The organism is Gemmatimonadaceae bacterium (assembly GCA_040882285.1).
Classification (GTDB): domain Bacteria; phylum Gemmatimonadota; class Gemmatimonadetes; order Gemmatimonadales; family Gemmatimonadaceae; genus JACDCY01.
Genome location: JBBEBQ010000005.1, coordinates 1 through 56365 on the forward strand (window position 1 = coordinate 1; position 56365 = coordinate 56365).

Genomic DNA, 56365 nt, shown 5'->3' on the forward strand with positions numbered 1-56365 from the left:
CGAGGCCAGTATCGGGCCATTGAGCCGCGTTTCTCGCACGATCACGCCTCAGGCCGCGATGCGGACGAAACGCGGCTCACTGGCCCGGCCGCACGACCTGTTCGGGCTCCGCGACGAGCCCGACGTCGCCCACGCCCGCTGCGCGCATCACGGACAGCACACGGACGACGCTCCCGTACGGCACGCCCTGGTCGGCGCGCAGGTAGACGCCCTGGCTCGCCCGTCCCTGCGCGAGCGCGCGGAAGCTCGCGCGGAACTCCTCATAAGTGAGCTCGGAGTCCTCCACGAAAATCGCGCCGGCGCGATTCACCGTCACGGTCAGCCCGCTCTTCTGGTCCAGCGGGCGCGCCTCCGCGCGGGGCAGCGCGATGTCCACGCCCCCCTGCATCATCGGCGCGGTGATCATGAAGATGATCATCAGCAGCATCATCACGTCGATCAGACTGACGACGTTGATCTCGGCGTTCAGCGCCATGCGCTCCCGCGTGCTCCTGCGCATCAGATGCGCCCCTCGTGCACCATCAGCGCGATGAGCTCCGAGCTGAAGCCCTCGAACAACCCTTCGATCCGGTTGAGCCGACTCGCGAAGATGTTGTAGCCGAACACGGCGGGAATCGCGACCGCCAGGGCCAGGGCTGTAGCGATCAGCGCCTCGGCGATCCCCGGCGCGACGGCGCCGATGTTTCCCGAGCCTTCCCGCGCCAAACCGAGGAAGGCCGCGATGATTCCCAGCACCGTTCCGAACAGCCCGATGAGCGGGCTCGCGGAGCCGATGACCGCGAGCGCCGGAATGAAGTGGCCGAGCCGGTCCCGCTCGGCCCCCGCCTGCGCGTCGAGCACCATGCGCAGCGCTTCCACCTGCGACACGCTGAGCCGACCCGCGCGCTCCGCCGTCGGCGACAAGCCCGGCGTCGTCTGCGAGAGGAACTGCAATGCACGGTCCACGATCCGCGCGTACGAGTTGTCGCCCGTGCGGTGCACGATCTTCTCGGCGTCCTCCAGCGTCCGCACGCGCGTGAACTCTTCCATGAACTCGTGCCCGCTTCTCGTGATCCGGCGGTACTCGAGCCACTTGAGGAACATGATCGCCCAGCTCACGAACGACAGCACCAGCAGGAGCACCAGTACGGCCTTCGCCGCCGGCGTCGTGTGCAGCACGAGCTCCGTGAGCGTGGATGGAATTGCCTGTCCGGTTTGAAGGATCACGATTTCTCTATTGCTCCGGTGAGACGATTGGCGGCGAACCACTCGTATGTGGCGGCAAGCCCGTCGGGGAGACCGACTCGCGGTTCCCAACCGAGCACCTGGCGAGCCTTATCGATCGCGATGAACGACTCCTGCTGTTCTCCGGGACGCTTCGGCGCAAACGCGAGCGGAACGTTCGTGCCTGCGGCTCGTTGAAGATGAGACGCCAAATCGAGCACATTGGTTCCTATCGCCGTGCCGATGTTGAACGCGCGTGAATCAAGACCGTGATCGACCGGAAGCGGCCGGGTAGCTCCCAGCCAAGCGGCCTCGACGACGTCCGCCACGTGTATGTAATCGCGGGTTTGGAGCCCGTCACCGAAAACCGTCAGTTCCCGGCCATCAAGCAGTCGATTACAAAAGATCGACACCACTCCCGCTTCCCCATGCGGATCTTGTCGGGGACCATACACGTTACCAAAACGAAGGACGGCGGACTCTAGCCCATAGAGATGGAAGTAGTAGGCGAGGTAGTATTCCACCGACAGCTTCGAAATGGCGTACGGGGACTCAGGTTCTTTCGGGTGCGTCTCGGGCGTTGGCGGATTTGCAAACGTGCCGTATACCGCGCCGCCGGTTGAGGTAAAAACGATTCGCGGCGAGCGTCCGCTCCGCCTGACAGCTTCGAGCAGATTCAGCGTGCCCGAGATGTTCACGCTGGCATCGAAAGCCGGGTCGGCTACACTCTTGCGGACGTCCATTTGCGCGGCGAGATGGACGATCACGTCGAAGCCGGCTTCCTCCACCAGTGCCGCTGCGTCGGCAGAACGTACGTCCATGCGGTGCAGTGTCGCCTGCCGACTGACGTTCTCCAATCTTCCGGAGGAAAGGTCGTCGACGACGTGCACCTCATGGTTTTCGCCGACGAAACGGTCGACCACGTGCGAGCCGATGAAGCCGGCGCCGCCGGTTACCAGGGCGCGCGCCATTACTCCCCAGCCGCCCCGGATGGTCGGCTCGCGTGGTCCGCGGCGTAATGGAAGATGGCGATCGAGCGGGCGGCGTAGTTCATCGGCGCCCGCAATTTACTCCAGAAACAGAGCTTTTAGCTGTTGGCTATTGGCTATTGGCTACGGCGATGCCCCTCGCACGCTACTCCTCCCGCGATCCCGCTTCAAGCCAAGAGCCAACAGCCAATAGCCAACAGCTCCCTACGGCACCCTCGCCGACAGCCGCGCGCGCATCCCGATCGATATCGTCGGCAGCTCCTGATCCACGATGATCGCGGTCGCCGCGTACGGGGTGACTCGCACCACCTGCGCCAATGCCGCGGGCTCGGGCGGGCGAGTGGAGTCGGCGGCCCCGCGCCGCGTCTGGTCGATCAAGGTGAATCGATCGCCCACTCGCGCGGCGCCACGCGGCACGTCGAGGAAGACGTAATGCTGCAACGAGGGGAGCACGGGATCGTTGTGAATCCAGACGATGCGTCCCTCAAGCGCGTCCATCGACGCCACCGGCAGGCGGGAGCTGGCAGTCTCCGCCGTGTACACGAGGATCGGCTGGCCGATCTCCACGGTGCCGAATTGCCTGATCACCCGCGCGGCGATCGGCTGGCCCGGCCTCGATTCCGCGACCCGCAGGATCGCCGTCGGGATCGCCAGCCGGGCGCTGTCCATCACGATCGGGCCCAGGGCGAGCGCCGTGAAGCGCGCTCCGACCGCCGGCCGGCCGGTGCCGGGCGGGGGCGTTATGTACACTACGTCGTTCAGCTGAAAGCGCCGGTCGCGCACGTCCATCGCGATGCCCGGGCGCTCCGCGCTTCCGATGATCTCGCCCGCGAGCATCGGCCCCTTCTCACCGACGACGAAGGGCGCCGCATCTATCTCCCCCGGCCGCACACCCGCGACGCGAGCACGCTCCTCGATCTCGAATCGCGGCTGCATGCGGGCGCCGCCGCCGGGACCGAAAACCGTGGTCGTGGCCTGAGCCGGAATCGTGCGAATCGTGGTGACCACCGTCCCCTGCCGCTCCGCGTCGGCGAGCGCATCAGGCCTCACCGCGCCGGTCGGGATGCGGATGACTTCTCCCGGGTAGATCCAGTGCGGGTTCTCGACGACGTCCAGGTTGCGCCGGAAGATATCGGGCCACTTGAACGGGTCCTTGAGGTACTGCCCGGCGATGCCCCAGAGGGTGTCGCCGGGCTTGACGGTGTGCGTGACCTCGCGGGCAGTATCGGCCGGAGCCGGAACGTCCTGCGCGGCCAACGCTCCCGGGAGCATGGCGAGAAAAGCGATCGCGACGAGCGTGGAGTAGCGAATCTGAGCTTTCACGGTTCGGAGGCTCGAGGAAGGATCACAAATTAGGACGAGTCAGGCGTCGGGGCCGTAAAACTCTTGCTCCTGGTTAGGGCAACCGGAATCCAAGCCCGGCCACCGCTGGGCAGGACCGTCCCCGCTAGAACGGCAGGTCGTCATCAGTGTCTTCCAGCGCTGCCGGGAAATCCTCGAAATCCCCGCCCGCCGCGCCCGCTCCCGCCGCCGCTCCGGCCTTGGCCGATGGCGCCCGGCGCGATCCACCCGCCGACTCGAAGTCCCCGCCGCCGCCGCCGCCGCCGCGCGAGCCGCCGAGCATCACCATGTCGCGCACGTTGATCTCGGTGGTGTAGCGCGTCTGGTTCTCCTTGTCCTGCCACTGCCGGTACTCTATCTCACCCTCGACGTACAGCCGGTCGCCTTTCTTGACGTACTTCTCCACCACGTCGACGAGCCCGCCCCCGCTCTTCCTGTTCCACACCACGCACTTGTGCCACTCTGTCTTCTCCTGCTTCTCGCCGTTCTGGCCGGTCCAGCTCCGGCTCGTCGCTAGCGAGAAAGACGCCACGCGGGTGCCACTGGTGGTGGAGCGAATCTCGGGGTCGCTTCCCAGGTTGCCGATCAGCATCGCTTTGTTCAGACTGCGGCTCACGAAGCCTCCTCGCAAAAGTGTCGGACGGTTCAACCGTCACTGTATATCGCCTGTCATGGCGGTTCCCGCGGTTACGAACGGATGCGCCCGCAAGCAGAACCATCCCACCGGGTCACGAAAAATCTCAGGGCCTGACCCTCTGAAGAATAAGCGCGTCCTCCTCGGGCCGCTGATAGTACCGGCGGCGACGCCCGACCTCGACGAAGCCGTGGGCCGCGTACAGTCCGCGCGCGGCGGCGTTCGACTCCCGGACCTCCAGGTACACCATCGTGACCCCGTCCCGGGCGGCCACCTCCAGGAGACTTCGCAGCAGGCTGCTCCCGATACCGCTGCGGCGGGAGTCACCCGCCACGGCCAGATTGAGCAGCTCCGCCTCCTCCGCCACCCGGATGAGCACGGCATAGCCGACGATTCCCTCCTCCCGCCCCGGATCTTCCGCGACGATGAACGTGACGCCGGCGCGATCGATGAACGACTCGAACGATTGCCGCGGCCAGGGATCGCTCGTGAAGCAGGTCAGCTCCAGCTCCGCCACCCGCTCGACGTCGGCGAGGGCGGCGTGCCGCAGAACCAGCGCGTCCGCGGTCACTTCGGCAGCGGCCGTCCGTGCGCTGCCTCCCACTTCACCTGCGCCTCGGCCGCGCGGCCGTAGTCGGGCTCCCACGCGGCGAGGTCAACAGGGCCCGAGCTGACGATGGAGTCGAGCATCCGCGCCACGCCGGCAACGTGCGGCGCAGAGTCGAGCACCTCGGCCCCGGCCCGCGCGGCTTCTTCGGCGAGCGCCGTCCGGGAGACGATTCGCATCGGCACGGCCACGGGGATGGTGCCATTTTCCGCGACGTCGATCAGCGCGGCGAAGCTCTCCCCCCGCATCGCGTCCAGCGCCACCAGGTACCTGCCCGGCTCTTTCCCCGCCGAGGCGACGACGAGCGCGAGCGACGAGACCGCGAACAACGGGAGGCCGCGCGCGTGGCAGATTCCCTTGGCAATGGATGCCGCTATCCGCAGGCTCGTGAAGCTCCCCGGTCCCGCGCCGCACACGACGCGCTGAATCGCTTTCATCCCTTCCGGCAGCTTCTCGACGCACTCCGCCACGGCCGGCATCAACCGCTCCTGGTCGCGACCGCGCATCGCCACGTCGCTGGAAAAAACGACTTCGCTGCCGCGGATGACGGCGACACTGCCGGCGTACGTGGACGCCTCCAGCGCGAGCGTATAGCCGGCAGCGGGTCGGGTCATGCGGTTGCCGGCGCGGCGCGGAGCGACATGCTCAACCGGCGAGCAGAATTCGCCGCGACGGATCGCCGGGGTCGTACTCGAGCGCGATGGGTACGTGCGGCGGGAGACGCGCGCCCGCGCGCTCCGGCCACTCGACGATCACCAGGGCCTCGCCGTTCACGATCTCATCCCAGCCGATGTTGGTCAGCTGCGCCTCGTTCTCGAGCCGGTAGAGATCGATGTGGAAGACGGTCGAGCGCGGCGACGAATACTCGTGCACCAGCGCATACGTGGGGCTGGTGACGGAGTCCGTCACCTCGTAGCCGGCGCAAATGGCCTGAGCGAGGGTGGTCTTTCCCGCGCCAAGCTCGCCGCTGAGCGTCACGACGAGCGGGGCTTCCGCCGCCTCGCCGAACCGTATCCCCCACTGGCGCAGCTCGCTCTCATCCAGCGCGAGGCCGCTCACGGGCGCGAGCGGAGGCAGGAACCTGGTCATCCCGCCGCCTTGATTCCTGCCAGCGAGCCGCGCGATCTCACCGTGGACCCTTCCACCTGCGCGCGAATCTCGAACAGCTCGTCGCGGATGCGCGCCGCCGTCTCGAAATCGAGCGCCGCGGCGGCGGCCTTCATGTCGGCCTCGAGTCCCTTTACGATCCGCGCGACGTCGTCCCTGCTGCCGTACTTCCCGGTCCCCGCCTCCGCGACGCGCCTGGCCGCGCGATCCTCCTCGCGCGCGGCGCTCCCTTCCCGCGCGTCGGCGACGCGGGTGCTGAAGCGCACCTGGTCCACGCTCTTGATGACGCCGAGCGGGGTGATGCCGTGCTCGAGGTTGTACGCCTGCTGTACCGCGCGCCGCCGGCCAGTCTCGTCCAGCGCGCGCTGCATGGAGCCGGTGATCCTGTCGGCGTAGAAGATCGCGCGTCCGTTCACGTGCCGCGCCGCGCGCCCAATGGTCTGGATCAGCGACCTGTCGCTCCGCAGAAAACCTTCCTGGTCGGCGTCGAGAATCGCGACGAGCGAGACCTCCGGCAGATCCAATCCCTCGCGGAGGAGATTGATTCCAACAAGCACGTCGAAGTCGCCCAGCCTGAGCCCGCGCACGATCTCCATCCGCTCGATGGCGTCTATGTCGGAGTGCATGTACCGCACGCGCACACCCATCTGCTGCAGATAGTCGGTGAGGTCCTCCGCCATGCGCTTGGTGAGCGTCGTGACGAGCACACGCTCGCCGCGGCGCTCGCGGATGCGGATCTCGTTCAGCAGGTCGTCCACCTGCCCGCGCACGGGCCGGATGTCCACCTCCGGGTCCACCAGGCCCGTCGGCCGGATGATCTGCTCGACGACGACGCCCTCGGACAAGCGCAGCTCGATGTCGCCGGGGGTGGCCGACACGTTCAGCGCGCGCGGTGTGAGCGCGAGAAACTCGTCGAACATCAACGGCCTGTTGTCCAGCGCGCTCGGCAGCCGGAAGCCGTATTCGACCAGGGTCAGCTTGCGCGCGCGGTCGCCGTTGAACATCCCCGAGATCTGCGGCAGCGTCACGTGCGACTCGTCCACGACCACCAGGAACTCGTCCGGGAAGTAGTCGAACAGGCACGCGGGCCGCTCGCCGGCGGAGCGGTCGGCGAGATGGCGCGAGTAGTTCTCGATTCCCGCGCACGTGCCGATCTCGAGCATCATCTCGACGTCGAAGTTGGTGCGCGACTCGAGCCGCTGCGCCTCGAGGAGCTTGCCCGTGGACTTCAGCTCCGCGAGCCGCTCGGCCAGCTCGGCGCGGATCTTCGCGACCGCGCGCTCGATGGTGGGGCGTGACGTGACGAAGTGCTTGGCGGGGTAGATCGCCGTCTTGTTCAGCGAGGTGATGGACGCGCCGGTCAGCGGATCGATCTTGCTGATACGCTCGACCTCGTCGCCGAACAGCTCGATGCGGACGCCCTGCTCCTCGTACGCCGGGAAGATCTCCACCGTGTCGCCCCGCACGCGGAAGAAGCCGCGGTCGAACACGACGTCGTTGCGGGAGTACTGGATCTTCACCAGCGAGCGCAGTATGTCGTCGCGCGCGATGCGCTGCCCTTTCTCGACGGTGACCATCTGCTCCCGGTACTGCACCGGGTCGCCGAGGCCGTAGATCGCCGACACCGTGGCGACGATGATCACGTCGTCGCGCTCCATCAGGCTCGACGTGGCGCGCAGCCGGAGCCGGTCGATGTCCTCGTTGATCGAGGCGTCCTTCTCGATGTACGTGTCCGTCGTGGGCACGTACGCTTCCGGCTGGTAGTAGTCGTAGTACGAGATGAAGTACTCGACGGCGTTGTTGGGGAAGAATCCCTTGAGCTCGCCGTACAGCTGCGCCGCCAGCGTCTTGTTGTGCGACATGACCAGTGTCGGTAGCCCGATATTCTTCACCACATTCGCGACCGTCATGGTCTTGCCCGAGCCCGTCACGCCGAGGAGCGTCTGGAACCTGTCCCCCCGCTCAATCCCGCGCGTCAGCTCGGCGATCGCTTTCGGCTGATCACCGGCTGGCTTGAATGGGGCCTGAAGGTCAAACTCTGCGCGGGGCATCCCTGCAATTTATCCGATTGCGGCGGTCGCTTCCTCCGCTTGTGTGCGTGTGACCCGCGCTTCGGGCGCAGGGGTCGCCAGTCGCGGCTACGGGCGCGCGGGAGCGTTCGAGAGGCCCACCCCGAGCAATAACCCGCCGCGCGCCCTAAGACGCCGCTTTGGCGACCCCTGCGCCCGAAGGCGAGTCACCCGACCATGGTGGAGGAGGCTGACGAACCGGGGGAGGACTGCAGGGCCGTCTTAGCGAGCGCAGTTTGCGAGCGTAGGCCCAGCAGTCCTTCCCCGGGCGTCAGCCGACACGCGACGACCTCACGGTCGGGCCCCATGCAACCGCAGTTACTCGGCGGGCTCGGCGGAAGAGACCCGCTCGCGGCGGGCGATCTCGGTGATGCCTTTCACGCGGCGCGCGGCCTTGAGGATCTTCTGGAGCTGGGCGAGGTTCTCCACGTCGACCATGATCGCGCCGGTGACGCGGCCGTCTTCGGTGTGCATGTCGAAGCTGCGGATGTCGGTGCCCGTCGCGCTGACAGCGGCGGCGACGTCGGCGTACAGGCCCCGGCGGTCGTTGCCCTCGATGGTCAGACGCACGCTGAAGCGCTCGCCCTCCACGCCCTGCCAGTCTATCTCCAGCCGTCGCTCGGAGTCGGCGGTGAGGGTCAGCAGGTTCGGGCAATCGCCCCGGTGGATGCTCACGCCGCGGCCGCGAGTGACGTAGCCCACGACCTTGTCGCCGGGCACCGGCTGGCAGCACTGGGCGTAGCGCACCATCATCCCCTCGACGCCCTGGATGCGGACGCCCTTCGGCGCGCCGCGAACCTTGTCCACGAACCAGTCGATCGCGCGCTGCTTCGTCGGCTCGGCCGGCTCGGCTTCCTCGGGGTAGAGCGCGCGAATCACCTGGTTGACGTTGTGATCGCCGTGCCCTATCGACGCCACCAGATGCTCGGCGTCGTTGAGTCCGAGCTCGACGGCAGTTTCCTCCATGCGCGCGTCGTCCGGCTTCGCCAGGCGGCGGCGCTTGAGCTCCCGCTCGAGGATCTCGGCTCCCATCCTGGCGGAGGTAGCGTGCTCCTCGATGCGAAGCCGCTGGCGGATCTTGTGCCGCGCGCGACCCGTGCGCACGTGCGCCAGCCAGTCGCGGCTCGGCCGCACCGAGGGCGACGTGAGAATCTCCACAGTCTCCGAGTTGTGCAGCTCGCGTGACAACGGCGCAATGCGGCCGTTGATCTTGGCCCCGGCCGTGTGCAGGCCGACCTCGGTGTGCACCGCGAACGCGAAGTCGATCGGAGTCGCGCCCTTCGGCAGCTGGATCACGTCGCCCGTGGGCGTGAAGACGAAGATCTCGTCCTGGTACAGGTCGAGCCGGAGAAACTCGAGAAACTCGTCCGGCGTCTTGGCGTCGAGCTGCAGCTCGAGCACCTGCCGGAACCATTGCAGCGCGCGGTCGAGATCGTCCGAGCTCTTCGCGTCTTCCTTGAAGCGCCAGTGCGCCGCGATTCCGTATTCCGCGGTGCGGTGCATGTCGCGGGTCCGGATCTGGATCTCGTACAGCTGCCGCCCCGGGCCAAAGACCGTGGTGTGGAGCGACTGGTAGCCGTTGGACTTGGGCTGGGCGATGTAGTCCTTGATGCGTGTGTGCACCGGCGTCCAGCCTTCGTGGATCACGCCAAGGGCGTGATAGCAGTCCTGCACGGTGTTGACGAGGACGCGGATCGCGAGCAGGTCGTAGATCTCGTCGTAGTCCTTGTCCAGCTTGGCCATCTTCTTGTAGATGGACCAGAGGTGCTTCGCCCGGCCCGTGACCTCCACGTCCTGGATGCCGGCGTCGCGGAGGCCCTCTTCCAGCGGCACGCGCATCTGCATGATCATCTGCTCGCGCTCGCCGCGCTTCTGCGCCACCAGCTTCGCGAGCCCCTTGTACTCGTCGGTCTCGATGTACTTGAACGCGAGATCCTCGAGCTCCCAGCGGACCTGCGCCATTCCGAACCGGTGCGCGAGCGGCGCGTACAGATCGCGTGTCTCCAGCGCGATCCGGCGGCGCTTGTCCGGTGCCAGGTAATCGAGCGTGCGCATGTTGTGCAGCCGGTCCGCGAACTTGATGATGATGACGCGCGCGTCCTTGGCGATCGAGAGCAGCAGCTTGCGGTAGTTCTCGACCTGCCGCTCCTGGGTGGAATGGAGCGGGAGGTGCCCGATCTTCGTGAGGCCGTCCACGATGTCGGCGATCTCCTTGCCGAACTCGAGCTCTACTTCCTCGATCGTGACCGCCGTGTCCTCGACGACGTCGTGGATGAGCCCCGAAGCAACCGTGGTGGTGTCGAGCTGCAGCTCCGCCAGGATCTTCGCGACCTCGACGCAGTGCGACACGAAGGCCTCGCCGGAGAGCCGCTTCTGCCCCTTGTGCGCGCGCTCGCTGAACCGGTAGGCGCGCACGAGCAGCTCCCGGTCGAGCCGCTCGGGAAGCCGCTGCTCGGAAGTCACCCATCCGGGGATCTCGCCCGGGGCCTGCGCCACACTGCCTACCGCGGTCGCCGTCACAGCAATCCTGCCTCCGCAAAGCTCATGAACCGGCCGCGACCGATGATGACGTGGTCGTGGACGGGTATGCCGAGCATCCGGCCGGCCTGCACGAGCTGCTCCGTCGCCGTGCGATCGTCCGGCGACGGAGTGGGATCGCCGCTCGGATGATTGTGCACGAGAATGACGGCCGCCGCATTCTCCGCCACGGCCTGGCGGAACACCTCTCTGGGGTGGACGAGCGACGAATCGAGAATTCCCCGGGTCACCGTGATATCCCGCTCGAGCCGGTGGTGGATGTCCAGGATGGCGACGTGGAACTCTTCGACCGGCAGGTCCTCCAGCCGGGGCGCGTACGTTCTGAATATGTCGCGCGGAGAGCGGATAGGCACCCCTTCCCGCCTCTCCTCGGCGCTCAACCGGCGCCCCAGCTCCAGCGCGGCGTGCACGGCAACGGCCCGCGCCGGCCCCATTCCGGCCAGCGAGATGAGCTTCGCGACCGGTTGGGACGCGAGCCGCCGCAGCGATCCATCGCCCGCGGCGAGCACGTCGTGTCCCAGCTCCAGCGCGCTCCTTCCACCGCTCCCCGAGCCGAGCAGGATCGCGAGCAGCTCCGCCGAGCTGAGCGCCTGCGCCCCGTGCTCCCGCAGTCTTTCCCGCGGCCGGTCCGTGGTGGGAAGCTCGCGCAAGGAAAGCCGCTTGCGCGCGGGGGGCAAACCGGACCGCGCGGCTGGTCGCGGCGCGGAGGAAGCGTGCGCTGTGGGGTTGTTCATTCGCCTGAACTCGGGCCGGAGGAGTGGAGTCGGACTCCGGGACCGATGCCATCCGCAGCGCCGTCTTAGCGAAGCGTAGGCGCGCAGGATGGCATCGGTTCCGGAGTCCGACCCGCACACCATACCCGAAGCCAGCGCGCGCCAAGCAACCCCGCCGAAGCGGGCAAAATCAGAACGCTGCGACGACTAGAGCGCGGCTCCGTGGCATTTCTTGAACTTTTTCCCCGAGCCGCACGGACAGGGATCGTTCCGGCCGACGTTGCCCCACTCGGCGGGCGTGTGTGCCGCGCCCTGGGCAAGCGACCTGACACGGCCGACTCCGACGACCTTGGGATCGGTACGTGTAACCGGCGCGGCGTTCGGCGGCTCGCCCGGGCCGATGTCGAGCACTTCGTTCTCGCCCTCGCCGTTCCCCTCGAGCCCGCCGAGCGCGTTGTAGCGCGGCTTCGACGCGACGGGCGCCGGCGGCGGCGGACGCCGTCCGGCCGGGTCCTCGAACACGACCTGCGCCCGGAAGAACCGCTCCGTGAACGAGTTGTAGATGTCCTGCATGAGGTCCACGAACATCGTGTACGCCTCGTGCTTGTACTCGACGAGCGGGTCCTTCTGCCCCCACGACCGGTAGTGGATCGCGTTGCGGAGCTGGTCGAGGTCGTACAGGTGGTCCTTCCACTTCTCGTCGATCACGCTCAGCATGACGAGCGCGAGCAGCTGCTCGCTGAAGTCGGTGAGGCCGGCCAGCTTCTGGCTGAACGCCTTCCTCCCCGCGGCAACCGCGGTGTCGCGCGCGCCGTCCAGCGTGGTCGGGAGCTGCCCCTCGATCCCGTACTCCGGCACCGGCAGCACGAAGTGCATCAGCAGGTCCTGCTTCACCAGCTCCAGGTCCCACTCGTCCTCCGACTCGAACGTCGCGACGATGTTCTCCACGCGGCGCGCGACGGCGCGCTCGACCATCTTCTCGGCTTCGCCCTTGAGCTCCTCGCCGCCTTCCAGGGCGAACGCGCGCAGCGAATAGATGACCTCGCGCTGCTGATTCATCACGTCGTCGTACTCGAGCAGCCGCTTGCGCGACTGGAAGTTCTGCAGCTCGACGCGCTTCTGCGCCTGCTCGATGGAGCGCGTGATGAGCGGGTGCGTGAGGACCTCGCCCTCCTGCGCGCCCATCCGGTCCATCAGCTTGCCGATGCGCTCCGAGCCGAACATGCGCATCAGGTCGTCTTCCAGCGACAGGAAGAACTGCGACGCGCCCGGATCGCCCTGGCGGCCGGCGCGGCCGCGCAGCTGCCGGTCGATGCGGCGCGCCTCGTGCCGCTCGGACCCGACGATGTGCAGCCCGCCGAGCTCGTCGACGTCTATCTCGTTGCCGTCGGGGTCCTTGATGCGCGACGGCTTCGATTGCGTGACGCCCTGCCCCAGCTTGATGTCGGTTCCGCGGCCGGCCATGTTGGTCGCGATCGTCACCGCGCCCGGCTGCCCCGCGCCCGCCACGATCTCGGCCTCGCGCTCGTGGTATTTGGCGTTCAGCACGTTGTGCGGGATGCCGCGCTGCCTGAACCGGCGCGACAGCACCTCCGACGAGTCCACGCTCGCGGTTCCGACCAGCACCGGGAAGCCGAGCTGGTGCAGCCGCTCGGTCTCGCCCACGATGGCGTTGATCTTCTCGTTGCGCGTCTTGTATACGAGATCGTGCCGGTCATCCCGGATCACCGGCCTGTTGGTCGGTATCACGGAAACCTCGAGACCGTAGATCTGGTGGAACTCCGTCTCCTCGGTCTCCGCGGTTCCCGTCATGCCGGCCAGCTTGTCGTACATCCGGAAGTAGTTCTGGATGGTGATCGTGGCCAGCGTCTGGGTTTCTTCCTTGACCTGCACGCCCTCCTTGGCCTCGACGGCCTGGTGCAACCCCTCGGACCAGCGGCGCCCCGGCATCGTGCGCCCCGTGAACTCGTCCACGATCAACACCTGCCCGTCCACCACCACGTAGTTCACGTCTAGCTCGTACAGCGCGTGCGCCTTGAGCAGCTGGTGGATGATCGTCAGCCGCTCGCTCTTCTGCGCGTACTCCGCGTTGAGCGCGTCGCGCTTCACGATTTTCTCTTCCGCCGACAGATCGGGATCGTGCTCGACGCGGTGCGTCTCGATCGAGATGTCCGGCAGGAGAAACGCGTCCTGGTCGTTCGGCGAGAGGTATTCCACGCCCTGGTCGGTCAGGTGCACCGTGTGCCCCTTTTCGTCGAGCACGAACAGCATGTCTTCCTCGGTGTCGCGGTACTGCTGCTTGCTCGCGGGGAGCTTGCGGTCGGCGATGTGCGCCAGCTCGGTCTTGAGCACGAGCTGCTTGACCCCCGTCTCCTGCATGACCTTCGCGAGCCGCTTGTGCTTCGGGCCGCCGAGGCGCGCCTGATACAGCTTGAGGCCGGCCTCGTCGGTCTCGCCCGCGGCCAGGAGCTTCTCGCCTTCGGCGACGAGGCCGTTCACCAGATCCATCTGCCGGCGGACGAGCCGCGCCACCGCGGTGTTGTGCTGCGCGTACTCGGCGTCGCTCTCCTTCCCGACGGGACCCGAGATGATGAGCGGCGTCCGCGCCTCGTCGATCAGGATCGAGTCGACCTCGTCGATGATCGCGTACACGTGCTTCCGCTGCACGCGCTGCTCGAGGGCGACGACCATGTTGTCCCGGAGGTAGTCGAAGCCGAACTCGTTGTTCGTGCCGTAGGTGATGTCGCACTCGTAGGCCGCGCGCCGGTTCGGCGTGCCGGGCTCGGTGTCGTCGAGGCAGCCGACGGTCAGGCCGAGGAAGCCGTACACCGCGCCCATCCACTGCGAGTCGCGCCGCGCGAGGTACGTGTTCACGGTCACCAGGTGCGCGCCCTTTCCCGGCAGCGCGTTCAGATACAGCGGCAGCGTCGCGACGAGCGTCTTCCCCTCTCCCGTGGCCATCTCGGCGATGCGCCCCATGTGCAGCTGGATGCCGCCGATGAGCTGAACGTCGTACGGGATCATGTTCCACACGCTCTCGACGGTGGTCACCGTCACCTTCTGGCCGACGAGCCGGCGACAGGCCTCGCGCACGGTAGCGAAGGCCTCGGGGAGGAGCTCCTCGAGAACTTCCGCCGTCGCGTCGCGCAGCTCGCCTTCGACGCCGCCGCGGCCGTCGGCTCCGCCGAGCTCGATGTCCAGACGCTCGCGCTCCCGCGGATCGGTGGCCGCACGCTTGGCTTCCTTCAGCTCCGCGATCCTGCGCTCCAGATCGTCCGTGACTTCGGCGATGCGCGCGCGGAACTTCGCGGTCTGACCGCGCAGCTCTTCCTCGGAGACGGACTCAAGGCGAGCATAGTGCTCGTTGATCTCGTCCACGATGGGCTGCACCCGGCGGCGCTCCCGCTCGTGCCTGCTGCCGACGAATTTTGAGACGAACCCTTTGAGCATTGCGAGACCTCTTGGAACGACATCTTGGTGACTAGTGACTAGTGACTAGTGACTAGTGACTAGTCGAAACGACAAACCAAAAACCAAAAGCCAAAAACCGTCTTACCGATACAACCCCGCGGCGGTGATGTGCTCGCGCACCGCGTCACTCACGAAGCCGGTGATCGGAAGCCCGCGGCGGACTCTGTCGCGGATCTCCGTGGACGACACGTCCACGCACCTGGCGGTCACGACTGTCGGCGTGTGGCCCGAGACCGTCCGGGGGCTTTCTCCCGCCCTGGCGATCACCGCGACCTCCGCCAGCGACAGAATTCGCTCCGGGTCCCGCCACCGGTCGAAGCTTGCCCAGGCATCGGCGCCGACCAGCAGCACCAGCTGCGCGCCCCGCTGCCGCTTCGCCAGCGCCTCGAGCGTGTCAACCGTGAAAGATAACCCACCCCGGTCCAGCTCCACGGTGTCGAGGGAGAATCGCGGGTCGCCGTTGATGGCCAGCTCGACCATCCGGCGGCGGTCGCTCGCGGGGGCCAGCGGCGGAGCATCCTTGAGCGGCTGGTGAGCCGCGGGGATCCACAGCACGGTGTCGAGCCCGAGCGTCTCGCAGGCGTCGCCGGCCACGAGAGCGTGGCCGGTATGCGGCGGATCGAACGTGCCGCCAAAGACCCCTATGCGCACGGCACGAGCGCTGCTCGGTCTATCCGGTGGCTGGACAGGCCCGCGAGACCTCGCTGTCGGTCGGATACGCCGCCCGCATCGTTTCGCAGATCTCGCGGGCTTCCTCGCGGTAATTGATCTCGCGGTACGACTCGAGCAGCCGCAAGTACGCTTCCCGCGCCTTGGGGGTGCTCGGGTATTTCCGGATCGCGTCCTTGAAGTAGATGATGGCGGAGTCGTACGCTCGGCGCTTCATGTAGTGGTAGCCGGTGTCGTAATCCTTGGTCGCGAACATCTGCTCGAGCCTGGCGACTCCCGTCTGCGCCTCGGGCGCGAGCGGTGAGCTCGGGTACACGGCGAGCAGCGTCTGAAAGAGCTGCAGGGCGGATTGCCCGTACTCGGCATCGAGCCCCGGGCTTCTCCAGAGACGCTGATACGCGCGCGCGCCGGCGAGGAGCGCGTCGTCGGCCAAGGTGTCGTCGGGAAAGTTCGCGCTCAGCCGCGAGTACGTCTGCGCGGCGATGAGATGATCGCGGAGCTTCACCTGCGCCTGGCCCAGGTAGTAATACGCCAGCGGAAGGCGGGCATCCCGCGGCGGCAGGTCGGTCGTCAGCTTCTCGAACCCGCGAACCGCGTTGCCCCAGCGCTGCTGCTCGAACTGCTGCAGCGACGCCGCATACAGCTCGTCGGTCGAGGTGAAGCGCGCGGGTTCGAAACCGGGCGAGCGCCTGCAGGCGCCGGTCGCCGAGAGCAGGCCGAGAGCCAGCAGCACCGTGGCGGCGCCCCGGGCGGACACCGCTAATGTGGAGCGGAAGAATCGCATCAAGTCTCTTTTTACCCTGTCAGTGCCGCAACGTTCGCAGTCGGCTGGCGCCCTATCGAATGATAGACGATGCCGAGCGATTCCATCTTCTCCGGGTCGTACAGATTGCGCCCGTCGATCACGACGGGCCGCTTGAGCAGGCTCTTCACGCGCGCGAAGTCGGGGTGCCGGTACTCGTTCCAATCCGTCACCACGACGAGGGCGTCCGCGCCCGGTAGCGCGTCGTAGTTCGTCTCGGCGTATTCGATCCGGTCGCCGAGGATTCGGCGGGCTTCCTTCATCGCGACGGGGTCGTGGGCGCACACGCTCGCGCCGGCGGCGAGCGCGTCCTCGATCAGGACGAGCGACGGAGCCTCGCGCATGTCGTCGGTCTGCGGCTTGAACGCGAGCCCCCAGACCGCGATCCGCGCCCCGTCGAGCGAGTCTCCCAGCGCCGCGCGCAGCTTCTCGCCGAGCCTGTGCTTTTGCCGCTCGTTGGTGGCCTCGACCCCCTCGAGCACGTGCAGTGGAACGCCGAGCGCCCGGCCGGTCTTCACCAGCGCCTTCACGTCCTTCGGGAAGCAGGAGCCGCCGTAGCCGGGACCCGGAAAGAGGAAGGACGAGCCGATGCGTGAGTCGCTGCCGAGCCCGTGGCGTACGAGATCCACGTTGGCGCCGACCTTCTCGCACAGGCTCGCGATGTCGTTCATGAACGAGATACGGGTGGCGAGCATGCCGTTCGCGGCGTACTTGGTCATCTCCGCGGAGGGGATGTCCATGAAGATCACCGGCTTGCCGGTGCGTACGAACGGCGCGTACAGCTCGCCCATGACCGTCTTGGCGTACTCGGATTCGACGCCGATCACCACGCGGTCCGGCTTCATGAAGTCCTCGATCGCCGCGCCTTCCTTGAGGAACTCCGGGTTGCTGCACATGTGGAACGGGATCCGGCTGTGCTCCGCGACGTGGGCGGCGACCTTCGCCGCCGTGCCGACCGGCACGGTGGACTTGGTGACGATCACCAGCTCCTTCGTCATGTGCTGGCCGATCATGTCGGCGACCGCGAGCACGTGCTGGAGGTCGGCCGAGCCGTCCTCGCCCTGCGGCGTGCCGACGGCGATGAACACGACATCCGCGGCTGCGATCGCGGCGGCGACGTCCGTGGTGAACGCCAGCCTTCCGTCGGCCTGGTTGCGCTCGATCAGCTCCACGAGCCCGGGCTCGTGGATCGGGAGCACGTTCAGCTTGAGGCCCGCGATCTTCTCTTCGCTGACGTCGGCGCAGGTGACATCGTTGCCGGTCTCCGCGAGACAGGCGCCGACGACGAGGCCTACGTATCCGCTCCCGATTACGGAAATATTCATGGTGGTGCTTGAATCAGCCGTTGACGAATGAAGGCGTGGACGAAAGGGAGATGATTCTTCCCTTCGCCGAGTTGAGTCGCGCGGTAACGTTGCGCGTGTCGACGATGACCGACGCGAGGTCGAGCACGCGCTGGTAATCCACCGAGCTGTGATCGGTGATGATCACCACCGCGTCCGCGCGCTCTAGCTCCTTGTCCGTGAGCTCCACACCCATCCTGGCGTGGCCGTCTTCGCGGATCATCGGCACGTAGGGATCGTGATACACGACGTCGGCGCCGTCGAGCTCGAGCAGGCGAATGACGTCGAGCGCGGGACTTTCCCGCACGTCGTCGATGTCGCGCTTGTAGGCGACGCCCAGGACCAGCACGCGGCTGCCGTTGACCGACTTCCGGTCGTCGTTCAGCGCGCGCGACACCTTCTCCGCGACCATCGCCGGCATCTCGCTGTTTATCTCGCTGGCGAGATCGATGAAGCGGGTCTTGTAGTTCAGCGTGCGCATCTTCCAGGCGAGGTAGTGCGGGTCGAGCGGGATGCAATGCCCGCCTATCCCGGGACCGGGCAGGAATTTCATGTACCCGAACGGCTTCGTGGCCGCGGCCTCGACTACCTCCCAGACGTTCACACCCAGTCTGTCACATACCATCGCCATCTCGTTCACCATGGCGATGTTGACCGCGCGGAAGGTGTTCTCGAGCAGCTTGGTGAGCTCCGCGGTCTCGGAGCTGGAAACCGGAACCACCGTGTCCAGACAGGCGGCGTACAGCGCGACCGCTACCTCGGTGCAGGCCTGTGTTATTCCGCCCACGACCTTGGGCGTGTTCTTCGTATTCCAGACCTTGTTGCCGGGATCGACCCGCTCGGGGCTGAACGCGAGGAAGATGTCCTCGCCGACGATGAGTCCGTTCTCCTCGAGCTTCGGCTGCATCAGCTCCCGAGTGGTACCGGGATAGGTCGTACTCTCGAGGATTACCAGCATACCCGGTCGGCAATTGCGCGCGATCGCGTCGGAGGACGCGAGCACGAAAGTCATGTCAGGGTCGCGCGTCTTGCTCAGCGGCGTGGGAACCGCGATCAGCACGACATCCATCTCCGCGAGCCGGCTTTCGTCGGTGGTAGCCTCGAATCTTCCGGATTCGAGCTCGCGGGCGACTTCGGCGCTTGGCACGTCCTGAATGTGGGACCCGCCCTCGTTGAGCTGCGTCACGACGCGCTCGCTGAGGTCGTAGCCGATCACCCGGAAACCAGCTTTGGCAAACTCTACAGCGAGCGGAAGACCGACGTATCCCAGGCCCACTACTCCAACGCACGCAGTCCTGTCCTTGATCTTGGCGAGCAGGACATCCTTCATGGAAGAACCGGTCATTTGTCTCTACTGTTGGAAAAATGAACGCACGGACTCGACGACTTCGTCGAGCTGCGCGGCAGTCAATTCGGGAAACACGGGCAGCGAGATGACTTCCTTCGCGGCCGCCTCCGCCACCGGAAACGCGCCCTCGGCGTACCCGAGGTAGGAAAAGCACGGCTGCAGGTGCAGCGGCAGCGGATAGTAGATCGCCGCTCCGATCTGCCGCGCCTTGAGATGTTCCAGCAGCGCATCCCGCCGCGGCACGCGAATGGTGTACTGATTGTAGATCGACTCGTTTCGCTCGTCGATCACCGGCGTGGCCACTTCCGCCAGGTCGGCAAAGGCCTCGTTGTAGTACGCCGCGTTGCGCCGCCGCGCCGCGCTCCAGTCCTCGAGGTGAGGGAGCTTCGCGGCGAGCACCGCCGCCTGCAGCGCGTCCAGCCGGCTGTTGTAGCCGACCTCTTCGTGAAAGTACGTGCGGCTCCCGCCGTGCACGCGCAGCCGGCGCAATCGGTCGGCGAGATCGTCCCGCTGCGTGACCATCATCCCGCCGTCGCCGTACCCGCCGAGGTTCTTGGACGGGAAGAAGCTGAACGTGCCGATCGTAGCCTTCTCTCCCGCGCGAACCCAGGCATCCCCGATCCTGCGGCGCGCGCCGATTGCCTGCGCGGCGTCCTCGATGATCGGCAGCGAGGGGAGCGCGGCCGCCACGGCGTCGATCGGCGCCATCTGGCCGAAAAGATCCACCGGAATAACGGCCTTCGATTTAGACGTGAGCGCCGACGCCGCCGCCTGCGGCGAGATGTTGAACGTGTCCTGATCTATGTCCGCGAACACGGGCGTCGCGCCGACGTTGTGAATCGCGCCCGCAGTCGCGAAGAACGTGAATGGCGTGGTGATCACCTCGTCGCCGCGGCCCACGTCCAGCGCGCGCAGGGCGAGCAGAATCGCGTCGGTCCCGTTGGCGCACCCGATCGCGTGCTTCGTGTTCGACAGCCGCGCGACGCTCTGCTCCAGCTCCGCTACCGGCTCGCCCAGGATGAATCCCTGCCGCTCGACGACGGCCAGCACCGCCGCGACGACCTCGTCGCGGATGCCCTCATGCTGCGCTCGCAGATCGAGCAACGGAACTGCCATGTCGGGGCGGGTCGTCGGAGGAGAGACTTTCTCGCGGGGAACCTTTAAAGATCGCATTCCTAGCTCCGCTCTCGCAACGGCAGCGAGACCTCTTTTCCGGTCCGCGCCGACTCGTAAATGCCGAGAATCAGCTCGAGAGATTTCCGCCCCTCCCGGCCGTCGGTGTCGGGCTCGGCCTGCCCGCGCAGCACCGCCAGCACGTTCCGGTAATAACCCTCGTGGCCGAAGCCGTACACGCTCGGCGGATCCGTGTTCGCCGCGCCCACCAGCGCGTCGTCGGGATCCACTTCGGCGAAGTCCCAGTGCTCGATCCGGTTCACAGCCGTGCCGCCGATCTTCGCGGTTCCCCGCTCGCCGAGGACGGTGACCGATCCTTCCATGTTCTTCGGGTACGTCAACATGGTGACCTCAATCGTGCCGAGCGCGCCGTTGGCGAATTGCAGCACGGCGACGCCGGTATCCTCCGTCTCGATCCTGCGCGCCAGCGTCGCCGTCTTGGCCACTACGCTCTCGACCGGCCCGCCGAGCCATTGCACCAGATCGACGTAATGCGATGCCTGGTTCATGAACGCGCCGCCGTCGTACTTCCATGTCCCGCGCCACGGCGCCTGGTCGTAATACTCCTGCGGCCGGCTCCAGCGCACCGTCGTGTTGATGAGATAGATGCGACCGAACCGCCCCTTGTCGATCGCGCGCTTCAGCAGCTGCACGGGCGGGTTCAACCGGTTCTGCTTCACCACGAACAGGTGCACGCCGGCTTCGTCGCACGCGCGCACGAGCTCGTCGGCGCCGGCCAGCGAGATCGCCATCGGCTTCTCCGTGATCACGTGCTTCCCCGCCCTCGCCGCAACGATGCCGTGCTCGGGATGAAGGCCGGACGGAGTGGCGATCACCACAACGTCGATTTCGGCGCCCGCCAGCATCTTCTCGAGCGACGTGAACCAGGGCACGCCCTGGGCCTCGCCGGCGGTGCGCGCGCGTTCTTCGACCGCATCGCAGACGGCGACGAGCCGGAGGCCGTCAACCTTCCGGATCGCCCCAAAATGATTGGCGCTGATCCTTCCGCACCCGACGACGCCGACTCTGAACTCGGAGGCGGTCACGCAGCAGTGAGCTGATCGCCGCGCACGACGTACCTCGACCCGCAGGCAGTGCACTCGGGCGCGTCCCCGCGAGGGAGCTGCACCCCGCACTGGCACACCCAGCCCGTCCGCCGGGCGGGAACGCCGACCGCCAGCGCGTACGGCTGCACATCACCGGTAACCACCGCGCCCGCTCCCACGAAGCAATACTCGCCCAGCGTCACCCCGCACACGATCGTCGCGTTCGCGCCGATGCTGGCGCCGCGCTTCACCAGCGTCCGGCGGTACTCGTCCTTGCGCGGCACGTGGCTGCGCGGGTTGATCACGTTGGTGAACACCATGGACGGACCGCAGAAGACGTCGTCCTCCAGCTCCACGCCCTCGTACACCGAGACGTTGTTCTGAATCTTGACGTTGTCGCCGATCTTCACGCCGGACATCACCACCACGTTCTGGCCGAGCGAGCACCGCTCGCCGATCACCGCCCCGGACATCACGTGGCAGAAGTGCCAGATCCGGGTCCCGACCCCGATCTCGGCGCCCTCGTCGACGTACGCGGACTCGTGGATGAAGGGCTCGCCCATCAGGCCGTCACCGTGGCGGGAATCAGCGCGTGCCATTCCTGCAGCGATCTCACTTCCGGCGCGCGCGAGCGGAGCGACAGAATCGCGTCGCAGGCGGCGTTCGCGGCGGACAACGTGGTGGTATACGGCACGTGGTGCGCGATCGCGGCCTGCCGGATCGTGTAGTCGTCGCGCTGCGCGTGCTTGCCGAACGGAGTATTGATCAGCAGCTGCACCTCCCCATTCACTATCAGGTCGATGGCGTGCGGCCTGCCTTCGTGAACCTTGAAGACGTCGCCGCATGGAATGCCGCGCTTGCGCAGGTGCCGGGCGGTGCCGGCCGTGGCCCATAACTCGAAGCCCATCTCGTGAAAGCGCCGCGCGATCGGCGTGACGCCGGTCTTGTCGGAGTCGTTCACGGTGAGGAACATCGAGCCGCCCGTGGGCAGCTCGTTGTCCGCCGCGAGCTGGGCCTTGGCGAAGGCGGCCCCGAACGAATTCGCAATTCCCATGACTTCGCCCGTCGATCGCATCTCCGGTCCGAGGATCGGATCGAACTCCCGGAACTTGGCGAAGGGAAACACCGCCTCCTTCACCGACACGTACGGGGGTACGATCTCCTCGTGCAGCCCGATCTCGTCCAGCGTCTCGCCCGCCATCGCGCGCGCGGCGATCGACGCCAGCGGCACGCCGATGGTCTTGGACACGAAAGGAATCGTCCTGCTGCCGCGCGGGTTCACCTCGAGCACGTACACGACTCCGCCGCGGATCGCGAACTGCACGTTGATCAGCCCCACCACGCCCAGCGCCAGCGCGAGCGCGACGGTTTGCTCGCGCATGGTGTCGAGGTCCGCCTCCCCGATGAGATACGGCGGCAGCACGCACGCCGAATCGCCGGAATGGATTCCGGCGTCCTCGATGTGCTGCATGATGCCCCCGATGACGACGCGCGTGCCGTCGCTGATCGCGTCCACGTCGGCCTCGAACGCATCCTCGAGAAACAGATCGATGAGCACGGGCCGCTCCTCCGACACGCGCGCCGCGCGGTCGAAGTAGTCGCGCAGCGACGGCTCGTCGTACACGATCTCCATCGCGCGTCCGCCGAGCACGTACGACGGCCGCACCAGCACGGGGTAGCCGATTCGCCCCGCGATCTCCGCCGCCTCGTCCACGCTCGTGGCGGTGCCGTTCGGCGGCTGCCGCAAGCCGAGCTCCCGCGCGATGGCGTCGAAGCGGCGGCGGTCCTCGGCGATGTCGATCGAATCGGGCGAGGTGCCCAGTATCTTCACGCCCGCCGCTTCCAGCGGCCGCGTCAGCTTGAGCGGCGTCTGACCGCCGAGCTGCACGATGACTCCCTCCGGCTGCTCCCGGTCCACGATCTCGAGCACGTCCTCGAGCGTCAGCGGCTCGAAGTACAGCTTGTCGGAGATGTCGAAGTCGGTGGAGACCGTCTCGGGATTCGAGTTGATCATGATCGTCTCGATCCCCTGCTCGCGCAGCGCCAACGCAGCGCGGACGCAGCAGTAATCGAACTCGACGCCCTGGCCGATCCGGTTCGGCCCGCTGCCGAGAATCACTATCGACCTGCGGCCCGAGGGCGGCGCCTCGCTCTCGTCGTCGTACGTGCTGTACAGGTACGGCGTGGCCGACGGAAACTCGCCCGCGCAGGTATCCACCATCTTGTACACGGGGCGGACGCCGTGCGCCCACCGCTGCGCCCTGAACTCGATCTCGGTCGTGCCGCGCAGGCGCGCGAGCTGTACGTCGGAGAAGCCCATGCGCTTCATGCGCCGGATGTCTTCGGCCCTGGCGGATTCCAGCGCCGCGAATTCCTTCTCCGCCTCGACCAGCTCCGCCATCTGCGACAGGAACCACGGATCGATTCCCGTCATCTCGCGCAGCTCCTCGACGGAGAATCCCTCGAAGAGCGCGCGCTTGATCTGGAAGATCCGCTCCGGCGTCGGCTGCCGCAGCGCGCCGCGCAAGGCCTCGTCCGTGTCGTCGGCGACCCGGTCGTCGGACAGCGTTCGCCCGATCTCCCAGCCCGGACGCCCCGTCTCCAGCGCGCGCAGTCCCTTCTGCAGCGCTTCCTTGAACGTGCGGCCGATGGCCATTGACTCGCCGACCGATTTCATCTGCGTCGTGAGCCGCGGGTCGGCGGCGGCGAACTTCTCGAACGCGAATCGCGGACACTTCACCACTACGTAATCGAGCACCGGCTCGAACGACGCGGGCGTGGTCCTGGTGATGTCGTTGGGGATCTCGTCGAGGCGGTAGCCCACGGCGAGCTTGGCGCCGATCCGCGCGATGGGGAATCCGGTGGCCTTCGACGCCAGCGCCGAGGAGCGTGAGACGCGCGGGTTCATCTCGATGACCAGCATCTCGCCGTCCACCGGATTCACCGCGAACTGGATGTTGCACCCGCCGGCCGCGACGCCGATCTCGCGAATGATGGCGACGGCCGCGTCGCGCATCGTCTGATATTCCCGGTCCGTGAGCGTCATCGCCGGCGCCACGGTGATCGAGTCGCCGGTGTGCACTCCCATCGGGTCGACGTTCTCGATGGAGCAGACGATCACGACGTTGTCGTCCACGTCGCGCATCACCTCGAGCTCGAACTCCTTCCAGCCGATGACGCTGCGCTCGATCAGGACCTGGCTCACGGGCGAGAGGTCGAGCCCGCGCCGCACGATCGCCTCGAACTCGTCGCGGTTGTACGCGATGCCGCCGCCGCTGCCGCCGAGGGTGAATGCCGGCCGGATGATGGAGGGGAAGCCCGTGCGTTCCGCCACCTCTAGCGCCTCGTCGAGCGTGTGGGCGATTGCTCCCTGCGGGACGGCGAGCCCGATCCGGCGCATCGCGTCGCCGAACTCGCCGCGGTCCTCCGCCATGGTGATCGCGCGGGCGTCGGCGCCGATCAGCTCGACGCCGAACTTCTCCAGCACGCCGTTCTCGGACAGCTTCATCGCGACGTTCAGCGCCGTCTGCCCGCCCATGGTCGGGAGCAGCGCGTCCGGCCGCTCCTTCTCGATCACCAGCGCGACGAACTCCGGCGTCACGGGCTCTATGTACGTCCGATCCGCGAACTCGGGATCGGTCATGATCGTCGCCGGATTGGAGTTCACGAGGATGACCTCGTAGCCCTCCTCCTTCAGCGCCTTCACCGCCTGCGTGCCCGAGTAGTCGAACTCGGCCCCCTGCCCGATGACGATGGGGCCGGAGCCGACTATGAGGATGCGCTTTAGATCGGTGCGCTTTGGCATCGCCTTATTCTATCTCGCGCGGGGATGGAGAGTGGCGGCTGGAGCTAGAGCCGCGTCCCATCCAAGGCGCCGTCTTAGCGAAGCGTAGGCGCCGAGGATGGGATGCGGCTCGGGCTCCAGCCGCCACGCGCACGATCTGCCCGGAGCGCACAAAAAAGGGGAGCCCTGAAGGCGCCCCTCTTTTACCTGAGCTGCCGAGAGGCGCGCGTTCAGGCGACCGCCGCGCCGCGAGGAGCGCGCTTGACCTTACCGGCCGCCATGCAGCGGGTGCAGACCTTCACGCGCTGCGTCTTGCCGTCGATCAGGATGCGCGCGACCTGGAGGTTGGGCTTCCAGACCCTGCGCGTGCGGTTGTTGGCGTGCGATACGTTGTTGCCGAACGCGACGCCCTTGTCGCAGACGTAGCAGCGGCTGCGGTCGATCTTCTGCGGTCTCATTTCTTGCTCCCGGCCGTAGCCTTCGCTTTCGCGGTCTTCTCCGACTTCTCGGCCTTGCCCGCCTTCGTCTCGGGCGCCGCCGGCGCGCCCGCGCCGATCAGCTCGATGCGCGCCATCTCCGCGCCGTCACCCTTCCGGTGGCCGGTCTTGAGGATGCGCGTGTAACCGCCCTGGCGCGTGGCGAACATGGGTCCGATCTCCGCGAACAGCTTGTCGGCCGTCTCCCGCTTCTGGATCACTTTCCCCGCGAGGCGGCGCGAGTGCAGCGTGCCCGTCTTCGCCTTGGTGATCAGCTTCTCGACGTACGGGCGGAGCTCCTTGGCCTTGGCCTCGGTCGTCTCGATCGAGCCGCGCTCGATGAGCGACGACGCGAGACTTCGCATGAGGGCCAGCTTCTGCTCGCTCGTCCTTCTTAGTTGTCGTCCTGCTTTTCTATGACGCATTTGATTGATTGCGGTAGTAGTTACTAGTCACTAGTCACTAGTCACTAGTCACTAGTCACTAGTCACATCAATTCTTCTTCGTCGTCGCCGGAGACCGGAACCGCGGCCCTGTTGGGCGGCGTGCCTGGATCGGTAATGCGCACACCCTCGGTCGATTCCTCATACCGCATCCCGAAGTTCAGGTTCTCGCGCTCGAGCAGATCGGCGATCTCGTTGAGCGACTTCTTGCCGAAATTCTTGACCTGGAGGATCTGGCTCTCCGTCTGGCGGACCAGGTCGCCCAGCGTCTTCACGTTCGAGTTCTTGAGCGAATTCACCGAGCGCACGCTGAGCTCGAGATCGTCGATCGGCGTCACGAACAGCTCAGAAAGACGCGCGCTGTCGCCGCTGGCGACCTCGGCGCTGCCGCCCACGGGCGCCGACGTGTGCGTGCCGAAGCTCGCGAAGTACTGGAAGTGCGTCTGCGCCAGCGCGGCCGCGTAGCTGACCGCCTCTTCCGGCGTGATCGTGCCGTTGGTCTCGACCGTCAGCGTCAGCCTGTCGTAGTCGGTGCGCTGCCCGACGCGCGTCTCCGCGACCGAGAAGTTCACGCGCCGCACGGGGCTGTAGATCGAATCGACGCGGACGAGATCCACTGGCAGCCCGCGCTCGAGCGGGTGCTGGTCGGCCTCGACGTAGCCGCGGCCCTTGTTCACGTACAGCTCGACGTTGACGTCGCGGTCGTCCTGCAGCGTGAACAGGTGGTGCTCGGGATTGACCACGCGCACGCCGCCCTGCCCCTCGATGTCGGTGGCCGTGACGGCGCCGGCACCGGACTTCGTGATACGCAGGATCGCGTTCTCGACGTCCTCGTGCAGCGACAGCGCCAGCGACTTCAGGTTGCCGATGATCTGGTGCACGTCCTCCACGACACCCGGAATCGTCTGGTGCTCGTGCAGCACGCCGTCGATGCGAAAGCCCCACACGCCCGAGCCGCGCAGCGACGACAGCAGCATGCGCCGCATCGCGTTGCCGAGGGTGTGGCCGTAGCCGCGCTCGAGCGGCTGGAGACGGAATTCAGCTACATGCGGATTGTCTTCGCGCTTGGTCGCTTCGACTAGCTGCGGGCGGACAAGGCCGCGGAGATCTACAGTCTGGGGCATTTTTCTCGTTTATCCTCTGGTCTCGCCGTTTCCGGCGACTCGCCACCCCGCCCCTAACGCGCGGTGAGCTAGTACGGGAGTTAGGGTCCCGACCGCGATTCGGCGCTCCGCGCCGAATCGCTGCTGTTGGCTATTGGCTGTTGGCTCTTAGCCAACAACCCCGCCGTTCCGTTCCTTTTCCCGCCGTCGCTAATAGCCAATAGCCAATAGCTAATAGCCAATAGCGCCCTTACTTGGAGTACAGCTCCACCACCAGCTGCTCCTGCGCGGCGATCGGGATACTCGCCCGGCTCGGACGCTCCAGCACCCGGCCGCTGAACGACTCCTTGTCCACCGCGATCCAGGAAAGCGGCGCGCCGCGCGACGACTGGTCCATCGCGGCCATCACCGACACCTGCTCGCGCGACTTCATCCGCACGGTCACTTCCTGGCCCGGCGCGACCTGATAGCTAGGAACGTCCACCCGCCTGCCTCCGATCTCCACGTGCCGGTGGCGGACCAGCTGCCGCGCGGCCTTGCGGCTCGCGGCGAAGCCCATCCGGTACACGATGTTGTCGAGCCGCGTCTCCAGCGCCGACAACAGGTTGTGGCCGGTGATTCCGGGTAGCGTTGAGACCCGCTCGAACGTGTTCCGGAACTGCTTCTCGCTCAGCCCGTAGATGCGCTTGATCTTCTGCTTCTCGCGCAGCTGCTTCGAGTACTCGGAGGTCTTCCTGCGCCGCGCCGTGTTGGCGCCGTGCTGGCCCGGCGGCGTCGGACGACGCTCGACCGGACACTTCTCCGTGAAGCACTTGGTGCCCTTGAGGAACAGCTTCGTCCCTTCGCGCCGGCACTGCCGGCAGCTCGGTCCCGTGTAGCGCATAAGCTAGACCCTCCGCCGCTTGGGCGGACGGCAGCCGTTGTGCGGAATCGGCGTCACGTCCCTGATCGACTTCACCTGCAGGCCGGCCGAAGCCAGTGCCTGGATGGCCGACTCGCGGCCACTGCCTGGACCCTGCACGCGCACGTGCACCTTGCGCACGCCCAGCGCCACGGCCTCTCTCCCGGCCGCCTCGGCGGCCACCGTAGCCGCGAACGGCGTCGACTTCTTGGAGCCCTTGAAGCCGGCCTTGCCCGACGAGCTCCACGAGATCGTGTTCCCGCGGGAGTCGGTGATCGTGATCATGGTGTTGTTGAACGTCGCGTTGACGTAGGCGATCCCCTCCGCCTCGATCACCCGCTTCGTCTTTTTTCCGATAGCCATTACTTGGTCACCTTCTTCTTGCCCGCGATGGCGCGACGCGGACCCTTCTTGGTGCGCGCGTTCGTGTGCGTTCTCTGGCCGCGGACAGGAAGTCCCCGGCGATGCCTGATTCCACGGTACGAGCCGATGTCCATGAGCCGCTTGATGTTCATCGCGACTTCGGTGCGCAGCGCTCCCTCGACGCGGAAATCGCGCTCGATGAGCTGGCGGAGCCGGTTCGTGTCGGCGTCATTCAGGTCGCGGACGCGCTGGGTCGGATCCACGCCGGTCTCGGCGAGAATCTTCCGCGCGGTCTGGCGACCGATGCCATAGATGTAGGTGAGGCCGATCTCGAGCTTCTTCTCGCGTGGCAGATCCACGCCCGCAATACGCGCCATTCGCTAACCCTGCCGCTGCTTGTGCTTCGGGTTGCGCTTGCAGATGATGCGTGTGACGCCTTGCCGCTTGATCACCTTGCAGTGCTCGCAGATAGGCTTGACGCTGCTCCGAACTTTCACTCGCGCTCCAAGTCGTAAACGATAAACAAACCGGGACGTTGTCAGAACGCCCGGCAAAAGTGCTAAGCCTTTAATAATACAGGGGTTTGGGGCCGCCCGCAACGGGCGCACCCGGCATTAATCCAGCGGGCTCGCCAACTCCCGAAGCACCCGCTCCATCGCGTCCCGCCGGCCCGCCGCGGCGGTCACGATCCGCCCTAGCACCACGTAGTCGGCCCCGATCTCTCGCGCGCGCCCAGGCGTGATGACCCGCCGCTGATCCGCGGCGTCGGCATCCGGCAGGCGAACGCCCGGAACCAGCACTGGGAAGCTCGAACCAAGGGCGCTCCTGATGGCCTCGACCTCGTGCCCGCTCGCCACGACGCCGGCGGCGCCGGCGTCCCGCGCGAGGGTGGCCAGCCGCACAACCTCGCGGCGCACGTCCACCGGCTCGCGGCCCCACGCCGCCGCGACAGCGGGCCCGTCCATGGAGGTCAGCACCGTCACGGCGAAGACGTGGCATTCGCTTCCGGCCGCTTCGGCCGCTGCCCTGATCATCGCATCGCCACCAGCCGCATGCACGGTGAGGATCCGTACGCCCAGCGCGCGGACGGACGCCACCGCGCCGGCCACCGTGTTCGGGATGTCGTGGAACTTGAGATCGAGCATCACGTCGCAGCCGCGGCCGCGGAGCTCCGAGATCACGGCGGGACCGGCCGCGGTGAACAGCTCGCTCCCGACCTTGTAGAACCGGCACAGCTCGCCGACCTCGCCGACCAGCGCCATCGCGTCGTCGATCGTGCCGAAATCCAGCGCGACGATCGGAACCGGCGCGGCTCGATCGGCCGCCACGGTCACGCCGGCCACGCGAGCGATCCGACGATCTCCGCTATCGACGCGACGCCGTTCCGGCGGCACCACTTCCCGAGATCGCGAACGATCCGCTCAGGCAGCCGCGGGTCGCGCAATGCGGCGGTTCCTACTCCGACCAGCGACGCCCCCGCGATCATGTACTGCAGCGCATCCTCCGCGCTCGATACGCCGCCGACTCCGATCAGCGGCACGCTCACGGCCTTGCGCACTTTCGCGGTCGCCAGCACTCCGACGGGCAGCAGCCCGTGACCGCTCACGCCACCGCTGCCGAAGCCGAGCGTGGGCCGTCTGTTGTCGACGTCGATCACGAGGCCCGGCAGCGTGTTGACGAGCGTGATCCCGTCGGCGCCGGCGTCGACGGCGACCCGCGCGGCCGCGGCGATGTCGCCGAGCGTGGGCGACAGCTTCACGAACAGCGGCCGGCGCGTTGCCGCCCTGCACCCCGACACGACGGCGCGCAGCGACGTCTCGTCCGCGCCGAACTCAAGACCGCCGGCCCTGACGTTCGGGCAGCTCACGTTGAGCTCGAACGCGTCGAAGCCCTGCTCTCCGTCGAGCGCGGCGGCCACGCTCGCGAAGTCTTCCACGGCGCGCCCCACGACGTTCACGAGAACGCGCGGTCCGCGAACGTTGGCCGCGAGCCACGGCAGCTCTTCGGCGCGCACGCGGTCGACTCCCGGGTTCGCGAGCCCGACGGCGTTGACCATTCCGCCGTCCCACTCCGCCACACGGGGCGCCGGCGCCCCGCGACGCGGCTCGACGCTCACGGCCTTGGTGACGATTCCGCCGAGCGCGGCCAGATCGACGACGCCGGCTAGCTCGCGTCCGTACGCGGCCGTGCCCGATGCGAGCACTACAGGATTTTGAAATCGCAGCCCCGCCGCCTCGATCACCAGCGGAGATGCCGCGTGATTCACCTGCTGCCGCCTATCCGCTGCTCATAGTGGTCGAGGTACTCCAGCGCGCCGTCTGCGATCGCGCGCGCGATCAACCGCTGCTTGGCCCGATCGCTCATGAAGGCCGCTTCCTCGGGGTTTGTGCCGAAGCCGATCTCGACCAGGACCGCGGGCATGAACGACGTGCGCAGCACGGCGAAGTTGGCCTGCTTCACGCCCCGGTTCGGACCCGGGTGAATGCGCAGCAGCCCCGACTGGATGCTTTCCGCCAGATCCATCGACTCCCGCAGGTGCTCGTTCTGCGCCATGTCGTTGATGATGAAGCTGAGCGGATCGCCCTTGGGAGCGTTCGCGCCCGTCTCGAACTTGACCGACTCGTTCTCCATCGCTTCCACTCGCCGCGCCTCTTCCGTTTTGGCTTCGGCGAGAAAATACGTCTCGAAGCCCCGCCCCACCTGGGCGGCGTTCCGCCAGGTGGTGGGCGCGGCGTTGACGTGCACGGAAATGAACAGGTCGGCCCGGTTGCGGTTGGCGATCCGGCCGCGGTCGGACAGCGCGATCAGCGTGTCGCGCGTGCGCGTCATGACGACCTGGATGCCTTCGCCCCGCAGCATCTCCGCGACGAGCCGCGACACCTGGAGCGTGATGTGCTTCTCGTAGATCCTGGGGCCGGAGCCCATGGGACCGGTCATGCCGTTGTCCGGACCGCCGTGGCCGGCGTCGATCACGACCTTCCGCTGGGTCGTGCGGCGCGGGCGCGGCGTGCTCGGCGGAACCTCGAGCGCCGTCGTCGTCACGGGCGCGGTCCGCTCTTCGGCCGGCGGGGGCGGAGCCCTCGTCTGCACCACGGTGTTGAACACGCGCATCTCCGACATCGCTACGTCGTAGAACAGCCCCGTGGCGATCCGCGGCAACAGCTCCGTCACGAAGTGCAGCGGGAGATACACCGCACCGCCGGCGCTGTAGGGCGCTCCGCTCATCGGCAGGATCACCGAATCCACGCGCGCGAACGGCACGCCTTCCACGAAGCTCACCGTCGATCCGCGGATGGTCACGGCGAAGCGTCCGCTCTGGGCGGGCGTAACCGATCCGCCGAGCGCGCGCGTGAGCGAGCTCGCGCCGACGTACGCGCCGGTACCGGTGCGGACGATCGGCGCGGCGCCCGTGGACGACGCGGTTCGGACGGTGATGTGCGACGGCGGCGCGCCGGAGACGGGAGCTGCGGCCGATATCTGCAGCAGTACGGCCAGGGCGGCGATCATCGAGCCCGCAGCGCCCTCGCCATCTCGCGCTGATCGTCCCGCTTCTTCTCGTCCGCGCGCTTGTCGTGCAGCTTCTTGCCCTTGCCGAGGGCGAGCGCGACCTTCGCCTTGCCGCGCTTGAAGTACAGCTCCAGGGGGATGAGCGTGAGGCCCTGCCGCTCGACGGCGCCGATCATGCGCTTGATCTCCTTCTTGTGCAGCAGGAGCTTCCGCGTCCTGGTCGGATCGTGATTGAACTGGTTGCCCTGCTCGTAGGGCGGAATATGCAGGTTCAGCAGAAAGACTTCTCCGTCACGCACGACCCCGTAGGAATCGCTCATGTTCGCCTGGCCGGTGCGGAGCGACTTGATCTCGGTGCCGGTTAGCATCAGCCCCGCTTCCCAGGTCTCGACGACATGGTAGTCGTGGAGGGCGCGTTTGTTCCGCGCGAGAGACTTTTTCTCGGGATCAGCGGAGGTGGAAGACTGTTTGGTCACATGTCCAACTTAATACTCGCTTCCCAACCTCCCAGGATATTCCAAGGGGGATCCTAGCTGTTAGCAGTGAGTGGACCAATCAGTTGCGAGCCGGAAGTACCGGCGGAGATACACTGACAGCAGTGAGTAAAGTGGTGTGCTTTCGGGCAACTTTACTCACGACTTGGCAGTCCGCAGGTATCACTTCCAGGCTCATGACTGATCGGTCCACTCACCGCTAACAACTAGGATCCCGGCCGGGTTGTAGCGGAGCTGAAAGGCGGAAAAGAGGGGCAACCGCGTTGAAAGCAGTTTTTAAACCAGTTAACTTGTAACCAGTCGCCGAAGTGGTGGAATTGGTAGACGCGCTGCGTTCAGGGCGCAGTGGGTGTAAGCCCGTGGGGGTTCGAGTCCCCCCTTCGGCATGGACTCTCGAAACACGAAGGCCTCCGTCACCGGAGGCCTTTTTTTTCAGGACGCCTGGTAAGCTTCTGAGGGCCTGACGTCCTCCGGCAGCGAGGCGCGCCCGAACAGCTCCAGCAGCGCGGCGCTGGCGCTCCGCATGTACCCCTGCGCGATCTGCCCCGCGCGGTCGACGGTCGGCTGGTCCGTCACCTCGGCGCGGCCGGTGAACTCGAGCAGTGTGCGTCCGAGCCGCAGATCGAGCGAATCGCCCGCGTGCTTCCGCGCCACCGCGTCCCGATACGTCGGCAGCCGCGAGCCGAACTGCCGCTCCGCCAGCGGCAGCATCGCCGCCGCGATCCGACGGTCGGAGGACAGCGACTCCGTGACCGCGTGGGCCACGGCCGCGGGGACGCTGTCGTTGAGCGCGTCGCGCTCGGCCGCGAGCACGCCGAGCGCCAGGCGCGCGTACCGGAGCTCCCACGTCGCGTGATCCTCGTCGCCGCCGGGATCGATGGAAGCCAGCCAGGCCACGTCGCTCTCGACCGGCTCGGCGTGCAAGGTGCGCACGAATTGCCGGGCTTTGCGCCGCAGCGCGCGGCGCTGAGCAAATCGCGACAGGAAAGACATGAAAGCTGTTGGCTGTTGGCTATTGGCTGTTGGCGAACGACCAACGGCGGTGCAGGCGAGTTATACGGTCTCGAGGATGGGAAGGCCTACGCGCGCGCGCACCGTCGGCTCGTCGTGCAGCAGATCGGCCAGCGTCACGCTCTCGAGCACGTCGTCGATCTTCCGCTGCAGCATGAGCCACACCGGACGAATGCTGCAGTTGTGCGCCGAGGAGCAGCGATCCTCCTCCACCGGGTGGCTGACGCAATGCAGGTCGAACGTCTCCAGCTCCGACGCGTGGATGACGTCGCGCATCGTGATCTTGGCCGGCGGCCGCGACAGCATGTAACCGCCCTTGGCGCCGCGCGTGCTCTTCACCACGCCGGCGCGGCGGAGTCTCAGCAGGATCTGCTCCACGTAATCGGCCGGGAGCCGCTCCTTCAGAGCGATGTCGCGGCCGGTCACCGGCCCGACGCTCGCGCGCTGCGCCAGGTGCAGAGTACAGATCACGCCGTATTCGGCCCAGGTCGTAATTCTCACAGCTTCAGGATAGGCCCGAACGGCACTCCGGGCAAGCTATCCGACCGGGCCCGCGCCATCTTTTCCGCCCGGAACCCCTATCTCGGTCATCCTACGGAGGTCCAGCACCTCGTCGATCCGCTCGTCCGGCAGGACTTTCTCGCGCTTTACCAGCTCCCGGATCAGCACGCCCTCCTTAACCGACTGCTTGCTGATGTCCGCCGCCCTGGCGTACCCGATCTCCGGCGCCAGCGCCGTGGCGAGCGCCGCCGAGCGCTCCAGCCAGTACGCGCACTGCTCCGCGTTGGCCTCGATCCCGCGCACGCACCGCTCGTCCAGCGAGCGCGCGGCGGTGGTCAGGATGCGCACTGAGAGCAGCACGTTGTACGCGATCACCGGCATCATCACGTTCAGCTCGAGCTGGCCGTGCTCCGCTGAGACCGCGACGCAGGAATCGTTGCCGATGACCTGGAAGCAGACCTGGTTTACCATCTCCGGAATCGACGGGTTCACTTTCCCGGGCATGATCGACGAGCCGGGCTGTACCGCGGGCAGCCTGATCTCGTCCAGCCCCGTGCGCGGACCGCTCGCCATCAGTCGCAGATCGCTCGCGATCTTGCTCAGGTCGAGCGCGAGCACGCGGAGCTGCGCGCTGAAGCCCGCGGCATCGCCCATGCTCTGCATCAGCTGCACGCGGTCCGTCCCGCCGCGCAGCTCCAGCCCGCTCATCTCGCGGAGATGCTTGACCATCAGCGACGGGTACTGCGCTTCGACGTTGACGCCCGTCCCCACCGCGCTGCCTCCGATTCCGAGATCGCGCAGATACTCGGCCGCTTCCTTCACCCGCGAGATTCCGCGCCGCAGCGTGCCGCCGTAGGCGGTGAACTCCTGGCCCAGTCGGATCGGCATCGCGTCCTGCAAGTGGGTGCGCCCCGACTTGACGACCTCGTCGAACTCGCGCCCCTTCGCCTCGAGCGCGGTGGCGAGCGCGGTGAAAACGCCCACCAGCGATTCGAGCTGCGCCAGGCACGCGAGCCTGATGGCCGTCGGGATCACGTCGTTGGTGGACTGCGCCATGTTGACGTGGTCGTTGGGGTGCACCGGCGAGTACTTCCCGCGCTCGCCCCCGAGGATCTCGTTCGCGCGGTTCGCCAGCACCTCGTTGCAGTTCATGTTGTGCGAGGTCCCGGCGCCCGCCTGGTACACGTCCACGACGAACTGGTCGAGGTGCCGGCCCGCCAGCACCTCGTCCGCGGCCTGCACTATCGCGTCGGCCAGCCGCGCTTCCAGACGGCCGGTGTCCTTGTGCGTGAGGGCGGCCGCCTTCTTGATGCGCACCGTGGCCACGACGAACTCCGGCAGCGCGGTGATCCCGCTGATCGGAAAGTTCTGCACCGCGCGCAGCGTCTGCACGCCGTACAGCGCGTCGGCGGGCACTTGGAGCTCTCCAAGCGGATCCTTTTCGGTGCGGGTCGGTGGCGATTTGCTCATTAGCTGTTGGCTGTTGGCTGTTGGCTGTTGGCTTGAGGCGGAACACCAGGAGCAGGGGCGTTGTTGTTGGCTAAGAGCCAATAGCCAATAGCCAATAGCTCTCTTCTCACGCGAGAATCCTCGCGGTGCCATTCAAAAACGGATTCGATCGCAGCTCTTCGCCGACCGTCGTGGCGGGACCGTGTCCGGGGTACAGCACCGTCGCGGGATCCAGGGCGGTGATCTTCTCCAGCGAGCGGGTCAGATGCCCCCCGTTGGAGCCGGGAAGATCCGTGCGGCCCACCGAGCCCGCGAACAGGCAGTCGCCTACGAATGCGACGCCGTTGCCGTGGATCATCACGTGTCCCGGTGCGTGCCCGGGAACGTGCACTACCTCGAACCGCAGCGAGCCGACTTCCAGCGTATCGCCGTCCGCCAGCTCCTTGTCGGGCGGCGGCGGATCGTCGAACGGGAGGTTGTACATCGCCGCCTGCGTGTGCGCGTGCCGGTACAACGTCAGGTCGAGCGGGTGCAGATAGACGGGAACGGGCCACCGCCGCTTGACTCCGGCGATCGCGCCGAGGTGGTCGATGTGCGCGTGCGTGATCCACATCGCCGTGAGCGTCGCGCGGCTCTTCTCCACCGCGGCGATCAGCCGCTCCGGCTCCGCGCCGGGGTCGATCAGCACCGACTCGCCCTTCGTCTCGTCGATCACCAGGAAGGTGTTCTCCTGAAAAGCGCCGACCGCGAGCGTCTCGACCTTCATACGGCGTACCCGCCGGTGCGGACGATCATCGGCACGCCGCCTTCGTCCTTCAACCCCTTGAGGTACTTCTCCGCGGCGATCGCGGCGGTGGTGCCGTCGCCCGCGGCGGTCGTCACCTGCCGGGTGAGCTGCGCCCGCAGGTCGCCCGCCGCGAACAGTCCCTTCATCGACGTCTCCATGTTCTGGTCCGTCAGCATGTAGCCGAGCTCGTCGTGGTCCACGTGACCTTCGATGATGCCGGTGTTCGGGCGAAACCCTATGAACACGAAGATGCCGGTGGCGGCGAGGTCGCGCTCCTCGTGCGTCTTGACGTCGCGCACCTTGAGGTTCGTCACGAGTCCCTGCGCGTCACCCTCGATCTTCTCGACGACGGTGTCCCAGATCACCGTGATCTTCGGATTCTCGAACAGCCGCTTCTGCAGGATCTTGGACGCGCGCAGCTCGTCGCGCCGGTGGATGAGGTAAACCTTCTCCGCATAGCGCGTGAGGAAGTCGGCTTCTTCGACCGCCGCGTCTCCGCCTCCGACGACGGTGATCGTCTGATCCTTGAAGAACGCGCCGTCGCAGATGGCGCAGTACGAGACGCCCTTACCGGCGTACTCCAGCTCTCCGGGAATCCCGAGCTTCACCGGCGTTCCGCCGGCCGTGAGAATGACAGTCGGCGCGCGGTACACCGTGCCGCTCTCGGTGTCGGCCTCGAAAGTGCCGTCGTCCAGCTTGCGCACGCAGTTCACCGTCTCCTGCACGAACTCCGCGCCGAACTTCTTGGCGTGGCTCTCGAACTTCTGCGCCAGCTCCCAGCCGAGGATGTGCTCGAAGCCCGGGTAATCCTCGATGACTTCGGTGTTCAGCAGCTCGCCGCCGGGGAGCCCGCGCTCGAGCACGACCGTGCGCAGCATCGCTCGCCCGCAGTACATCGCGGCGGTCATTCCGGCCGGCCCGGCTCCAACTATCAATACCTCGTATTCGTCTGTCTTACTCAAGTCGCCTCAGGGAAAAACGCTGCGTGCTGCGTCCTGCGGGCTGCGCCCTAGACGCATCGAGATACCCCACACTCGTCGGTTCCTCGCCTTGCATCGCCACTACAACGTTGCCGGTTTTACGGTACACAGCCTTCGCTCGCACAGAACCCTCCGGGGCGCAGGCCGCAGTACGCAGCACGCAGCGCTGTAGTGAACAGCCTTGAAATATACCGCTCCCAGTCAGCCCGTTGACCGGGCCGATCTCAAGAAATCAACTCCGTCACACGCTCTACGAGGTAATCCGCGAACGGCAACGCGCACGTAAACGCCGGCGATACCGCGTTCAGCACGTGCAGCGAACGCTCGTCCCCCTGGACCACGAAATCCATCTCCAGCTGCCGCTTTTCCACGTCGAACAGCTGGGCCCGGATCCCCGGCGGTCCCCACGTGCGATAGTGCTCCGGCCGTATGTCCGGTACCAATCGCGCCGCGAGAGCCACGAGCCGCGGCCGCCGGTACTTTCGCATCTCGGCGATCGCGAGATCGCGAAACCCGAAATCGTTGCGCGCGAGCAGCGATACCTCCCGCGCGGCGATCCCCGCGAACTCGCCGAAGCGAAACCTGGAGAACCACGCGTACTGCTCCCGCCAGAAAGCGGGCGTAGCCGTCGGGCCGATCTTGACGCGGCCGTCGACCGGCACCGTGAAGTGCACGCCGGCGAACGGATTTCCGAGATCGGGCACAGGATACACATTGGTTCGCAGCCGCTCTCCCTCGTCGCCGTACAGATACAGGCCCTTGAACGGCAGAATCCTGTACTGCCGTCCGAGCCCGTGGTCATGTGCGATCTTGTCGGCGTACAATCCGGCGGCGTTGACCACGAACCGCACCGGGAAGCTCCCCGTCGACGTGTGCACCACGTCGCCGACGCGCCGGCGATACGCGGTGGAGGTCAGCATGTCCACTCCCGCTGCCATGGCGTCATCCGCGAGCGAGGTCAACACCTTTCCCGGATGAACTGACGCGGTCGTCGGTGAGAACAGCGCTCGCCCAACGGTCCTGGCGCGCGGCTCGATCTCGGCCGCGCCCGCCTCGTCCACCTCTTCGACCGGAACCGCATTGTGCTCCGCGCGCCGCTTGAGCTCGTCGATCCCGGCATGATCGGCTTCCGATTGCGCAACCACGAGCTTGCCGCAGCGATTGATCGGCAGGTCGCGCTCCACGCAGTACTCCGTCAACCGGCGGCAGCCGTCGCGGCTGAACCGCGCCTTGAGACTCGAGTCGGAGTAGTAGAACCCGGCGTGCAGCACGCCGCTGTTGCGCCCGCTCGCGTGGGACCCGAGAGTGGCGTCCTTCTCGATCAGGCGAACCCTCGCGTCGGGATACTTTCGCTTGAGCGCCGCGGCGCAGCTGACGCCGATGATGCCGCCGCCGACAACCAGGAAATCGACGGCTTGCCCGCCGGCAACCGTCACCGCGCGTGCCGTCCGCCGTCGACGATCAGGGTTTCTCCCGTAACGAACTCCGCCCTCAGCAGGTACAGCACGGCCTCCGACACGTCGGACGGGTCGCCCAGCCGACGGAGCGGAGCGGTCTCGGCGAGATGCGCCGCCTCGGCTTCGCTGAACCCTTCCGGCAGCAGCACCGCTCCGGCGGCCACCGCGTTCACGCGAATCCGCGGGCCGAGGACCTTCGCGAGCGACTTCGTCATGCGCACGATGCCGGCCTTGCTGATCCCGTGCGGCACGTACCCTATCCAGCTCTCGTACGCCGCGAGATCGGCGATGTTGATGATCGCGCCGTCGCGCTGCCGCTCCTCCGGCCCTCCCCAGCCCATCGCGCGCGCCGCGGCCTGCGACAGAAAGAAGGGGGCGCGCAGGTTCAGCGCGAACATCGAGTCCCACTCCTCGGCGCTGACTTCGCCGAACGGGGTGCGCAGCATCACCGCGGCCGAATTGATCAGGACGTCGAGCCCCCCGAAACGGCGCACGACTTCGTCCACGAGCTGCCCGGACGCCGCGACGTCCAGCAAGTTGGCCTGAAACACGTCGGCCTCGCCGCCGCGCGCGCGGATCTCCGCGCACAGCTCGTCGGCCCCGCTCCGCGCCTCGTTGAAGTGGATCGCCGTGCGCGTGCCTTCACGCGCGAGCGCTTCCGCGATCGCTCGTCCCACCCTGCGTCCCGCGCCGGTCACCAGCGCGACTTTCCCGGTCAGCTCCATTGCGTCACACGGTCGAGGCGGGGACTCTGCTCGCCACCAGCCGCTCCTGCCGCTCGAGCCACTCGCGCGGAACGACCTGTCCGCCGAGCGTGCGCTCACCCACCGGGCCGTGCCAATCCGAGCCGCCGCTCGGCACCAGCCCGAGGAAGTCGCACAGCGCCTCCAATCCGGCGGACACGTCCGGGCTGTGACTCGGATGCCGCACCTCGAGCCCGTCCAGTCCGAGCGCGACGAGCCGCTCCACGCGCTCGCGCCTGGCCGTGTGCGACGGATGCGCCCAGATGGCGAGGCCCCCCGCCTCGTGAATTATCCGGATCGCGTCCTGGATCAGAAAGAGCGATTTCGGCACGAACGCCGCCCGCCCCTGGCCGAGGTAGCGGTCGAACGCTTCGCGCTGATCGACCACCGCGCCCGATTGAATCAACGCGCGCGCGATGTGCGGTCGGCCCACGGCGCCGCCGTTCGACTGGCGGAGAACTTCCTCGAGGCTGATCGGAACTCCGATCTCGCACAGGCGGCTCACGATCAGACGCGCGCGCTCAATCCGCTTGTCGCGCAGCTCGGTGAGCTCGCCCTCGAGCGCATCCAGGCGGGTGACGTGCAGTCCGAGCACGTGCACTTCCCTTCCGCGCTGGTCTTCGTGCGCGCTGAGCTCGACGCCGCGGATGACGCGCACACCCAGTCGCTCGCCCGCGACGAGCGCCTCGTGCACACCGGCGACCGTATCGTGATCGGTCAAGGCGATCACGGAGAGAGCCGCGGCGTTGGCGGCCTCGACGACCTGCGCTGGAGGGAGAATTCCGTCCGACGCGGTGGAGTGAAGGTGAAGATCGATTTCCGACCGGCCCGCTCCCGCGTCCCGCTGCTCCGGGCCCTGGCTCACCTGCTGTAGCCGGCCTCCGGAGAGGTGAACCCCGGCTGTGACTGCTCGAACAGCTCCACCAGCTTCTCGTCCGAGAGCTCGGCGAACGACGCTTCGCGCGAGCGGGCGCCGAGGGGGGAGTAGCGCGTCACGCGGACCGCGCGGGCGTCGCCCGTGCCGCGGGTGAACAGCAGGCCGTATTCGTCCTGATCGTATTGCGTCACGAAGCCGGAGGTAGCCACGCTCCACTCCTCTCCGTCGACGCTGATTTTTCTCGTTGGCATCAGCTCAGCTCCACTTCCTTGTATATCCGCCCCGCGTCGAGAATCGGATCGAGCGCGGCTTCGTGCGCGTCCGCGAGCTTCTGCGACTCGGTGGATTCGGTGAATTCGATGAACGCGCCCGGGAGTGCCACTTCCTCGAACACCCAGAAGTTGCACCCGGCCGCGGAGTAGTGCGCCTTTCTCGCCTTGAGCTTCTCGAGATAGCGCTTTCGCTCCGCCACCGTGACGATCGCCCGGTGAATCGTCAGCAGGCGCGCCACTACACTCCGGCCTCGCTGAAGTTCTCCAGCACCGACTTCACGTGCGCCAGGAACTGGTCCGCCACGGCGCCGTCAATGATCCGGTGGTCGAACGACAGCGAGAAATAGGCGCACGTTCTGATCGCGAGCACGTCGTCGCCGTCGGGGCCTTCAATGACCTTCGGCCGCTTCTCGATCGCGCCGACGCCGAGGATCGCCACCTGCGGCTGGTTGATGATCGGCGTCCCCATGAGCGAGCCGTACACGCCCGGGTTGGTGATGGTGAAGGTCCCGTCCTGCACTTCCTCCGGCGACAGCCGCTTGGCGCGCGCCCGCGCGGCGAGATCGTTGAGCGCGCGCGTCAGGCCCGCTATCGAGAGGTTGTCCGCCCGCTTGATGACCGGAACGATGAGCCCCCAGTCGAGCGCCACCGCGATCGCGATGTTGTACTGCTTCCGGTAGATGACGTTGTTGCCCGAGACCGACGAGTTGAGCACCGGGAACTTCTTGAGCCCGTCCACCACGCTCGCGATCACGAACGGCAGGTAGGTGAGGTTCTGTCCGGTCGCTTCCTTGAACTCCGCCTTCTTCTTCGCGCGGATCTTCCCCACCCGCGTGAGATCCATCTCCATGAACGACGTGACGTGCGCCGAGGTCCGGCGCGACACGCCCATGTGCTCGCTGATCAGCGCGCGCATCTTGCTCATCGGCTCGACGACGTCGCCGGGCCACGCCGTGGCCGCCGGACCGTGCGGCGCCGCGCCGCCGGGCGCGTGCATCGTGGGGGCGGCTCCCGCTCCCGCCGGCGGGCCGGACTCGATGTAGCCGAGGATGTCCTTCTTGGTCACGCGGCCGGCGATCCCGCTGCCCCGCCCGCGCAGCGCGGCGAGATCGACTCCGTGCTCCGCCGCGATCTTGCGCACGAGTGGCGAGGACCGCGTCTGCACCCGCTCCTCGAACGAGGAGCCGTTGCCGGCCGGAGCCCGACCCGGTGTCCCGCTCTGCGCCGGCGGCGCGCTGATGGGGGCCGGCGCCGGGCTGGCGCTCTGCGGCACGTCGGCCTGCGTCGGCGACGCCTTGGCCGCCGCGGTAGCGGCACCCGCGGGCTCCGCCTCCGGCGTGGCGGCGGGCACGGCCGCGCCCTTCTCCGTCTCGATCTTCGCCACGACGGTCTGCACCGCGACCGTCTCACCTTCCTTCACGAGGATCTCCGCCAGCACTCCCGCGACGGGAGACGGAATCTCGGCGTCAACCTTGTCGGTCGATATCTCGAAGATCGGCTCGTCACGCTTGACTTCGTCGCCGGCTTTCTTGAGCCACCGGGAGAGGGTTCCCTCCACGATCGACTCGCCCATCTGAGGCATTATCACGTCAACACGGGCCACGTCATCAACCTCGCTTAGAGTCCAGGCTCATCATCGAACCTCCGCTTCCCGCGCAATTTCCATATCACCCCGGCGGGGAGCGTCACCATCCCGATCAGCGCCCCCGTCAGCATGAAGATGTGCCAGTCGCACGCCGGCAGTCCGCTCGGCGGCTGGCACCCGCGCGCCCAGCCGGCAATCTTCGCGACCAGCACGGCGATCATGCCGCCGCTGAAAAATCCGCCGATCGTGGTCACGCAGCCAACGCCCAGGTACCGCTCGAAGCGGAACTCGTCGCGCTCGCCCGGGGCGGTCATCAGTAGGCGGCCAGCCGGCGAATCCCCCTTACAATATCCGCGGTCTGCGGGAGAACACAGTCCTCCAGCGACGGAGCGTACGGCAACGGCACGTCGGCGGCCGTAACTCTGAGCACCGGGGCGTCCAGCCACTCGAACGCCAGCTCGTTGATCCGGGCCGTTATCTCTCCCGCGATCCCTCCAGTCCGCGTGTCCTCGTGCACGACCAGAATCCGGTTCGTCTTTTTCACCGTCGCGACGATGGCGTCGTCGTCGAGCGGGAGCAGCGTGCGGAGATCGATCACCTCCACCGACAGCCCGCGCGAGTCGCCATCAATACGCGGCGCGCAGCCTGTGCCTGGGGTCGGCCGTCCGCCGCAGCTCGGTGAAGAACCGCTTGACGTTCCGGTCGAGGCGGCTCTCACCGGTCTGATCGGTGGACACCTCGACGAACGTGTAGTGCCCTCCCTCCTTCTCCACCTTCAGCTTCATGCTTCCCAGGTTGCCGACGTACAAGCGGGCGCGGTGCGAGTTGACCGTCCGCTCGAGAGTGAGGCGGGCGAAAAAATCGTCGGCGGCCGCGAGCACGTCGTCGGGCGCGAGCTGAGTGCGGTAGAAGTGGCGCATGCTCGCTCGTCAGTATCCGGGCTTGGTGGAAGGCCGCACCGTCTGAACCCAGTCGGCGCGCTCCAGTCTCTGGGTCGAGTCCCTGCGGAATTGAATCGCGATCGCCCAGTCGCCCGAGATCACGTAGTACAGCCGCGCGTAATACGTGCCGATCTCCTTGCCCTTCGCGAGACCGTCGTCGGTGTTGGCTCCGTCCGGGCTGGTGGCGAAGATCCGCCCCTCTCCGTTCTCGATCGGCTGGTTCGTCTCGCGGTCGCGAACCACGACTTTGTAGATCGCCGGCTCGAGCGCCTCCGGCGGCATCGGATCGACCGAGATGCGATACGTGTAATTGTCGGTCCATTGCCGGATGTCGGTGATGGGCTGGCTGGGGCCGCAAGCGAGCGCTGCCATCACGGCGAACGCCAACAAAAAGCTATTGGCTGTTGGCTGTTGGCTGTTGGCAAGGCAGTGATGGGTTTTCGCTTTTGGCCAAGAGCCAATAGCCAATAGCCAATAGCTCCGTGTCATGTGTAGTACTCCAATCCCAGGTGCGTGATCTGCTCCTCGCCCATCAGGTGGCGCAGCGTGTTCTTCAGCTTGGTCTGCTGGATGAACAGGTCGTGCTCCGGCTGCAGACCGGGCGCGGCCATCGGGCTCTTGTAGTAGAACGACAGCCACTCCTGAATTCCCTTCATTCCGGCCCGCTGCGCGAAATCGGACAGCAACGCCAGGTCCAGCACGAGTGGTGCCGCGAGGATCGAGTCCCGGCAGAGGAAGTTGATCTTGATCTGCATCGGATAGTTCATCCACCCGAAGATGTCGATGTTGTCCCAGCCTTCCTTGTTGTCGCCGCGAGGGGGGTAGTAGTTGATGCGCACGACATGCGAAAAGTTCTTGTACAGATCGGGGTAGACCTCGGGCTGCAGGATCGTGTGCAGCACGCTCAGCTTGGACTCCTCCTTGGTCTTGAACGACGCGGGGTCGTCCAGCACCTCGCCGTCACGATTCCCCAGGATGTTGGTCGAGTACCACCCGGCGAGGCCCAGCATGCGCGCCTTGAGCGCCGGCGCTACCACCGTCTTGAGCCACGTCTGGCCGGTCTTGAAGTCCTTGCCGGAGATGGGAACTCCCTTCCGCTGCGCGAGATCGATCAGCGCCAGCGTGTCGACGCACAGGTTGGGAGCACCGTTGCAGAACGGCACGCCCTCCATGATCGCGGCCCAGGCGTACAGCATCGACGGCGCGATCGCGTCGTCGTTCCGCTCCATCGCCTTTTCGAACTCGGCGATCGTCGCGTGCTGAGGTCCCGGCAGGATGAAGATCTCGGTGGAGGCGCACCACACTATGACCGCGCGATCCAGCCCGTTCCGCGCGATGAAATCACGGATGTCCTGCCGGATCTGCTCGGCGAGATCGCGCTTGGACTTGCCCTGCTTGAGGTTGGTCCCCTGTATCCTGGCCACGTATTTGGTCTCGAACGCGGCCGGCATCGGCTTGATGGCGGAGAGGAACTCCGCGACCGGCGCGAGGTCCCGCTCATCGAGGACGCCCGCCTTTTTCGCCGCGGTCAGCGCGTCGTCCGGGATGGGGTCCCACGCGCCGAACACCAGGTCGTCGAGCTCCGCCAGCGGGACGAAATCCCTGATCAGCGGCGCGCGTGCCTCAGTGCGCTTGCCGAGACGGATCGTCGCCATCTGCGTCAGCGAGCCGATCGGGCGCGAGTGGCCGCGGCGTACGCTCTCCACGCCGGCCATGAACGTGGTGGATACAGCCCCCAGCCCGACGGTCAGTACGCCGAGCTTGCCTCCGGCCGGCTTGACGCCGCCCGGGTTGTTGCCGGGAATCGAATCAGACACGCGTGCCTGTGTTAAGAATGAGCGCGCCGCGTGGCCTGCTGGCCGACGGGCGTGTTGTTCTCGCCGACGACGTGAATCCGCGGAATCTCTTCCGTCGTCGTGAGCGTGCGCACGAACAGTATTCGCTGCACCGCCGTGATCCAGGCCGCGACGGCCAGCAGGATGACGATGCCGGCGAGCACCTTGCCGCCGAGCACCAGGCCGAACAGCGCCTGCGGCGCTGAGAGGAGCACGAACCGCTCGGGGCGCTGGAGAAATCCGACCTTGGCGTCGAGCCCCAGCGCTTCCGCGCGGGCGCGGGTGTAGGAGATGATGAACGTCCCGATCATGCCGACCAGGCACACGACCATCAGCGGAACGCTGGAAAAGCGCGGGCTCGTAGCGTAGAACATCGTGAGCCCGGCCATCAACGCTCCGTCGCCGACTCTGTCGAGCGTGGAGTCGTAGAACGCGCCGAACACCGTGGCCCGGTTGGCGCGCCGGGCGACGCGCCCGTCGAGCACGTCGAACAGGGCCGTGAGGCTGAGCACCCAGCCGCCGAGCATGATGTGGCCGAAGCCGAACGCGACCGCCGCCCCGACCGTGAAGACGGCGCCGAGCGTGGTCAGCGCGTTGGGGCTGACGCCCGCCCGCGCCAGAGCTCCAGCAACGGGATCGAGGAGTCGCAGATACCCCTCTTTGATCCCCTCCCACAATGATCTCATGCCGCTCCGAACGTGAGTTGATGGCCCGCCACCGGACGACCCGCTCGGACGGTCGAACAAAAAAGAACGGGTCGGCGCCCTGCTGGGGCCGACCCGTAAAGGTATCGGGCGCTGTGACTCGTAGCTAGGGAACTCGCCACTCGTACATGTTCTCGAGCACGACGTTGTCCTTCGAATAAGTCCGGGCCCCATCCACCGTCCGGGCGCGCAGGGTCACCACGGAGCCGACCGAGAAACCCTGGACCGGCACCCATTCCGAGCTGTTCGCGCCGATCTGCTTCACGAAGACGTCGGTGGTCCCGCCCCCGCTTATGTACACGTTCACCGCCTGACTCAGGTTGTTCGTCACCCTGAGCGCGACCTCGTTGGTGGTCGGTGTACCGGTCTCGACCTGCACCTGCCGCGGACCGCAGCCTACGGCCGCGGTGGCGAAAGCAACAGCCGCTAGAATCCTGAGCACACGCGCCTCCATTTAGTCGTGGGACGCGGTCCCGGCGTGCAAGAGCCGTGCGCGAGCCTAGCGATACAGGAAGTGCGGCCGGGCGCGGTCCCTGAACTCGAACACGCTGGCCAGCTCGCGGTCCAGCAGGCCGTCGGGATCCTCCTCTCCGCTGACCAGCGCGCGACGCATGTCCGGGTCGCCGAAGCGCAGGTCGAACCCCAGTGAGTCTATGCGCAGCGAGTCCGGCGACGTCCGCGCCAGCGCCCAGAGAACGTTGGCGCCGATGCGCGACGGCTGCACCTGGTTCCGATTCGTGATCCACATGCGGATCCCGGGTACTCGCACGCCGCCGTACTTCCCGTCCGTCGGCGCGCGGGGAACGAACGTCTCCGCCTCGAACCGGATGCCGCGGATGGGCCGCTGCGCGAGCAGATCGAGTACCTCGCGCACCTTCATCCACGGAGCGCCGAACCGCTGAAACGGCGCGTCGGTACCGCGGCCGACCGACAGCCGCGTTCGCTCGAATGCCACCAGCGACGGATACAGCAGCGCGCTTTGCAGCGACACGATCGCCGGCGACGGGTTCACCCACGGCAGATCGGTTCTATCGAACCACAGGTCGCGGCTCCAGCCGCGCATCGGGACCACGTGCAGGTCGGCGCCGATGCCCAGCTCCTGGTTGTAATACAAGGCCATCTCGCCCATGGTGAGCCCGTGCCGCAGCGGCATCGGATGCAGCGCGTACGCCCGCGCCGGCCGGCCGGGCATCGCCGTGTCGGCGTTGGCCAGGGCCGAGTCGAGCATCGGGCCCTCGCTGTAGAATCCGGTCAGCGGGTTCGGACGGTCGAGCACGATGAAGGGCTTCCCGTGCCGGGCCGCCGAGCGCATCGCGTACACCATCGCGCCGACGTACGTCCAGGTCCTCGTGCCGACGTCCTGCAAGTCGAAGACGATCGCGTCGAGCTGCCGGACCACACTGTCGGGCGGTGCCGTCGTCGTCGCCCGGTACAGCGAGTAGATCCGGACACCGGTTCTCGGATCCACGTAGTCGGGGAGGTCGGTCCTGTCCTCGGTCCCGCGGATCCCGTGCTCCGGAGCGAAAACGGCGACCAGCCGCACGCCCGCTTGCCGCGCGCGCGAGTCGCTCGAGAGCAGGTCCACGAGATTCCGCCGGCGCTCGTCGATCGACGTCTGGTTCGCGATGACGCCTACCCGCTTGCCCCTGATCAAGCCGATGCTGTCCTGCAGCAGCACGGTGATCCCCGGGATCACTTTGGCGCGCGCCAGCTCGTGGGTGGGGTCGATCGGCTTGTGCGTGACGGTGCACCCGGCCAGGAGCGGGAGCAGGAGGACCAGACGGGCTGACTGTGGAACTGACATCGGCGGTACGGGGTCGAAGAGGGTGAAAGGCGCCATGGATAATACCCTGAAAAGCAGCTGTTGGCTCTTGGCTGTTGGCTCTTGGCTCTGCCCGGACGAACCTCGGCTAGATCTCATGGTCAGGAGCGGTAGCCAACAGCCAATAGCCAATAGCCAATAGCCAATAGCCAATAGCCAATAGCCAATAGCCAACAGCCAATAGCCAATAGCCAATAGCCAATAGCTTTGCTTAGATTGATACGAAGACCAGGAGGCAACTAAATGTCCGTTTCGTCCCAGCCGGAAATCGCGCTCGTCATCACGCCCGTCGCGGCGGTCGAGGTCAAGCGCTTCATAGAAACCGAAGGCGTCAGCCCTGCAGAGGGCGGGTTGCGCGTGTCCGTTCAGCCGGGCGGGTGCAGCGGCTTCAAGTACAGCCTGCTGATCGAGGACAAGCGCGCCGAGGACGATGTCGTCCTCGAGCAGGATGGCTTCAACGTGTTCGTCGATCCCTTCTCCGCCCAGTACCTCAGCGGAATCACGATCGATTACGTGTCGTCGATGCAGGGCTCCGGTTTCACCTTCAAGAACCCCAACGCGACCGGCGGCTGCGGCTGCGGCAGCTCTTTCTCCGCATAACTCCGCCGCGCGGACGGTGCACTTTACGAGGGCGGTGAATTGACCAGCGCATTCACCGCCCTCGATCTGTTTGTGCTGGTGGCGTATCTCGGCGGCACCACCTGGCTCGGCATCTGGCTCGGCCGCGGCCAGAAGGACGCGAAGGATTACTTCATCGCCGGCCAGCAGATCCCGTGGTGGGCGATCCTCTTCTCGGTCGTCGCCACCGAGACCAGCGCGCTGACTTTCATCAGCATCCCCGGAGTCGCTTACCTCGGGAACTTCGGCTTCCTCCAGGTCGCGGCCGGATACCTGGTCGGACGGATCATCGTCGCGTACACGCTGCTGCCGCGGTACTACCAGGGCGAGCTCGTCACCGCCTATACGCTGTTGGAGCGGAGGTTCGGCCTGCACACGCGGCGGTTCGCGTCGGTCACCTTCATGGTCACGCGCGGCTTCGGTGATTCGGTGCGCATCTTCGCCACGGCGATACCGATCGCGATCATCATCGGTCCGGCGTTGCCGGCGGGCTGGACGCGGCCCGTTTCCATCCTCGTGCTCGGCGTGCTGACGCTCATCTACACGTATCACGGCGGGATGCGCGCCGTAGTCTGGACGGACGTTGTGCAGACAGTGGTGTACCTCCTCGGCGGCATCGGCGCGGTGTACCTCATCGGGCAGGGCGTGGACGGCGGCTGGAGCGCGGTCTTCGCGCAGGCGGGCGACGCCGGAAAGCTGCGCGGAATAGATCTGTACACCGGCTTCGACCGGCCCCACACGCTCTTTGCCGGCTTGATAGGCGGCGCGTTTCTGTCCATGGCTTCACACGGCGCGGATCAGCTGATCGTGCAGCGCCTGCTGGCCTCCACGACGCTGCGCGACGCGCGTAAGGCGCTCATCGGAAGCGGCATCGCTGTGTTCCTGCAGTTCTCCCTCTTCCTGACCATCGGGATCGGGCTGTGGGCTTTCTTCGGAACGCGCGAATTCGCCGCGCCCGACGCGATCTTCCCGACCTTCATCGTCGAGAACATGCCGCCGGGTATGACCGGGCTGGTGATCGCGGCGATTCTCGCGGCCGCCATGAGCAGCCTGTCCGGATCGATCAACTCGCTCGGCGCCGCTACGACCCACGATCTCTACCTGCCCCTCTCGAAGCGGCGCGCCGACGACCCCGCGACGCTCCGCGTCGGCAAGCTGTTCTCGCTGGCGTGGGGTCTCGCGCTGCTCACGGGATCGCTGCTGTATCGCGAGCAGGGCACGCCGGTCGTCATCGTCGCGCTCTCGATCGCCTCGTTCACCTACGGCGCGCTGCTGGGCGGGTTCTTCCTCGGGATACTCTGGCGCCGGGCGATTCAGCGTGACGCCATTCTCGGCATGGCCACTGGAATAATCGTCATGACGTTCGTCGTCTTCTCGCGGCAGCTCGGTCCCCTGCTTCCCGGGATCGGCGGAACGCTCGCGTCGTTCTCCACGATCGCGTGGCCCTGGTACGTGCTCATCGGCACCACCGTGACCATGGCCACCGGTATCCTGTCGTCGCTGACGCACGCGGAGCCTGCGCCGCGCGCCCCATGAGCAGGCTGGTCGCGGGCGTGGATGGCGGCGGGACGAAGACGCACGTCATCGTCGTGCGCGCCGACGGCTCGGTGGTGGCCGAGGGCGAGGGTCCAGGATCGGCCGTTGCCCCGGGACACGCGCCGGAGTCGGCGCGGGTGATCGCTAGCACCGTGGCCGCCGCGCTCGAGAAGATCGGAGACGGCGACAGAGCGCTGTCGCTGCTGCTGGTCGGGGTCGCCGGCGTAGGACGGAAGGACGAGCGCGAGAATCTCGCGGCCGCGCTGGAAGATCTGGACGTCGCCGAGGACGTGATCGTCGAGACGGACGCGGAGATCGCGCTGGAGGATGCGTTCAACGGCGGCCCGGGGATAATCCTCATCGCCGGCACGGGCTCGATCGCGCACGGCCGCGGGCCGACGGGAGCGCGCGCGCGCTGCGGCGGCTGGGGTCCGAAGCTCGGCGACGAGGGCAGCGGTGCGTGGATCGGAAGGCGCGCGCTCGGCATCGTCGCGGCCGCGCACGACGGGCGCGAGCCGCCCACGGCGCTGACTGGCGCCATCCTCACCGCCGCGCAGCTGAACGAGCCGGAGGAGCTGATTCCCTGGGCCGCGGCCGCCGACCCCAGGACGCTCGCGGCGCTCGCACCGACCGTCTTCTCGACGGCGGCCACCGATCCCCGCGCAAAATCGCTCGTCGATCTCGCGGCGGAAGAGCTCGTGCTCCACGTCCGCGCGCTAGCTCAGCGGCTATTCGGCGACGAGCGCGCCGACATCGAGCTGGCGTTCGCTGGCGGGCTGATGAAGAAGGGGTCGCCACTGCGGAAGCGGGTGGAGCACCGGCTGAAGTCAGCGGTGCCGGGGGCTCATGTGCATGTTGATGCGATTGTCGGCGCGAGGGGGGCGGTTAAGCTCGCGATGCGGGGATCTGTCAGGGCGTAAAAACCACGGGGCGCGTTGAGCGTTACCCGTTCGAGCGTGGTGCGTTAGGTCGTTATAACGGAAAAACGCCTAACGGAAAAACGGTGAACACACAACGCGCCCCGTTTGTCACGCCGCCGGTTTCGGCCAGTCCGGACTCTCATCCAGCTTGGCCTCCCGCTCCATCTCCCCGACCACCGCCGGGACGTCGGCTGCAGACCACACGCCCTCGGACCGGGCTATCACGCACGTCGCGCTCAGGTCCCCGATGATGTTCACCGTGGTCCGCGACATGTCGAGGATCCGGTCTATTCCGAGCACCAGCGCGATCCCCTCGCCGGGCACGCCGAACATCGCCAGGATGCCGACGAGCAGCGGGATCGACCCGCCCGGCACCCCCGCCGCGCCCACGGCCGTGATCACCGACATGGCCATCACCACCGCCATCTGCGGGATCGTGAACGTGATCCCGAACACCTCCGCCAGGAAGATGACCGTGATCCCCTCGAACAGCGACGTGCCGTTCATGCACATCGTGTTGCCCAGCGGGAGCACGAAGCCCGCGACGTGCCGCGGGATTCCGAGGTTCTGCTCGGCCACGGCGAGGTTCGTCGGCAGCGTCGCCGCGCTCGAGCTCGTGGAGAACGCCGTCACGATGGACGAGCGTATGCGCGAGAAGAACACCAGCGGCGACAGTCCCGCGCCGAACCGGACTATCAGCGACAGCGTGATGGCCGTATGCAGGATCAGCGCGCCGATCACGACTCCCACGTAGTTGCCGAGCGGAATCAGCAGGGCGAAGCCGAAGCGCGACGTCACGCCGAAGATCAGGCCGGCGACGCCGTACGGCGCCAGCCGCATCGCGATCTCCACGATCTTGATCACGATGTCCTGGATCGCCTGCAGCCAGGTCATCATCGGCTTGGCGCTCTCGGGCTTGATCATCGTGAGGGCGGCGCCGAACATCAGCCCGAAGAAGATCACGCCCAGCATGTCCATGTCCACCGCGGACTTGAGCGGATTGCGGGTCACGATGTTCACCAGCGTCTCGATCCCGAACCCGCCCGCCTGCGACGCCTCGACCTTGGTCGCCGCGTCGCCGGCGTACGTGGCGAGCAGCTCCGAGCGAACGGTGGGATCCAGCCGGCTGCCCGGGCGGATCGCGCTGACCAGAATGATTCCCAGCGTCGCGGCCAGCGCCGTTGTGACGAGGAAGTACGCCAGCGTCTTTCCGCCCACGCGGCCGACGTTGCGAATGTCGCCCAAACCCGCCACGCCGAGCGCGATGGACGCGAACACCAGCGGCATGACGATCATGAACAGCATCCGCAGGAAGATCTGGCCGATCGGTCCCGCGAGATACTTGTTGATCCACTCGACGGTGGGATGGTCCGCGCCGAGCATCAGATTGGCGGCGACGCCGAACGCCGCTCCGATCGCCAGGCCCAGCAGGATCTTGGTGTGCAGCTTCATGCGGCGTCCGTTGCCGCCGACCGGTTCGCTCATCGCCCGCTAGTCCCTGTCCGGCGGTAGACCCAGCCGCTCGCGCCGGAGTCGGGAGTGCCGGTGGCCGTACGAGAAGTACATAATGATCCCCAATACCATCCAGATGCCGAACCGCTCCCACGCACGCACGGGCAGCCCCGTCATGATGTAGATACAGGCCGCCGCCGCTCCGATCGCGACGGGCCAGACGAACGGCACGCGGAACGGGCGCGGCCTGGACGGGTCGAGCCGCCGTAGTGCCAGCACGCCGATAGCGACGATGGCGAATGCCGACAGCGTGCCGATGTTCGTCAGATCGTAAATCTCGTTCTCGTCGGCGAACAGCGAGCCCACCGCCACGACGGCGCCCGTCCAGAACGTCGTGATGTGCGGGATCCGGGTCTTCGGATGAATCTTGGCCGCCGATTTGGGAAGCAGCCCGTCCCTAGCCATCGCGAAGAAGATTCGCGGCTGGCCGTACTGGAACACGAGTAGTACGGCGGTGAGCGAGACGACGGCGCCGAACGCCACGATCCAGCTCGCGGTCTCCAGACCCGCGACCTGCAGCGCGCGAGTGAGCGGATCCGCCGCGCGCAGCTGCTCGTACGGTACCAGCCCCGTCGCTACGATTCCCACGATCACGTAGATCACCGTGCAGATCGCGAGTCCGCCGAGAATTCCGCGCGGCATGTTGCGCTGCGGATTCTTGGTCTCCTCGGCGGCGGTCGAGATCGCGTCGAAGCCGATGTAGGCGAAGAAGATGATAGCGGCGCCTTGATGGATGCCGCGCCACCCGTTCGGCGCGAACGGCACGTAATTGTCGGGATTGATGTGAATCGCGCCGACGACGACGAAGAATCCCAGCACCAGCAGCTTGACCACGACCATGATGTTGTTGGCCCGCACGCTCTCGCGAACGCCGCGCAGGAGCAGCCACGTGATCGCCGCGACGATGCCGAACGCGGGAAGGTTCAGCAGTATGGGAACTCCCAACAGGCGCGGCGCGGTTTCAAGCAGCCCGTGAACGGCGGGGTCCGAGCTCAACAGCACCGAGCGATAGCCGTGCGACGCCCAATCGGGGAACGACAGGCCGAACGCGGAGAGCAGCGAGTTGAAGTAGCCGCCCCACGCGACGGCCACGGCGATGTTGCCGATGGCGTACTCGAGTATCAGGTCCCAACCGATGATCCAGGCGATGAACTCCCCGAGCGTCGCATACGAGTAGGAGTACGCGCTTCCCGCCTGCGGGATCATCGACGCCAGCTCGGCGTAGCAGAGCGCGGCGAGAGCGCATACGCCGCCGAGCAGGAGGAAAGAGAAGACCAGCGCGGGTCCGGCGCCGTACCGGACCACCGTGCCGTCGGGAAGGAGCTCGCCCGCCGCGGCCGTGCCGATGGCCGAGAAAATTCCGGCCCCGATCACCGCGCCGATCGCCAGCATTACCAGATCGCCCGCGCCGAGCACGCGCTTCATGGAATTCGGATGATCGCGATCTTCCAGGATCCCGACGATCGGCTTGCGCGCCAGAAGCTGTTTCAGCATCCGATCATTCGGCGGGCGAGTGGCGGACGGGAGCGGTCGCGCTCAGGCGGCGGCGGACTCGATCCGCATGGCGTAGAACGAGCGCCACACGAACACCGCGGCCACAAGGAAGAAAACCCCCGACAGCGACGTGGTCCAGAGCGCGCCCTGCTGCTCGGTGAGCGACACCGCGAGCTCGACGGCCAGGAGGCCGAAGAGAGTCGTGAACTTGATGACCGGGTTCAGCGCGACCGAAGATGTGTCCTTGAACGGATCGCCCACTGTGTCGCCGACGACCGTCGCGGCGTGCAGCGGCGTTCCCTTCTGCTTCAGCTCGACCTCCACGATCTTCTTGGCGTTGTCCCACGCGCCGCCCGCGTTCGCCATGAAGATCGCCTGGAACAGCCCGAAGATCGCGATCGAGACGAGATAGCCGATGAAGAAAAACGGCTCGATAAACGCGAACGAAAGCGTGGAGAAGAAGACGGCGAGGAAGATGTTGAACATCCCCTTCTGCGCGTACAGCGTGCAGATCTCGACGACCTTCTTGCTGTCGGCGACGGACGCGCGCGTGCTCGTCTCCAGGTTGATGTTGGCCTTGATGAACTCCACGGCGCGGTACGCGCCGGTCGTGACGGCCTGCGTGGACGCGCCGGTGAACCAGTAGATCATCGCTCCGCCGGTCACGAGCCCGAGCAGGAACGGCGCGTGCAGGATCGAGAGGCGCTGCAGGAACTCCGGCTGGAGTCCGTGGGTGAGGGCGATGATGATCGAGAAGATCATCGTGGTCGCGCCGACCACCGCCGTGCCTATGAGCACCGGCTTGGCGCTGGCCTTGAACGTATTCCCCGCGCCGTCGTTCTCCTCCAGCAGGTCCTTGGCGTGCGCGAAGCGGGGCTCGAAGCCGTACTCCGACTTGATGCTCGCCTCGATCCCCGGAATCTGCTCGATCATGGACAGCTCGAACACCGATTGCGCGTTGTCCGTGACGGGGCCGTAGGAATCCACCGCGATGGTGACCGGGCCCATGCCGAGAAAGCCGAACGCCACCAGACCGAACGCGAACACCGCCGGCGCTATCATGAGCGCGTCGAAGCCCTGCGAGCTCACGCCGTACGCGATCGCCATGAGGGACATGATCGCCATGCCAAGCCAGTACGCGCTGAAGTTACCCGCCACGAGACCCGACAGGATGTTGAGCGAAGCGCCGCCCTCGCGGGACGACGTCACCACCTCGCGCACGTGCGCCGAGTTCATCGAGGTGAAGATCTTCACCAGCTCGGGGATGATGGCTCCCGCGAGCGTGCCGCAGGTGATCACGGCCGACAGCTTCCACCAGAGCGTGCCGTCGCCGAGGTCGGGGATCAGCAGATACGACACGAGGAACGTCAGCCCGACCGACACGAACGACGTGAGCCAGACCAGCGACGTGAGCGGCGCCTCGAAGTTCATGCGCTCGACCGTGCTGTAACGCGCGCGCGCCAGCGCCTCATTGATGAGGTACGACGCGCCGCTCGAGATGATCATCACTACGCGCATGACGAAGATCCAGACCAGGAGCTGCACCTGCACCGCTGGACTCGTCACCGCCAGCAGGATGAAGGCGATCAGCGCGACCCCGGTGACGCCGTACGTTTCGAAGCCGTCCGCGCTCGGCCCCACCGAGTCGCCGGCGTTGTCGCCCGTGCAGTCGGCGATCACGCCGGGGTTGCGCGCGTCGTCCTCCTTGATGTTGAACACGATCTTCATGAGATCGGCGCCGATGTCGGCGATCTTCGTGAATATCCCGCCCGCGATTCGCAGCGCGGCCGCGCCCAGCGACTCGCCGATCGCGAACCCGATGAAGCACGGGCCCGCGTAGTCGCCCGGAACGAACAGCAGGATGAACAGCATCAGCAGCAGCTCCACGCTGATGAGCAGCATTCCGATGCTCATTCCGGCGCGGAGCGGGATCGAATAGAGCGGGAACGCGCCGCCCCGGAGGCTCGCGAACGCCGTCCGCGAGTTGGCGAACGTGTTTACCCGGATTCCGAACCACGCGACTCCGTAGCTGCCGCCGATGCCGACGAGGCTGAACAGGAGGATGATCCCGACCCGCTTCGCCTCGAAGTCGAGCAGCACCCCGAAGTACAGCAGGATCACGAGACCGATGAAGACCTCGAGGATCAGCAGGAACTTGCCCTGCTGGATCAGATACGTCTTGCAGGTCTCGTAGATCAGCTCGGATATCTCGAGCATCGAGCCGTGGACCGGGAGCCGCTGCAGCTGGCGGTAGATCACGAGCCCGAAGAGCAGCCCGAGCACGCAGACGCCCATGCCAAAAAGGAGGAGCGTCGTGCCCTCCACGCCCATGAACGTCGCGCCGGAAAGATCGGGAACTATGAGGCTGGCTTCGCCACCGGCACGGTGCTGCACGCCGGCCGCGAGCGCTTGCGCGGTATCAGGTTGCATGGCGCGCGAATGTACTCTCGCGTCAGGGGGGATGCCAGCCATTGAAAGGCAGGCTTCGGGGAAGACGCGGGTGGCTCCTGGAATACTTCAGGGGAATCCCTGGAGCTAACCTTCCGCGACGGCGCCCGACTGACACACCGTAACTGTTCTCGTCCGGAACGCCGTCCTAGAAAACGAACTGAATATCGATCGTGTCGCGGACCGGGACCCCCGCGGCCGTGACCCCCGGCCGGAACTTGACCGAGAGCAGCACCTCCCGGAGCCGGCGGTTGTACGACGCGTCGCGCGACGGATTGAAGCTCAGCAGCCGCGCCCTGCCCCGCTCGTCCACGTCGAACCAGGCGATGAGGTGGTACGGCTTGATGCGCGGCGGAGCGGGCAGCGGGGGCAGAAAGACCTGGGTCGGCGTGGGCGGATGGTTGACACCGTCGCCGCCGCCTGTTCCCGGCCCGGTACCGGATCCGGTGCCAGTGCCCGTCCCGCTCCCGGTTCCCCCTCCGCTTCCAGGGCCGGCGCCGCCCTGGCCGGCCGTGCCCGTGCCGCTCGTCGCCGTGCCCGAAGGCGGACCTTCCGGCACGGGCTGTACACTCGGCGCGACCACGGGCGGGACCGGAGTGGAGATCGGAAGTGAGGGCACCAGCGCGGGCGCTGGAGCGGGCGGAGGCGCGGCGGGTCGCGTCTGCACGAACCGGAGCCGCTCTCCGTCGGCGCCGGATCCGCTGCGGCCACCTCCCCCGCCCGCCGGCCCGGGACCGCCGCCGAGCTGC

The 56365-nt window shown here is 66.8% G+C and carries 56 protein-coding genes, 1 tRNA gene and 1 pseudogene (1 of these 58 cut by a window edge); 4 read left to right on the plus strand and 54 right to left on the minus strand.

Going from position 1 to position 56365, the window contains the following annotated elements:
- Window positions 1-76: 76 nt before the first annotated feature.
- From WEA80_00735 to smpB, 31 genes and pseudogenes are all read right to left on the minus strand, one after another.
- A complete protein-coding gene (locus WEA80_00735) occupies window positions 77-499 on the minus strand; it encodes a biopolymer transporter ExbD (GenBank protein MEX1185100.1) in 423 nt (140 codons plus the stop codon).
- A complete protein-coding gene (locus WEA80_00740; GenBank protein ID MEX1185101.1) occupies window positions 499-1206 on the minus strand; it encodes a MotA/TolQ/ExbB proton channel family protein in 708 nt (235 codons plus the stop codon). The genes WEA80_00735 and WEA80_00740 overlap by 1 nt, the downstream gene beginning before the upstream one ends.
- The gene (locus WEA80_00745; protein MEX1185102.1) at window positions 1203-2174 is read right to left on the minus strand and encodes a GDP-mannose 4,6-dehydratase; all 972 of its coding nucleotides are present in this window, start codon (window positions 2172-2174) and stop codon (window positions 1203-1205) included. Before WEA80_00745 ends, WEA80_00740 begins: the two co-directional genes overlap by 4 nt.
- Window positions 2175-2396: 222 nt before the next feature.
- The gene (locus tag WEA80_00750; protein MEX1185103.1) at window positions 2397-3515 is read right to left on the minus strand and encodes a LysM peptidoglycan-binding domain-containing protein; all 1119 of its coding nucleotides are present in this window, start codon (window positions 3513-3515) and stop codon (window positions 2397-2399) included.
- Window positions 3516-3639: 124 nt separating this feature from the next.
- Window positions 3640-4149 carry a single-stranded DNA-binding protein gene (gene ssb / locus WEA80_00755; protein ID MEX1185104.1) on the minus strand — a complete coding sequence of 170 codons (510 nt, stop codon included), beginning with the start codon at window positions 4147-4149 and terminating at the stop codon, window positions 3640-3642.
- A 124-nt stretch (window positions 4150-4273) separates the two neighbouring features.
- A complete protein-coding gene (rimI, locus tag WEA80_00760) occupies window positions 4274-4738 on the minus strand; it encodes a ribosomal protein S18-alanine N-acetyltransferase (protein ID MEX1185105.1) in 465 nt (154 codons plus the stop codon).
- The gene (tsaB, locus tag WEA80_00765) at window positions 4735-5388 is read right to left on the minus strand and encodes a tRNA (adenosine(37)-N6)-threonylcarbamoyltransferase complex dimerization subunit type 1 TsaB (protein ID MEX1185106.1); all 654 of its coding nucleotides are present in this window, start codon (window positions 5386-5388) and stop codon (window positions 4735-4737) included. The genes rimI and tsaB overlap by 4 nt, the downstream gene beginning before the upstream one ends.
- A gap of 31 nt (window positions 5389-5419) precedes the next feature.
- A complete protein-coding gene (tsaE, locus tag WEA80_00770) occupies window positions 5420-5863 on the minus strand; it encodes a tRNA (adenosine(37)-N6)-threonylcarbamoyltransferase complex ATPase subunit type 1 TsaE (GenBank protein ID MEX1185107.1) in 444 nt (147 codons plus the stop codon).
- Window positions 5860-7932: an excinuclease ABC subunit UvrB gene (gene uvrB / locus WEA80_00775; GenBank protein MEX1185108.1), complete on the minus strand. Its 2073-nt coding sequence runs from the start codon at window positions 7930-7932 to the stop codon at window positions 5860-5862. Before uvrB ends, tsaE begins: the two co-directional genes overlap by 4 nt.
- A gap of 336 nt (window positions 7933-8268) precedes the next feature.
- Window positions 8269-10470: a bifunctional (p)ppGpp synthetase/guanosine-3',5'-bis(diphosphate) 3'-pyrophosphohydrolase gene (locus tag WEA80_00780; GenBank protein ID MEX1185109.1), complete on the minus strand. Its 2202-nt coding sequence runs from the start codon at window positions 10468-10470 to the stop codon at window positions 8269-8271.
- Window positions 10467-11222 (minus strand): DNA repair protein RadC, encoded by a 756-nt coding sequence (gene radC / locus WEA80_00785; protein MEX1185110.1) that lies wholly within the window; start codon window positions 11220-11222, stop codon window positions 10467-10469. The genes WEA80_00780 and radC overlap by 4 nt, the downstream gene beginning before the upstream one ends.
- Before the next feature lie 186 nt (window positions 11223-11408).
- Entirely contained in the window at window positions 11409-14651 is a 3243-nt protein-coding gene (gene secA, locus WEA80_00790; protein MEX1185111.1) for a preprotein translocase subunit SecA, read from the minus strand.
- A gap of 102 nt (window positions 14652-14753) precedes the next feature.
- Window positions 14754-15323 carry a nicotinate-nucleotide adenylyltransferase gene (nadD, locus tag WEA80_00795; protein ID MEX1185112.1) on the minus strand — a complete coding sequence of 190 codons (570 nt, stop codon included), beginning with the start codon at window positions 15321-15323 and terminating at the stop codon, window positions 14754-14756.
- Between the two features lie 19 nt (window positions 15324-15342).
- Complete coding sequence (bamD, locus tag WEA80_00800; protein MEX1185113.1) at window positions 15343-16125, minus strand: outer membrane protein assembly factor BamD; 783 nt, start codon at window positions 16123-16125, stop codon at window positions 15343-15345.
- An 11-nt stretch (window positions 16126-16136) separates the two neighbouring features.
- The gene (locus tag WEA80_00805) at window positions 16137-17468 is read right to left on the minus strand and encodes a UDP-glucose/GDP-mannose dehydrogenase family protein (protein ID MEX1185114.1); all 1332 of its coding nucleotides are present in this window, start codon (window positions 17466-17468) and stop codon (window positions 16137-16139) included.
- Between the two features lie 13 nt (window positions 17469-17481).
- Window positions 17482-18831, minus strand: a complete 1350-nt coding sequence (locus WEA80_00810) for a nucleotide sugar dehydrogenase (protein MEX1185115.1) — start codon at window positions 18829-18831, stop codon at window positions 17482-17484.
- Window positions 18832-18837: 6 nt separating this feature from the next.
- Window positions 18838-20007: a DegT/DnrJ/EryC1/StrS family aminotransferase gene (locus WEA80_00815; GenBank protein MEX1185116.1), complete on the minus strand. Its 1170-nt coding sequence runs from the start codon at window positions 20005-20007 to the stop codon at window positions 18838-18840.
- A 2-nt stretch (window positions 20008-20009) separates the two neighbouring features.
- Window positions 20010-21053, minus strand: coding sequence for a Gfo/Idh/MocA family oxidoreductase (locus tag WEA80_00820; GenBank protein MEX1185117.1), 1044 nt, complete (start codon window positions 21051-21053; stop codon window positions 20010-20012).
- Window positions 21050-21652: a DapH/DapD/GlmU-related protein gene (locus WEA80_00825; protein MEX1185118.1), complete on the minus strand. Its 603-nt coding sequence runs from the start codon at window positions 21650-21652 to the stop codon at window positions 21050-21052. Before WEA80_00825 ends, WEA80_00820 begins: the two co-directional genes overlap by 4 nt.
- Entirely contained in the window at window positions 21616-24858 is a 3243-nt protein-coding gene (carB, locus tag WEA80_00830; protein MEX1185119.1) for a carbamoyl-phosphate synthase large subunit, read from the minus strand. Before carB ends, WEA80_00825 begins: the two co-directional genes overlap by 37 nt.
- A 209-nt stretch (window positions 24859-25067) precedes the next feature.
- Window positions 25068-25295 carry a 50S ribosomal protein L28 gene (gene rpmB / locus WEA80_00835; protein MEX1185120.1) on the minus strand — a complete coding sequence of 76 codons (228 nt, stop codon included), beginning with the start codon at window positions 25293-25295 and terminating at the stop codon, window positions 25068-25070.
- A 95-nt stretch (window positions 25296-25390) separates the two neighbouring features.
- Window positions 25391-25738: pseudogene (rplQ, locus tag WEA80_00840) on the minus strand (50S ribosomal protein L17).
- A gap of 62 nt (window positions 25739-25800) precedes the next feature.
- Window positions 25801-26880, minus strand: coding sequence for a DNA-directed RNA polymerase subunit alpha (locus WEA80_00845; protein MEX1185121.1), 1080 nt, complete (start codon window positions 26878-26880; stop codon window positions 25801-25803).
- A 229-nt stretch (window positions 26881-27109) separates the two neighbouring features.
- On the minus strand, window positions 27110-27742 hold the full coding sequence (gene rpsD, locus WEA80_00850) for a 30S ribosomal protein S4 (GenBank protein ID MEX1185122.1): 633 nt from the start codon (window positions 27740-27742) through the stop codon (window positions 27110-27112).
- A gap of 3 nt (window positions 27743-27745) precedes the next feature.
- Complete coding sequence (gene rpsK / locus WEA80_00855; protein ID MEX1185123.1) at window positions 27746-28123, minus strand: 30S ribosomal protein S11; 378 nt, start codon at window positions 28121-28123, stop codon at window positions 27746-27748.
- On the minus strand, window positions 28123-28500 hold the full coding sequence (rpsM, locus tag WEA80_00860) for a 30S ribosomal protein S13 (GenBank protein ID MEX1185124.1): 378 nt from the start codon (window positions 28498-28500) through the stop codon (window positions 28123-28125). The genes rpsK and rpsM overlap by 1 nt, the downstream gene beginning before the upstream one ends.
- Before the next feature lie 3 nt (window positions 28501-28503).
- Complete coding sequence (gene rpmJ, locus WEA80_00865) at window positions 28504-28620, minus strand: 50S ribosomal protein L36 (protein MEX1185125.1); 117 nt, start codon at window positions 28618-28620, stop codon at window positions 28504-28506.
- A 117-nt stretch (window positions 28621-28737) separates the two neighbouring features.
- Window positions 28738-29466 (minus strand): orotidine-5'-phosphate decarboxylase, encoded by a 729-nt coding sequence (gene pyrF / locus WEA80_00870; protein MEX1185126.1) that lies wholly within the window; start codon window positions 29464-29466, stop codon window positions 28738-28740.
- On the minus strand, window positions 29454-30389 hold the full coding sequence (locus WEA80_00875) for a dihydroorotate dehydrogenase (GenBank protein MEX1185127.1): 936 nt from the start codon (window positions 30387-30389) through the stop codon (window positions 29454-29456). The genes pyrF and WEA80_00875 overlap by 13 nt, the downstream gene beginning before the upstream one ends.
- Window positions 30386-31630 carry an N-acetylmuramoyl-L-alanine amidase gene (locus tag WEA80_00880; GenBank protein MEX1185128.1) on the minus strand — a complete coding sequence of 415 codons (1245 nt, stop codon included), beginning with the start codon at window positions 31628-31630 and terminating at the stop codon, window positions 30386-30388. Before WEA80_00880 ends, WEA80_00875 begins: the two co-directional genes overlap by 4 nt.
- Window positions 31627-32106, minus strand: a complete 480-nt coding sequence (gene smpB, locus WEA80_00885) for an SsrA-binding protein SmpB (GenBank protein ID MEX1185129.1) — start codon at window positions 32104-32106, stop codon at window positions 31627-31629. Before smpB ends, WEA80_00880 begins: the two co-directional genes overlap by 4 nt.
- Window positions 32107-32426: 320 nt before the next feature.
- On the opposite strand from smpB, the gene WEA80_00890 reads away from it, so the two are divergent.
- A tRNA-Leu gene (locus tag WEA80_00890) sits at window positions 32427-32510 on the plus strand.
- Between the two features lie 46 nt (window positions 32511-32556).
- On the opposite strand, the gene WEA80_00895 is transcribed toward WEA80_00890, so the two are convergent.
- From WEA80_00895 to WEA80_00985, 19 genes are all read right to left on the minus strand, one after another.
- Window positions 32557-33117, minus strand: coding sequence for a hypothetical protein (locus WEA80_00895; protein ID MEX1185130.1), 561 nt, complete (start codon window positions 33115-33117; stop codon window positions 32557-32559).
- A gap of 60 nt (window positions 33118-33177) precedes the next feature.
- Window positions 33178-33636: an Rrf2 family transcriptional regulator gene (locus WEA80_00900; GenBank protein ID MEX1185131.1), complete on the minus strand. Its 459-nt coding sequence runs from the start codon at window positions 33634-33636 to the stop codon at window positions 33178-33180.
- A 36-nt stretch (window positions 33637-33672) separates the two neighbouring features.
- Window positions 33673-35106, minus strand: a complete 1434-nt coding sequence (locus tag WEA80_00905; protein MEX1185132.1) for an aspartate ammonia-lyase — start codon at window positions 35104-35106, stop codon at window positions 33673-33675.
- Between the two features lie 106 nt (window positions 35107-35212).
- Window positions 35213-35851, minus strand: coding sequence for an MBL fold metallo-hydrolase (locus WEA80_00910; protein ID MEX1185133.1), 639 nt, complete (start codon window positions 35849-35851; stop codon window positions 35213-35215).
- The gene (gene trxB / locus WEA80_00915) at window positions 35848-36834 is read right to left on the minus strand and encodes a thioredoxin-disulfide reductase (GenBank protein MEX1185134.1); all 987 of its coding nucleotides are present in this window, start codon (window positions 36832-36834) and stop codon (window positions 35848-35850) included. The genes WEA80_00910 and trxB overlap by 4 nt, the downstream gene beginning before the upstream one ends.
- Window positions 36835-37076: 242 nt before the next feature.
- Complete coding sequence (locus WEA80_00920) at window positions 37077-38288, minus strand: FAD-dependent oxidoreductase (GenBank protein ID MEX1185135.1); 1212 nt, start codon at window positions 38286-38288, stop codon at window positions 37077-37079.
- Entirely contained in the window at window positions 38285-39034 is a 750-nt protein-coding gene (locus WEA80_00925) for an SDR family oxidoreductase (protein MEX1185136.1), read from the minus strand. Before WEA80_00925 ends, WEA80_00920 begins: the two co-directional genes overlap by 4 nt.
- 4 nt (window positions 39035-39038) lie before the next feature.
- Window positions 39039-39917, minus strand: coding sequence for a PHP domain-containing protein (locus WEA80_00930; GenBank protein ID MEX1185137.1), 879 nt, complete (start codon window positions 39915-39917; stop codon window positions 39039-39041).
- Window positions 39914-40180: a hypothetical protein gene (locus WEA80_00935; protein ID MEX1185138.1), complete on the minus strand. Its 267-nt coding sequence runs from the start codon at window positions 40178-40180 to the stop codon at window positions 39914-39916. The genes WEA80_00930 and WEA80_00935 overlap by 4 nt, the downstream gene beginning before the upstream one ends.
- Window positions 40180-40440, minus strand: coding sequence for a hypothetical protein (locus WEA80_00940; protein MEX1185139.1), 261 nt, complete (start codon window positions 40438-40440; stop codon window positions 40180-40182). The genes WEA80_00935 and WEA80_00940 overlap by 1 nt, the downstream gene beginning before the upstream one ends.
- Entirely contained in the window at window positions 40440-41804 is a 1365-nt protein-coding gene (locus WEA80_00945; GenBank protein MEX1185140.1) for a dihydrolipoamide acetyltransferase family protein, read from the minus strand. The genes WEA80_00940 and WEA80_00945 overlap by 1 nt, the downstream gene beginning before the upstream one ends.
- 14 nt (window positions 41805-41818) lie before the next feature.
- A complete protein-coding gene (locus WEA80_00950) occupies window positions 41819-42100 on the minus strand; it encodes a hypothetical protein (GenBank protein MEX1185141.1) in 282 nt (93 codons plus the stop codon).
- Window positions 42100-42504, minus strand: coding sequence for a transketolase C-terminal domain-containing protein (locus WEA80_00955; protein ID MEX1185142.1), 405 nt, complete (start codon window positions 42502-42504; stop codon window positions 42100-42102). Before WEA80_00955 ends, WEA80_00950 begins: the two co-directional genes overlap by 1 nt.
- Window positions 42413-42706: a hypothetical protein gene (locus WEA80_00960; GenBank protein MEX1185143.1), complete on the minus strand. Its 294-nt coding sequence runs from the start codon at window positions 42704-42706 to the stop codon at window positions 42413-42415. Before WEA80_00960 ends, WEA80_00955 begins: the two co-directional genes overlap by 92 nt.
- A 9-nt stretch (window positions 42707-42715) precedes the next feature.
- Complete coding sequence (locus WEA80_00965; GenBank protein ID MEX1185144.1) at window positions 42716-43099, minus strand: hypothetical protein; 384 nt, start codon at window positions 43097-43099, stop codon at window positions 42716-42718.
- 113 nt (window positions 43100-43212) lie between these two features.
- Window positions 43213-44544, minus strand: coding sequence for an inositol-3-phosphate synthase (locus WEA80_00970; GenBank protein ID MEX1185145.1), 1332 nt, complete (start codon window positions 44542-44544; stop codon window positions 43213-43215).
- An 11-nt stretch (window positions 44545-44555) separates the two neighbouring features.
- Window positions 44556-45248 (minus strand): CDP-alcohol phosphatidyltransferase family protein, encoded by a 693-nt coding sequence (locus WEA80_00975; protein ID MEX1185146.1) that lies wholly within the window; start codon window positions 45246-45248, stop codon window positions 44556-44558.
- A gap of 124 nt (window positions 45249-45372) precedes the next feature.
- Window positions 45373-45708, minus strand: a complete 336-nt coding sequence (locus WEA80_00980; GenBank protein MEX1185147.1) for a hypothetical protein — start codon at window positions 45706-45708, stop codon at window positions 45373-45375.
- 57 nt (window positions 45709-45765) lie between these two features.
- Window positions 45766-47106, minus strand: a complete 1341-nt coding sequence (locus tag WEA80_00985) for a DUF1343 domain-containing protein (protein MEX1185148.1) — start codon at window positions 47104-47106, stop codon at window positions 45766-45768.
- A gap of 225 nt (window positions 47107-47331) precedes the next feature.
- On the opposite strand from WEA80_00985, the gene erpA reads away from it, so the two are divergent.
- Genes erpA through WEA80_01000 form a run of 3 tightly spaced genes read left to right on the plus strand, consistent with a single transcriptional unit; the run spans window position 47332 to window position 50162 of the window.
- Window positions 47332-47688, plus strand: coding sequence for an iron-sulfur cluster insertion protein ErpA (gene erpA, locus WEA80_00990; protein MEX1185149.1), 357 nt, complete (start codon window positions 47332-47334; stop codon window positions 47686-47688).
- Between the two features lie 39 nt (window positions 47689-47727).
- Window positions 47728-49242, plus strand: coding sequence for a sodium:solute symporter (locus WEA80_00995; GenBank protein MEX1185150.1), 1515 nt, complete (start codon window positions 47728-47730; stop codon window positions 49240-49242).
- Window positions 49239-50162, plus strand: a complete 924-nt coding sequence (locus tag WEA80_01000) for a BadF/BadG/BcrA/BcrD ATPase family protein (GenBank protein ID MEX1185151.1) — start codon at window positions 49239-49241, stop codon at window positions 50160-50162. Before WEA80_00995 ends, WEA80_01000 begins: the two co-directional genes overlap by 4 nt.
- A gap of 108 nt (window positions 50163-50270) precedes the next feature.
- Here WEA80_01000 and WEA80_01005 read toward each other — a convergent pair whose 3' ends face one another.
- The 4 genes from WEA80_01005 to WEA80_01020 all read right to left on the minus strand — a co-directional run.
- The gene (locus WEA80_01005; protein ID MEX1185152.1) at window positions 50271-51647 is read right to left on the minus strand and encodes a dicarboxylate/amino acid:cation symporter; all 1377 of its coding nucleotides are present in this window, start codon (window positions 51645-51647) and stop codon (window positions 50271-50273) included.
- Between the two features lie 6 nt (window positions 51648-51653).
- Entirely contained in the window at window positions 51654-53168 is a 1515-nt protein-coding gene (locus WEA80_01010) for an amino acid permease (protein ID MEX1185153.1), read from the minus strand.
- 42 nt (window positions 53169-53210) lie between these two features.
- Window positions 53211-55598 carry a sodium-translocating pyrophosphatase gene (locus WEA80_01015; GenBank protein MEX1185154.1) on the minus strand — a complete coding sequence of 796 codons (2388 nt, stop codon included), beginning with the start codon at window positions 55596-55598 and terminating at the stop codon, window positions 53211-53213.
- A gap of 166 nt (window positions 55599-55764) precedes the next feature.
- Window positions 55765-56365: the 3' portion of a hypothetical protein gene (locus WEA80_01020; GenBank protein MEX1185155.1), read on the minus strand. It continues 158 nt past the right edge of the window; 601 of the gene's 759 nt are visible here — the last part of the coding sequence; its start codon lies off the right edge, out of view; the stop codon is at window positions 55765-55767.

Excerpts from the sequence above, each read along its gene's own strand:
- WEA80_00735 (MEX1185100.1), bottom strand. The coding sequence starts at position 499 with ATGCGCAGGAGCACGCGGGAGCGCATGGCGCTGAACGCCGAGATCAAC.
- WEA80_00745 (MEX1185102.1), bottom strand. The coding sequence starts at position 2,174 with ATGGCGCGCGCCCTGGTAACCGGCGGCGCCGGCTTCATCGGCTCGCAC.
- tsaB (MEX1185106.1), bottom strand. The coding sequence starts at position 5,388 with ATGACCCGACCCGCTGCCGGCTATACGCTCGCGCTGGAGGCGTCCACG.
- tsaE (MEX1185107.1), bottom strand. The coding sequence starts at position 5,863 with ATGACCAGGTTCCTGCCTCCGCTCGCGCCCGTGAGCGGCCTCGCGCTG.
- uvrB (MEX1185108.1), bottom strand. The coding sequence starts at position 7,932 with ATGCCCCGCGCAGAGTTTGACCTTCAGGCCCCATTCAAGCCAGCCGGT.
- radC (MEX1185110.1), bottom strand. The coding sequence starts at position 11,222 with ATGAACAACCCCACAGCGCACGCTTCCTCCGCGCCGCGACCAGCCGCG.
- secA (MEX1185111.1), bottom strand. The coding sequence starts at position 14,651 with ATGCTCAAAGGGTTCGTCTCAAAATTCGTCGGCAGCAGGCACGAGCGG.
- bamD (MEX1185113.1), bottom strand. The coding sequence starts at position 16,125 with ATGCGATTCTTCCGCTCCACATTAGCGGTGTCCGCCCGGGGCGCCGCC.
- WEA80_00805 (MEX1185114.1), bottom strand. The coding sequence starts at position 17,468 with ATGAATATTTCCGTAATCGGGAGCGGATACGTAGGCCTCGTCGTCGGC.
- WEA80_00810 (MEX1185115.1), bottom strand. The coding sequence starts at position 18,831 with ATGACCGGTTCTTCCATGAAGGATGTCCTGCTCGCCAAGATCAAGGAC.
- WEA80_00815 (MEX1185116.1), bottom strand. The coding sequence starts at position 20,007 with ATGCGATCTTTAAAGGTTCCCCGCGAGAAAGTCTCTCCTCCGACGACC.
- WEA80_00825 (MEX1185118.1), bottom strand. The coding sequence starts at position 21,652 with ATGGCACGCGCTGATTCCCGCCACGGTGACGGCCTGATGGGCGAGCCC.
- carB (MEX1185119.1), bottom strand. The coding sequence starts at position 24,858 with ATGCCAAAGCGCACCGATCTAAAGCGCATCCTCATAGTCGGCTCCGGC.
- rpmB (MEX1185120.1), bottom strand. The coding sequence starts at position 25,295 with ATGAGACCGCAGAAGATCGACCGCAGCCGCTGCTACGTCTGCGACAAG.
- WEA80_00845 (MEX1185121.1), bottom strand. The coding sequence starts at position 26,880 with ATGCCCCAGACTGTAGATCTCCGCGGCCTTGTCCGCCCGCAGCTAGTC.
- rpsD (MEX1185122.1), bottom strand. The coding sequence starts at position 27,742 with ATGCGCTACACGGGACCGAGCTGCCGGCAGTGCCGGCGCGAAGGGACG.
- rpsK (MEX1185123.1), bottom strand. The coding sequence starts at position 28,123 with ATGGCTATCGGAAAAAAGACGAAGCGGGTGATCGAGGCGGAGGGGATC.
- rpsM (MEX1185124.1), bottom strand. The coding sequence starts at position 28,500 with ATGGCGCGTATTGCGGGCGTGGATCTGCCACGCGAGAAGAAGCTCGAG.
- WEA80_00880 (MEX1185128.1), bottom strand. The coding sequence starts at position 31,630 with ATGATCGCCGCCCTGGCCGTACTGCTGCAGATATCGGCCGCAGCTCCC.
- WEA80_00895 (MEX1185130.1), bottom strand. The coding sequence starts at position 33,117 with ATGTCTTTCCTGTCGCGATTTGCTCAGCGCCGCGCGCTGCGGCGCAAA.
- WEA80_00905 (MEX1185132.1), bottom strand. The coding sequence starts at position 35,106 with ATGAGCAAATCGCCACCGACCCGCACCGAAAAGGATCCGCTTGGAGAG.
- WEA80_00910 (MEX1185133.1), bottom strand. The coding sequence starts at position 35,851 with ATGAAGGTCGAGACGCTCGCGGTCGGCGCTTTTCAGGAGAACACCTTC.
- WEA80_00925 (MEX1185136.1), bottom strand. The coding sequence starts at position 39,034 with ATGGAGCTGACCGGGAAAGTCGCGCTGGTGACCGGCGCGGGACGCAGG.
- WEA80_00935 (MEX1185138.1), bottom strand. The coding sequence starts at position 40,180 with ATGCCAACGAGAAAAATCAGCGTCGACGGAGAGGAGTGGAGCGTGGCT.
- WEA80_00950 (MEX1185141.1), bottom strand. The coding sequence starts at position 42,100 with ATGACCGCCCCGGGCGAGCGCGACGAGTTCCGCTTCGAGCGGTACCTG.
- WEA80_00960 (MEX1185143.1), bottom strand. The coding sequence starts at position 42,706 with ATGCGCCACTTCTACCGCACTCAGCTCGCGCCCGACGACGTGCTCGCG.
- WEA80_00965 (MEX1185144.1), bottom strand. The coding sequence starts at position 43,099 with ATGGCAGCGCTCGCTTGCGGCCCCAGCCAGCCCATCACCGACATCCGG.
- WEA80_00975 (MEX1185146.1), bottom strand. The coding sequence starts at position 45,248 with ATGAGATCATTGTGGGAGGGGATCAAAGAGGGGTATCTGCGACTCCTC.
- WEA80_00985 (MEX1185148.1), bottom strand. The coding sequence starts at position 47,106 with ATGGCGCCTTTCACCCTCTTCGACCCCGTACCGCCGATGTCAGTTCCA.
- erpA (MEX1185149.1), top strand. The coding sequence starts at position 47,332 with ATGTCCGTTTCGTCCCAGCCGGAAATCGCGCTCGTCATCACGCCCGTC.
- WEA80_01000 (MEX1185151.1), top strand. The coding sequence starts at position 49,239 with ATGAGCAGGCTGGTCGCGGGCGTGGATGGCGGCGGGACGAAGACGCAC.
- WEA80_01005 (MEX1185152.1), bottom strand. The coding sequence starts at position 51,647 with ATGAGCGAACCGGTCGGCGGCAACGGACGCCGCATGAAGCTGCACACC.
- WEA80_01010 (MEX1185153.1), bottom strand. The coding sequence starts at position 53,168 with ATGCTGAAACAGCTTCTGGCGCGCAAGCCGATCGTCGGGATCCTGGAA.
- WEA80_01015 (MEX1185154.1), bottom strand. The coding sequence starts at position 55,598 with ATGCAACCTGATACCGCGCAAGCGCTCGCGGCCGGCGTGCAGCACCGT.